At 36.4% G+C, this 57,671-nt stretch carries 38 protein-coding genes (1 of these 38 running past the window's edge); 36 read left to right on the forward strand and 2 right to left on the reverse strand.

All coding sequences use genetic code 11. From position 1 onward, the window contains the following. Positions 1-357 precede the first annotated feature (357 nt). Entirely contained in the window at positions 358-2,229 is a 1,872-nt protein-coding gene (locus I2D94_RS10265; protein WP_195396746.1) for an LTA synthase family protein, read from the reverse strand. Between the two features lie 142 nt (positions 2,230-2,371). Here I2D94_RS10265 and I2D94_RS10270 point away from each other — a divergent pair, with 142 nt between their 5' ends. The 17 genes from I2D94_RS10270 to I2D94_RS10350 all read left to right on the forward strand — a co-directional run bounded on the left by I2D94_RS10270 (position 2,372) and on the right by I2D94_RS10350 (position 30,746). Beyond that, entirely contained in the window at positions 2,372-4,675 is a 2,304-nt protein-coding gene (locus tag I2D94_RS10270; RefSeq protein ID WP_195396748.1) for a YfhO family protein, read from the forward strand. Continuing rightward, positions 4,656-6,947 carry a YfhO family protein gene (locus I2D94_RS10275; protein WP_195396750.1) on the forward strand — a complete coding sequence of 764 codons (2,292 nt, stop codon included), beginning with the start codon at positions 4,656-4,658 and terminating at the stop codon, positions 6,945-6,947. The genes I2D94_RS10270 and I2D94_RS10275 overlap by 20 nt, the downstream gene beginning before the upstream one ends. Positions 6,948-6,994: 47 nt before the next feature. Continuing rightward, positions 6,995-7,930: a glycosyltransferase family 2 protein gene (locus tag I2D94_RS10280; protein WP_195396752.1), complete on the forward strand. Its 936-nt coding sequence runs from the start codon at positions 6,995-6,997 to the stop codon at positions 7,928-7,930. Continuing rightward, complete coding sequence (locus I2D94_RS10285; protein WP_195396754.1) at positions 7,930-8,340, forward strand: FdtA/QdtA family cupin domain-containing protein; 411 nt, start codon at positions 7,930-7,932, stop codon at positions 8,338-8,340. Before I2D94_RS10280 ends, I2D94_RS10285 begins: the two co-directional genes overlap by 1 nt. After that, positions 8,337-9,431, forward strand: coding sequence for a DegT/DnrJ/EryC1/StrS aminotransferase family protein (locus I2D94_RS10290; RefSeq protein ID WP_195396756.1), 1,095 nt, complete (start codon positions 8,337-8,339; stop codon positions 9,429-9,431). The genes I2D94_RS10285 and I2D94_RS10290 overlap by 4 nt, the downstream gene beginning before the upstream one ends. A 20-nt stretch (positions 9,432-9,451) precedes the next feature. Next, positions 9,452-11,485 (forward strand): hypothetical protein, encoded by a 2,034-nt coding sequence (locus I2D94_RS10295; protein WP_195396758.1) that lies wholly within the window; start codon positions 9,452-9,454, stop codon positions 11,483-11,485. A gap of 47 nt (positions 11,486-11,532) precedes the next feature. Continuing rightward, positions 11,533-12,477: a glycosyltransferase gene (locus I2D94_RS10300; protein ID WP_195396761.1), complete on the forward strand. Its 945-nt coding sequence runs from the start codon at positions 11,533-11,535 to the stop codon at positions 12,475-12,477. A gap of 95 nt (positions 12,478-12,572) precedes the next feature. After that, positions 12,573-15,119: a YfhO family protein gene (locus I2D94_RS10305; protein WP_195396763.1), complete on the forward strand. Its 2,547-nt coding sequence runs from the start codon at positions 12,573-12,575 to the stop codon at positions 15,117-15,119. Continuing rightward, entirely contained in the window at positions 15,116-15,889 is a 774-nt protein-coding gene (rfbF, locus tag I2D94_RS10310) for a glucose-1-phosphate cytidylyltransferase (protein ID WP_195396765.1), read from the forward strand. The genes I2D94_RS10305 and rfbF overlap by 4 nt, the downstream gene beginning before the upstream one ends. Beyond that, positions 15,871-16,935: a CDP-glucose 4,6-dehydratase gene (rfbG, locus tag I2D94_RS10315; RefSeq protein ID WP_195396767.1), complete on the forward strand. Its 1,065-nt coding sequence runs from the start codon at positions 15,871-15,873 to the stop codon at positions 16,933-16,935. The genes rfbF and rfbG overlap by 19 nt, the downstream gene beginning before the upstream one ends. Positions 16,936-16,937: 2 nt before the next feature. After that, positions 16,938-18,281 carry a lipopolysaccharide biosynthesis protein RfbH gene (gene rfbH / locus I2D94_RS10320; protein WP_229056847.1) on the forward strand — a complete coding sequence of 448 codons (1,344 nt, stop codon included), beginning with the start codon at positions 16,938-16,940 and terminating at the stop codon, positions 18,279-18,281. Positions 18,282-18,364: 83 nt separating this feature from the next. Further along, entirely contained in the window at positions 18,365-20,068 is a 1,704-nt protein-coding gene (locus I2D94_RS10325; RefSeq protein ID WP_195396771.1) for a thiamine pyrophosphate-binding protein, read from the forward strand. Continuing rightward, positions 20,065-22,635 (forward strand): YfhO family protein, encoded by a 2,571-nt coding sequence (locus I2D94_RS10330; protein ID WP_195396773.1) that lies wholly within the window; start codon positions 20,065-20,067, stop codon positions 22,633-22,635. Before I2D94_RS10325 ends, I2D94_RS10330 begins: the two co-directional genes overlap by 4 nt. A 42-nt stretch (positions 22,636-22,677) precedes the next feature. Further along, entirely contained in the window at positions 22,678-23,610 is a 933-nt protein-coding gene (locus tag I2D94_RS10335; RefSeq protein WP_195396776.1) for a glycosyltransferase family 2 protein, read from the forward strand. Between the two features lie 11 nt (positions 23,611-23,621). After that, positions 23,622-26,135 (forward strand): YfhO family protein, encoded by a 2,514-nt coding sequence (locus tag I2D94_RS10340; RefSeq protein ID WP_195396778.1) that lies wholly within the window; start codon positions 23,622-23,624, stop codon positions 26,133-26,135. Next, the gene (locus I2D94_RS10345; protein ID WP_195396780.1) at positions 26,132-28,474 is read left to right on the forward strand and encodes a YfhO family protein; all 2,343 of its coding nucleotides are present in this window, start codon (positions 26,132-26,134) and stop codon (positions 28,472-28,474) included. Before I2D94_RS10340 ends, I2D94_RS10345 begins: the two co-directional genes overlap by 4 nt. Next, positions 28,458-30,746 carry a YfhO family protein gene (locus I2D94_RS10350; protein WP_195396782.1) on the forward strand — a complete coding sequence of 763 codons (2,289 nt, stop codon included), beginning with the start codon at positions 28,458-28,460 and terminating at the stop codon, positions 30,744-30,746. Before I2D94_RS10345 ends, I2D94_RS10350 begins: the two co-directional genes overlap by 17 nt. Before the next feature lie 8 nt (positions 30,747-30,754). On the opposite strand, the gene I2D94_RS10355 is transcribed toward I2D94_RS10350, so the two are convergent. Next, positions 30,755-31,813, reverse strand: coding sequence for an NAD(P)-dependent oxidoreductase (locus I2D94_RS10355; RefSeq protein WP_195396785.1), 1,059 nt, complete (start codon positions 31,811-31,813; stop codon positions 30,755-30,757). Positions 31,814-31,963: 150 nt separating this feature from the next. On the opposite strand from I2D94_RS10355, the gene I2D94_RS10360 reads away from it, so the two are divergent. The 19 genes from I2D94_RS10360 to I2D94_RS10450 form a co-directional block, all read left to right on the forward strand. Next, a complete protein-coding gene (locus I2D94_RS10360) occupies positions 31,964-33,754 on the forward strand; it encodes a hypothetical protein (RefSeq protein ID WP_195396787.1) in 1,791 nt (596 codons plus the stop codon). A 76-nt stretch (positions 33,755-33,830) separates the two neighbouring features. Next, a complete protein-coding gene (locus I2D94_RS10365) occupies positions 33,831-36,428 on the forward strand; it encodes a YfhO family protein (protein ID WP_195396789.1) in 2,598 nt (865 codons plus the stop codon). A 28-nt stretch (positions 36,429-36,456) separates the two neighbouring features. Continuing rightward, on the forward strand, positions 36,457-37,743 hold the full coding sequence (locus I2D94_RS10370) for a hypothetical protein (protein WP_195396792.1): 1,287 nt from the start codon (positions 36,457-36,459) through the stop codon (positions 37,741-37,743). A gap of 76 nt (positions 37,744-37,819) precedes the next feature. Next, positions 37,820-38,806: a glycosyltransferase gene (locus I2D94_RS10375; RefSeq protein WP_195396794.1), complete on the forward strand. Its 987-nt coding sequence runs from the start codon at positions 37,820-37,822 to the stop codon at positions 38,804-38,806. Continuing rightward, complete coding sequence (locus tag I2D94_RS10380) at positions 38,784-39,956, forward strand: glycosyltransferase (RefSeq protein WP_195396796.1); 1,173 nt, start codon at positions 38,784-38,786, stop codon at positions 39,954-39,956. Before I2D94_RS10375 ends, I2D94_RS10380 begins: the two co-directional genes overlap by 23 nt. A 13-nt stretch (positions 39,957-39,969) precedes the next feature. Beyond that, the gene (locus I2D94_RS10385; RefSeq protein WP_195396798.1) at positions 39,970-41,493 is read left to right on the forward strand and encodes a DUF6056 family protein; all 1,524 of its coding nucleotides are present in this window, start codon (positions 39,970-39,972) and stop codon (positions 41,491-41,493) included. 82 nt (positions 41,494-41,575) lie between these two features. Next, entirely contained in the window at positions 41,576-43,189 is a 1,614-nt protein-coding gene (locus I2D94_RS10390) for an O-antigen ligase family protein (protein ID WP_195396800.1), read from the forward strand. Further along, a complete protein-coding gene (locus I2D94_RS10395) occupies positions 43,186-44,766 on the forward strand; it encodes an O-antigen ligase family protein (protein ID WP_072686025.1) in 1,581 nt (526 codons plus the stop codon). Before I2D94_RS10390 ends, I2D94_RS10395 begins: the two co-directional genes overlap by 4 nt. 137 nt (positions 44,767-44,903) lie before the next feature. Further along, positions 44,904-45,866 carry a glycosyltransferase gene (locus tag I2D94_RS10400; protein WP_072686026.1) on the forward strand — a complete coding sequence of 321 codons (963 nt, stop codon included), beginning with the start codon at positions 44,904-44,906 and terminating at the stop codon, positions 45,864-45,866. Between the two features lie 105 nt (positions 45,867-45,971). Beyond that, entirely contained in the window at positions 45,972-46,901 is a 930-nt protein-coding gene (locus I2D94_RS10405; protein ID WP_039864845.1) for a glycosyltransferase family 2 protein, read from the forward strand. A gap of 17 nt (positions 46,902-46,918) precedes the next feature. Further along, complete coding sequence (locus tag I2D94_RS10410; RefSeq protein ID WP_072686028.1) at positions 46,919-47,605, forward strand: hypothetical protein; 687 nt, start codon at positions 46,919-46,921, stop codon at positions 47,603-47,605. A gap of 11 nt (positions 47,606-47,616) precedes the next feature. Beyond that, positions 47,617-50,112: an LCP family protein gene (locus I2D94_RS10415; protein WP_195396802.1), complete on the forward strand. Its 2,496-nt coding sequence runs from the start codon at positions 47,617-47,619 to the stop codon at positions 50,110-50,112. Positions 50,113-50,267: 155 nt separating this feature from the next. Beyond that, positions 50,268-51,158 (forward strand): glucose-1-phosphate thymidylyltransferase RfbA, encoded by an 891-nt coding sequence (rfbA, locus tag I2D94_RS10420; protein WP_195396803.1) that lies wholly within the window; start codon positions 50,268-50,270, stop codon positions 51,156-51,158. Between the two features lie 10 nt (positions 51,159-51,168). Beyond that, positions 51,169-52,071, forward strand: coding sequence for an NAD-dependent epimerase/dehydratase family protein (locus I2D94_RS10425; RefSeq protein WP_195396805.1), 903 nt, complete (start codon positions 51,169-51,171; stop codon positions 52,069-52,071). Next, the gene (gene rfbB, locus I2D94_RS10430; protein WP_195396807.1) at positions 52,068-53,090 is read left to right on the forward strand and encodes a dTDP-glucose 4,6-dehydratase; all 1,023 of its coding nucleotides are present in this window, start codon (positions 52,068-52,070) and stop codon (positions 53,088-53,090) included. The genes I2D94_RS10425 and rfbB overlap by 4 nt, the downstream gene beginning before the upstream one ends. Positions 53,091-53,102: 12 nt before the next feature. Further along, on the forward strand, positions 53,103-54,287 hold the full coding sequence (gene glf, locus I2D94_RS10435) for a UDP-galactopyranose mutase (protein WP_072686036.1): 1,185 nt from the start codon (positions 53,103-53,105) through the stop codon (positions 54,285-54,287). Between the two features lie 232 nt (positions 54,288-54,519). Beyond that, positions 54,520-55,974: a polysaccharide biosynthesis C-terminal domain-containing protein gene (locus tag I2D94_RS10440; protein WP_072686038.1), complete on the forward strand. Its 1,455-nt coding sequence runs from the start codon at positions 54,520-54,522 to the stop codon at positions 55,972-55,974. Beyond that, positions 55,967-56,944: a glycosyltransferase family 2 protein gene (locus I2D94_RS10445; protein ID WP_195396809.1), complete on the forward strand. Its 978-nt coding sequence runs from the start codon at positions 55,967-55,969 to the stop codon at positions 56,942-56,944. Before I2D94_RS10440 ends, I2D94_RS10445 begins: the two co-directional genes overlap by 8 nt. A gap of 32 nt (positions 56,945-56,976) precedes the next feature. Continuing rightward, positions 56,977-57,671: the 5' portion of a glycosyltransferase family 2 protein gene (locus I2D94_RS10450; RefSeq protein ID WP_195396811.1), read on the forward strand. It continues 328 nt past the right edge of the window; 695 of the gene's 1,023 nt are visible here — the first part of the coding sequence; the start codon lies at positions 56,977-56,979; its stop codon lies beyond the right edge, outside the window.

Here is a 57,671-nt window from a genome sequence, read left to right on the forward strand (position 1 = left end):
GAAATGAAGATGAGGATCTTTTAAATTGAGAACAGATACGATAGAATGAGTAATGGACATAGTGAGATTTCCTTTCTGTAATTTGTGGTGATTTTATTGTAACGGAAATTCTTACCTATGTCTCTTTTTTTTATGCTCAAGAAAAAAAGGCGTTGGTTTCTACCAACACCAAAATTTATAGAACCTCTTAAGATAGCTCTATTTTTTGATGAAGTATATACATATGACCATTGTGAGATTTATTAACTCAACCATCGCAGATTTTGGTATAAATGAATTACTAGTATATAAATATATTTTCTTTAATACTGATGTTGAGTTTACAGCAGGGTAATGGAAGTTCGCTTTTTAAATTTTTTAATTCTTTTCAGCGAAATAATCAGATGTTAGAATATTCTGACTAATTTGGATTTCTTCGAAAACTTTGTTATTTATTTCTTCTATTTCATCATCAGTTATAGATGGATCTAGTTTAATGACTGTTCCTTTCGTTGCATTATAATAGGCTTGATCATTAAGCCAGGAGCGATCTTCAAAGATAACAAGTCCATCTTTATCTGATAATGCATCACGACCAGTGATGAGATGACCGTTTAAGTTTATATCAAACAAATTACATAAAGTTGGCATAATATCATATGTTGAGGTCACTGTTTCGATAGTTGTACTATTCTCTAAACTTGGAGTCCAAATGATGAATGGAACTTTATAAATTTCATAGTCATTTTTAAGGTCAGTGAATAATTCTTTTGTCGCGGATTTTGTTAACCCATAAGGATAATGGTCTCCATAGACAGCGATAACAGTGTTTTCGAGTTGACCGGTTTTTGTAAGATCTTCAATTAAAATTTCCAATCCACTATCAAGCGTTTTCTGTGCTGCTAGATAACAAAGTGCTTCTGTAGAATACTTTTCACCAGCTTCACCATGGAGAACGATAGTTTGCCAAAGATCATATTCCAATTCATAACGTTCACGAACATAAGGTACATGCCCAGAAACACTAATAAAGAAATCAAAGAATGGTTCAGTAGCATTTTCATTTGTCGCTTCCAGAGCCTTAGTGAAAAGTTCACGATCATGAATCCAGTTATAAGCCTCTACAAATTCTGGACGCTTTTCTAAATTAAGATCAACCCAATCATAGAGATAGGTAAATCCGTAGGTGTAATGCAAAGTCTCACGATTATAAAATTCCTTTTTGAAAGAATGAAATGAGTTAGCTGAATATCCTATTTCTCGAAATAATTGAGGAAGTGCGCTTGGAAAAGTATTTTCATAAAAATCATAAGCAAGCGGACCATTGTCAATAGAAGGAATTTGGGAAGTAAGACTGATGAATTCACTATCCGCAGTAGCAGATTGATATACTGGTGCATAATGGTTATCAAAATTAATTCCTTGTGTTTTCATCATGTATAAGGTAGGAGTCAGTTCTTCATCAATGACAATTGTGGATAAAGATTCACATAAGATAAGAATTAAATTTTTACCTTTAAATATCCCTGTATAATCATTAGGTTCTGAAACATATCCATGTTCTTCTATATAAAGATCAATCATTGTTTTTTGTTCGTCAGTATTTTCTATTTTATGATTCAGAGTTAGCTGTGCATCTTTAATGGTGTATGAATACAAGCCGAGTCGATCAACGGCTCTGACTTTATTGTAAAGTGTATGGTAAAGATACGAGTCACTTTCACTTTTCTTAATATTCTCCGGATAATTTGAGAATGTTAAGAACAGGCAGGCAATACTTAATATACATAAAAAACTTGTAATACATATTCTTAGAATATAATTATATTTATATTGCTTTCCTTTAAATAAATTAACAAGAATAAAAGGGATCAGAGGCAAAAAATATCCAAAGAGATCTAATGTTAGTTTTCCGGTAGCTTCATTTTTCACTTGGAAAAATTCTTTTAGAATACTAGCTTTAGAAAAAGAAAAGAAAGTAGAGAAATAATTATAATGAAGATTTTGACAAAAGCAAAGTAAGGCCATCGTACTTATCAAAATTATTCCATAAGTTAATCTCATTTTTCGCCCCATGAGAAACATAAACGAACTTAATAAAATAGCAATAAAAATATTTACAAAAATTATTTTTGCGTTAGCTGAGGACATACCCACTTGATTACGGAAGTAATAATCAAAAAATAAGACAGAGAAGAAAAAGATTAAAATATCAGCGTTGCTTAATAAATGCTTTTTTATTTTTTTCATTATTATCACCTGATAATTATTATAAGCAAAACAAAGAATAAATTAAAGCTCAAAAAATTTTTGTTAAAATAATTAAGAATATTTATCGTAGTGAAACTATGAATAATAAGATATAATGAATCAGTATCAATGGAGGAATTTTATGCTAAAAAGATATAAGTATCCATTTCTGCTTGCGGGATCTGTAGCGTTAATCTGTGGATGTATGTTTTTGCCTAATTTGTTAGCGCATATTCCGGTAACGTATGGAACCGATTTAAAACCAGAACAATTGTTTTTTAATATGGAATTCACCAATTTAATGAATCAATTTTTTAAAACAGGAACTTTGCCTTTCTATTCATGGAGTATGTTTTTAGGAACTAATTTTTTTTCATCTCAAACGTTTTATATTATGGGAGATCCTTTTACTTGGGCTAGTCTGTTATTTCAGGGACTTAATTTTTTTGATCGTACTTTGTTATTAGAAATTTTAAAATTTTTTGTCAGCGCATTTTCAATGTTCGCTTTGTTAAGAACAATGAAAATTTCTTCAAAAATAAGTTTATTTGGGGGCTTATGTTACGCTTTTAGTGGATGGGCCATATTTTTTAGCGGACAATTGATGTTTCATTCATTTTATTGTCTAGTTCCTCTTTATTTCTGCGGTATTGAAAAATATCTTGCTTCAGGTAAGAAAATACAGTTTCTTCTGATGACTGCCATATTATTGATTTCACATTGGTATTTCTTTTATACACTATCCTTTTTAACACCATTCTATTATATTTATCGTTATAGCTTAATAAAACAAAATTTTAAATATTTTGTTTCCGAAACATTAAAATTAATCGGAGTTTATTTTGTGGGTGTAATGATAGCAGGGGTTATATTAGTTCCAACAATTTGCTATATGAGTGGAAATAATAGAATTGGGTTTAATACAGATCTTATTTTCCAAGATCCTCAAGTTTATTTACATTTTTTAGCTTCTATGTTTGTACCTAATTATCAATATATTTATGGAGTCAATGTGTTCGAAACAGATTGGCATGTAACTCGTGAAATTTGTATTTGGGCAGGAAGCTTAACGGCTCTGTTAATGTGTCAAATGATGTGGATAAAAGATCGAGTTTTCAAGAAACGTACGCTATTATTTTATGGTGCAATTTTGATATTAGCCATAATGCCAATGGGAGATGCAGCGCTCCATGGCTTTAGTGATCCCTCATTTCGATGGACGTTTCTTTTAACGTTATTTAATATTCTAACTGCCAGTTGGATGCTTGAAAATTATGAACAAATTGACTCAACAAAGATCATTGGTATGGCTATAATCGCAGCTGTTATCTGTATCGGCATTATTCCTTTGGCCGGGTTTGTTGAAGGGAAAAGTCAGATGCTTTTCAGAAATTATTTACCGCAGATTTTATTATTTTCTTCTTTTGGATTTTTAATATTTATAGAAGGACTGCTATTAAAACGGCGAGCAATTAACTTGTTGATAATTATTACTGTACTAGAGTTTTCATTATCAGGCGGACTTCATTACCTTAATAAAATGGATCGTTCTGAGCGAGGTAGCTATTCATTTGTTCAGCAAGTTACTCATGTGCTTCAAGACAAAGATCAAGATTTAAATAATTATCTTAACTACCTGGATTCAGATAATTACTCCCAATATTATCGTATATTTGTTCCTTATGACTCTCTTTACTGGAGTTATAGTCATAATATGTCGGTTGCTTATCAGCTAAATGGTCTGATGATATATGACTCCACCTATTCACCTTCAATCAATAAACTCGCTGAACTGAATCCTGATATTAAAGCATATAATTCCGGAATGATGTTAAATATTGAAGATCCTTCTTTGATGACCTTTCTCAATGTGAAATATGCTTTAGTTTTAGAGGAAGATGAGCTTCCTCAAGGCGTTCAATGGAATTTGATTCAGAATGATTATCGTGGTAACATCCGAATTTACGAAAATTTAGATTATAGGGCATTAGGAACTACTTATAGTTCTATTTTGACTTATGATGAATTTATAGAAAACGGGGAATCAATTCAGATTTTAAATGATCACATCTTATGTGACCAAAAGGATTATCATGAAATAAAAGACTTTTTATCAGATTCCGATTCAGTTAATTTGGAAGAAATAAGTTATGGCGGTAATCAATTAACTGGTAAAATTAAAACTTCTTCAGATACTTTTATGATAATAACTTTACCTTATGATGATGGCTGGAAGATCCTTGTAAATGGTAAAGAAATAAAAAAGTATAACGTCAATGGTGGATTTATTGGAATTGCTCTTAATAAAGGAGAAAGCCATCTAGAGATGTATTTTGTGCCTGAAGGTTTTAAATTAGGAATGACAATCAGTGCTTTTGGTTGTATCTTAGCTGTAGTATTATTCGGCTTAGAAAGGAAAAAGAAGCATGAGTATAAAGAAAAATAAGAGTTTATTTTTATTACTTGTTATCGTTTTATTGGGCGCTGGTTTTATTTATTTACCTTATATGATGAAGCAAATTCCTTATGAGTTTGTGACCATTGATACAAGAGAAGAAAACTTTGCTTTTTATAATGAGCTAATTCAATTGTTCGAAATGTTTAGAAAAACAGGATCATTACCTTTTTATTCATGGTCTGACTTTTTAGGAACAAATTTTTTTGTTTCTAAAATGTGGTATATAATGACGGATATTCCCATGTTATTCTGCGCTTGGTTTAAAGTCTATTTTTGGGATGCTTTAATTTTAACAACAATATTTAAGATGATCTTAGCCTCACTGAGTATGTATTTATTGTTAGGAATGTTTTCTTTCAAAGAAAGTACTAAAGTGATAGGTTCGATTTTATATGCGTTTTCTGCTGGTATGATGTATTATTCGGTTTATCCAATTTTTCTTTTTTCTTATAGTTTGTTTCCGTTATATCTTTATACATTAGAAAAATACCTTCAGAAGAAAAAATGGATTCCATTTTGTATTATGACGTTTGTCATGGCCTCAGTTAGTTTTTATTATTTCTTTGTTATTTCATTCTTTTTGCCTGTATATTATATATATCGATATTATCTATTACGAGAAAATTTTAATATGTTTTTTAAAGATACTTTTAGACTTATTGGATATTATCTTATTGGAGTTTGTCTTTCTGGAGTTGTTCTCTACCCAGTTATTCTCTATCTTTTGCAAAGCAGCCGTATAGGACATCCAGGAATTAATTTTTTGTTTAATGATATACGAGTTTATGTTACGGAGTTAGCTGGTATATTTTTGCCAATGAATTTATTGCAACCGGTTGCATATCCTTTTAATACGAATAATTATCCAACGCGAGAAATATTTCTTTGGGCGGGTTCTATATCAGTTTTGTTACTGCCTCAAATTTTTGTTTTACAAGAGCAAAAACGTAAGAAAGCAGATTTAATTTTTATAGGAATAGAAATCTTATTTTTAATATGTCCTTTGTTATTATCTGCGATGCATGGTTTCAGCGATGTATCTTTTCGAGGCACAATATTATTTGTCATAGTTAATTTAATTATGATGTGTCATGTTCTTGAACATGTTGCAGAATGGAATTGGCGACTTTTACGATTTACATGTATATTTGCGACTGTTGTATGTGCAAGCATTGTTCCTCTAACTTGCTTTATTTTAAAATTGAATATACTAGAATATACTGAAGCTTTGAGTTGGGGGACAACCTTTGCAGTTATATATTCTATAATGTTTTTGTTATTAGAAAAGCGTAAATTTATCTGGATCGGGTTGTTATGTATTTGCGAATTAATCATATTTCCGACAATATCACAGCATTATCTTAAGGATGGAAGTTATCGTCATTCTTATCAATTTATGAATGACGCGACGCATGTTTTACAGGATGAGCCAGGAGAACTGAGAAGTTTTTTGGATCAAATTGAGCTAGTAAATACTTCACAATATTATCGTGTCTATATCCCTCAAGAATCTGTTTATTGGAGTATGGGGCTTAATTCAGCTTTCTATTATCAAATTAATGGTTTATCGACTTATGATTCAATTTACGAGCCTACATTGAGAGCTCTTGTCGATCAGGTGCCTGAAATCATTCGAGGGTCTGATTGGTATCTAGATATACAACAAGCTCAGTTAATGAAATTCTTAAATGTTAAGTATGCAGTAGTTTCTAACGAACAAGAGTTGCCTCAAGATATGAATTGGCGATTAATTACAGATAACTATCGTGGATTTTTAAGTGTTTATAGAAATGACGATTATCGCCCTTTAGGTACTTCTTATACCCAAGTGTCCGTGCTAGATAAAGAATCTTCATTTTTAAATAATATATTAAAAGTAGCGTATTGCTCAGAAAACGATATGAATTTTTTGAGAGCGGCAGTAACTGATGAAATGTTTGAATTAGAAAATATAAAATATAGTGGCAATCAGTTAACAGGAACTGTTGAAAGTGAGAATGGAGGGCTATTGGTTTTAGGATTGCCTTTTAATGACGGATGGAATATTAAATTGAATGGTGATACTGCAGTAAAATATAGAGTTAATGAAAGTTTCCTTGGAGTGGTTGTCCCTTCAGGTAGTGTATTCTTAGAGATGTATTTTACACCTCCTGGATTGAAACAGGGCGCTATCTTGAGTATTGCTGGTTTCGTCATGTTTGTTTTAATACTTATTTTCTCATGTTTTAAGAAAAAAGATAGAAAAAAGTCCAGTTTCTAATGGACTTTTTTGCTATAATTAACTAGGTATCATAAGAGGAGTTAAATATGTCAAAAGTATCTATAGTTATTCCGTGCTATTTCAATGAACTGAATATAGCTGAGACTTATAAAGTATTAGTTCGTGATGTTTTTGAAAAAAGAAAAGATATTGAATTTGAAATTGTGTTTGTTGATGATGGATCAAGAGATAAAACATTAGATGAATTAAAGAAAGTTCAAACATATGATAATCATGTGAAAATTGTTAAACTTTCTCGTAATTTTGGAGAATTCCGTGCGATAGTTGCTGGCATGAGTCAAGCTACCGGCGATGCGATCGCTGTGATGAGTGCAGACTTACAAGATCCTCCTTATTTAATTACAGAAATGATTCAATATTGGCAGCAAGGTGAGAAAGTAGTTATTGCAGCCAGAAATAAACGCGATGAGCCTTGGATAAAGAACTTCTTCGCTAATACTTATTATCGTATTGTCAGAAAGCTGGTTATTGCCGATTATCCAAAGCAAGGCTTTGATTTCTTTTTGATGGATAAGAGTGTAGCGGAGATTTTGGTTAATATGCAGGAAAAGAACTCTTCGATTTACGTTCAATTGATTTGGACTGGATTTAACCCAAAAGTTATAGAGTACACAAGACAAGCAAGAGAAAAAGGAAAATCAATGTGGTCATATAAAAAGAGAATTGATCTTTTTATCGATACATTCATTGTTTTCTCACATACTCCAATTCGATGGATTAGTGGATTAGGTTTTCTAATGAGTATAAGTGGCTTTATTTCAGCACTGCTTCTAGTCTATGATAAATTGGTTCATGGTTCAAATGTTGCTGGATGGACATCTTTAATGGTTGTTGTGTTGGTGCTGGCGGGAGTACAAATGATTATGCTTGGAATTATCGGTGAGTATATGTGGAGAAATCTTGATGAATCTAGAAAACGTCCTTTATACATCATAGATGAAATAATTGAGGATAAAAAGTAATGAAGAATGTTTATTTGCAAGCTTTTAAGGCACATGGCAGTGCTAATGACGGTTATCTTAGCGCTATAGAAAGAAAAACAGGACTGCCGTTTGATATCCGAAGAGTTTATACTGTGATTAATACCCAAGAAGGAAATGTTAGAGGTTATCACGCACATAAAAGTTTATTCCAAATATTTTTTGCTCTAAGCGGCAAAATTGTTGTCCATTGCGAAGATATAAATGGTAATCAAGAGTGCTTTGAACTCAACGATCCTCATGTAGGGCTTGTGTGTGGTCCTCAAATCTGGCATACGTTAACTTATCATGATAATGCAATATTGATGGTCTTAGCCAGCGAGGGCTATGATGAATCTGATTATATAAGAGAATATGATGCATTTAAGAGGTTGAAAGAAGGAAATTTATGAAAATAGAAAATAATCAATTACTTCCGCAATATTTGAAATTTAAAAACGAATATTTAAAAAAGGTCGAGGAGGTTTTAGATAGCGGATGGTATGTGCTCGGTAATGAAGTGAAGTGTTTTGAAGAAGAATTTGCTGAATATAATCAATCTAAATATTGTGTTGGTGTGGCCAGTGGGCTTGATGCTTTGATTTTGGCTTTTGAAGCACTTCATTTGAATCCTGGAGATGAAGTTATTGCGCCAGCAAATACATATATAGCTTCAATTATGGGATTTACCAGAAATGGCTTAGTGCCTAAATTTATTGAACCTGACCAATATTATAATTTGGATCCTTCGAAGATTGAAGCTGCTATAGGACCTAAGACAAAAGCAATTTGTGTTGTTCATTTGTACGGACAGATAGCAAATATGCCAGAAATAATGAAGATTGCAAGAAAATATAATCTTAAAGTTGTTGAGGATTGCGCACAATCTCATGGAGCTTCTATTAATGGGAAGAAATGTGGCACATGGGGTGATGTAGGTTGCTTTAGCTTCTATCCAACCAAAAATCTCGGCGGGTTCGGCGATGGTGGCGCCATTATTACAGATAATAAAGACATTATGGAAGAAGTTAGAATGATGAGAAATTATGGCTCTAAAAAAACATATTATTTCGAAAAAGTAGGTTATAATTCTCGGCTGGATGAACTTCAAGCTGGGCTATTGCGGGTTAAATTAAAACATTTAGATGAACTTACTGCTGAAAGAAGAAAAGATGCTTTAAGATATTTGACCGAAATCAAAAATCCTAAAATTAAATTACCTAAGATGCAGTTTGGTGAGTTAGGTCATGTATTTCATTTGTTTGTAATTGAGGCAGAAGATAGAGATAAATTCATGCAATATTGTGAAAATCAAGAGATAGGTTTAAAGATTCATTATCCACAGCCTCCACATCTAAGTGAAGCATATCGAGACTTGGGTTATAAAAATGGTGATTTCCCAATTACTGAAATGATGGCTGATCATATAATTTCTTTGCCATTATACAATGGTATGCGAAAAGATAATTTAGATTTTGTTATTGAATTATTAAATAAATTTTAGAAAGTTAATATGGTAGTAATATGCCCTTTATTAGAATAGCATTAGAATTTTCACCTATATTATTCGTATTAATAGCATCAATCAATTTTGGTTTTTTTCTTCAAGGTCATTTCAAATTAGACAACAATATACCCAAAGTTGCACTAGGCTTTTTTTCAATTTTAGGGATAATTCAGCTTTTAAGTTATCCATTAGTCTATTTTGCCATAAATACAAAAGTTATAGCAATATTATATGTTGTGATTTTTGTGTGTGCTTTTTTCAGCTGTTTATTGTCTAAAACGAAATTAAGGATAACAAAGAAAGATTACATTTTATTTGCTTTTATAATAATTTCCTCAGCAGTTTTTATTAATTTTGCTTCTAATTATGGAGTTGGTGCACGATCTGATAGTATCTTTTATATATCAATGGTTAATGAAAATTCAGTTTTAAAAACTATTCAGACTATAGGGTTTAGAGGGAATGAGGTAGAAAGTGTTTATTATTTATATCAAAGTTTTTATCATTTATTTTCTATGTTAATTAAAATAACGCGAAATATTTTTTCGCTGATGAATTCTCCAATTTATCTTTATATCTGGGGAGCACAAATACTTTTCTTCTATATCTTTTTTGAGATAATTTATTGTTTTGCTTTTAAGTTCTTCAAAAAAAAATATATAATTTTCTTATCTTTTGTTATTGCATCTATTTACTTATGCTTTATTGATGGATTTTTTTATCTAGCGCTGATTGGAAATTTGTGGAGAGTGCTTATAGTTTCGTTATTTTTTTATCTGTTTTATTCTTATTTGCAATGTAATAATTACAAAATTTTCATATTAATGGGTTTAATGCTGTCTGCTTTAGTAGCTGTAAGTTCGTCCGGTTTTTATATTTCCTTTTTTATAGCAATATCTATTTTTATAGTTCTTTTAAAAAAGAATTTATCAAAAAAAGCAATAACAGTCTATTCTTTAAGTTTAATCTCACCAGTAATTTATGGAGCGATTTTAATCGCTTGGAGGTATCATTATTCAAATTTATTAATATATGGTATTTTAGTTATTTACATTTTGATTTGCCTTTTGTTGAAAAATCTAAGAAAATTTTGGAAACAAATTTATACTTATTTATTTTTAGGTTTGTTAGTTTTTTTTGTAATATATTCTTTAATTAATTACAAAAATTTATATCCATATAATTATTATTTTGAAGAACATTTGGCAGATATGTGTAATCAATACTTTGTGTTTAAAAATCATAAACAAATATTATTTAATACTTTGTGGTGGGGACTTACTGCATATATGTTTTATTTTAAACTCAAAGAAAAAAAATTTACAATATACGATAAAACTTTTTTAGTATTGATTATTCTCTTCTTAAATCCATTAGTAATGCCTGCAGTAATCTATTTTATAACAGACTTTGTATATTACCGCTCGTATGATTTGATATTTAATATTTTTAATTTAGCAATATTATTTTGGTATTTATCAGAAAAAAATAAAATGTTTTTGAAATGGTTAGTGATTTTTCAATGTCTGCTAATAGCTGTTTCTTTGCATTTACCTTTTGAAAATATTGCTTTAGGATCAATAAGGTCTTCTGAATATAATTATGGCCGTTTATATAAATTAAATCAAAATGAAAAAGAGATAGTCGATTATTTACAAACTGAAGTGAAAAATTTAAACTATAGACCGTGGGTCGTAAGCCAAATGCCTTATCTAAAAGGTTATGTGAATAATATACAATTGAAATTTGGAATTTCGGATACAAGAGAAATAGTCAAATATGAAAATGAAGAGATGTTGGAAAATGCTCCTTCGGAATTGCTAAATTTATTTATAGAAAGGGACTTTATAGGGCAAAATATTTTTAAAGAAGATCCTAATTATGATAAAGCTTGTCAAATTATATATGAAGAAAATGTTGAGTATATAATTTTGAGAAAAGATCAATTTAAGGAAAAGGATGATACTTGGATACCAATTTGGTTAGATATGAGAGCTTGCTCAGAAACTTTATTTCAAAATGATGATTATGTTCTATTAAAACGCTATTAATTAAAGTGGATTTATATTATGATATATCTAAAAAGAGAGGCAAATTTATGAAATCTTTAATCAGTATTGTAGCTCCAGCGTATAATGAAGAAGATGTTATTGAAAAATTTTATTTGAGAATCACAAAGATTTTATCAGCATTAAGTGAATATAATTATGAGATATGCATAGTTAATGATGGATCCGAAGACAATACAGTAAAAATATGTCATAGATTATTGGACAATGACCCGCATATATCTTTTCTAAGCCTATCACGTAATTTTGGACATGAAATAGCTGTAGCTGCGGGATTGGATTATGCTAAAGGAGATATTATCATTCTTATGGACATAGATTTACAAGATCCCCCAGAAATCATACCTCAAATGATAGATAAATATGAAGAAGGCTATGATATTGTCAATGCTAAAAGGAAAAGCCGTGAAGGTGAAACTTGGTTAAAAAAATTTACTGCCGAGATGTTTTATAAGGTTTTTTCTGCTTCAAGTGGAAAAGTGCGGATGCCTAAAAATGTAGGAAATTTTAGACTGATCTCTCGGAGGGTAGTTAATGCATTTAAAGAATTAAGGGAAACCCATCGATTTGCTCGAGGATTATTCTGTTGGGTTGGATTTCCTACGATCGAAATAGAATTTGAAAGGGAAGCTAGAGCCGCTGGTAAAACTAAGTATAATTATAAAACTATGATTAATTATGCTATTGAAGGTTTGACATCTTTTACAACAGCACCTTTGAGATGGGCAGCATATATAGGGATAATTACAGCTATATTTGCTATATTGTATATGATTTATGTTTTCTGGATGGCAATAACTAAGGATCCTAATTTACAAAAGGGATGGTCGTCTATGATGATTGTTCTTCTGTTTTTCGGGAGTCTGCAAATGATTTTTTTAGGGATTATTGGTGAATATTTAGGAAGAATATTTGATGAAACAAAAAATAGGCCATTATACTACATAGAAGAATATACTACTAAGATTAATTAATAGAAATTTTGTTTTTAGTTATAAGTTAGAAATAATATATGAAAAAAATCTTAGTTATTACATGAAGAAATTTGGGATAGAAAGGAAATGTTTTTATGATAAAGAAAAACAAATATAAAAATTTGCTTATACCCATAATAGTTTTTAGTGTGGGATTGTGCGCTTTTTCTTATGCAATAATTAAATATGATGCACTTTTTGTTTTTTCTGGGGATAATTTTGAACAAGAATATTTATTTATACTTGGCGGAATAAAAAGAATCAAAGCATGGAATTTTTCAGTGTATGATTGGTCTGCTGGCTTTGGAGCAGACTTTCTTATTTATGCATTTTTTTCAAGTCCACTATCTTTGTGTTTATCGTTAATAAAAGAAAATTTATTAAAATATTCTATAATATATTTACAAATTTTCAAAATTACATTAACTTTTTGTTTTGCTTATCTCTGGATATCAAAGCTTTCAAAGAGGAAGACAACTATTTGGATAGGTGCTCTATTGACCGCATTTTCAGGCTGGGTATTTCGATATTATAACTTCACGCATTTTCTTGATGGGTATATGTTCTATCCATTAATTCTTTTTTTTGTTGAAAATTATTTTCAGAATAATAAAAAAAATGGTTTGATTTTGATAATAGCGATACTTGGAATAATTAATTATTATTTTTTATATATGAGTGTTCCGCTCTTATTTATTTATACCTTAATAAGATATTTTGATATTAATAGAAATACAATTAAACTGAAGACTGTTTTAGTCGATGGATTTAGATATGCAGGATGGTTAGCTTTAGGTGCAGGTCTATCTGCTTTTGTCTTAATCCCTTGTGCAATATTGTTTATAAAGATAGGAAGATTTTCTGGAACGGAAGATATACAAATTTTTTCTCATATTGGTTTAAATGACATGTTTCGTATACTTAGTTCTATTTATACGCCGATATTCAATTTTTTCTCATATAATCCTTTTATAAGCACTTGGCAGAGTGGTGATTTAGGGTGGAATGGTGGTTGTACACTTTATTTATATATGCTAACGCCGCTGTTATTTCCGTTATTGTTTAAATTAAACGATAAAAGAAAGAAAAGAATATTAATAACTGTTTTTCTTACGATGCTTCCATTGATCTATTTCAAATCATTTTACTTTATATTGCAGCGAACAATTGATACCCGATGGTTTTTCATCATTACATTGATAACTATTTACGCACTTACTGCGATTTTAGATGAAATATTTGAGGGGAAAATTAATAATAAATGGATTTATATCTCTTTGATTTGTAATTTGTTTATTGTTTTGATGATTTTTCTGTTTAGTTATAAAAGTGGTTTTAATGAAATATCACAATTAAAAATATTGATGAATGAATTAATGCCATGTTATTTACTGATGGGAGTAGAAGCTTTTGTTTTGACAAGGAAGGTGCGTTGGAAGCAACTGCTACCCATTGTTTTGTGTGCTGAGATTATTTATACCGGAACAGTTTATTGTCGTAGTAATGTACCTTTAAAGCGTGATTTTTTTGAACCAGAAGGTAAGTTAGAAGAAGCTATAAACTATATTCAAGAAAATGATTCGGGTTTGTATCGTATTCAGTTGGATATGTCTACTATGCCAGAATATTATAAACAAGCAAATATTCCTTTTGCATATAATTACTCAGGAACATCAATTTATAATTCTATATATGAAGGTGAAATGTCAGAATATTATGAGCGAATTAATAATGGTTTGTGGATTTTTAATCAATTAATAGGTCGTCAAGAAATGTATAATCAATTAGCGAGTAAATATTTTATTACATTTGGCGAAAGTGAAATGATTCCATTAGGCTATGAAAAAGTTTATACTACACAATCTGATTATCAGGTCTATAAAAATGAAAATTTTATAGATTTAGGCTATAAAAGTGAGAAGGCAAATATAAATGAATTTGAAAATTTACCTTACTTATATCAAGATATGCTAATGCAGCAGATTACTTACTCACCAGCAGCTGCGATTAACGAAAACATAGCGTGGGATAAAAATTTAATTCATTTAGGAACCATGCCTGATCAAAGCTATCGTGAGTTGTACTTGAAAGAAAATTTGGATGATGGAATATTATATTTAGATAATCGAGGTATACCATCATTAACTATTGAATTATATCATGATCAAGAATTAATTTTCAGCGATTCTTTTGATCAATTTGACTATATAGATTTGCATATAAATAAAGAAAATAAGATTAATCGAATAGTAATAATCGGGGATGATATTTATGAAACACATCTATACATGGATGTTTACTTTAAACCAAGGATGGCATATGCAAATGTAGAAAGTATATTTAATAATACGCTAGTTAATAGGAATAAGATTACTTCACAGCTACATTTGAACGAATCTAGTTTCATCACTACGTCAATTCCATATAATGATGGATGGTCTGTTTATATAGATAATATGAAAGTAGATATCGAAAAAGTAAATCTGGGTTTTATCGGATTTTATGCAAAAAAAGGTGATCATATGATAGAATTTAGATATAGAACAAAGGGCAAATTGATAGGGATAGTAATCAGTTTAATTTGTTTATCAGTTCTTATTATTAATTATATCTTATCAAGGAAAAGAGGGAAATCGACATGAAAGTCGTAATTTTAGCAGGTGGATACGGAACTCGGATCAGTGAAGAATCCCATTTAAAGCCAAAACCGATGATTGAAATTGGGGGAAAACCAATTATGTGGCATATTATGAAATATTATAGTCATTTTGGTTTTCATGATTTTGTGATTTGCTGTGGTTATAAAGGTTATGTAATTAAAGAATTCTTTGCTGACTACTTTCTCCATAATTCAGACATCACATTTGATTTACAGAACAATAAACTTGAAATCCATAATAACAGTTCAGAGCCTTGGAAAGTAACCTGTGTAGATACCGGTTTGAATACAATGACAGGCGGAAGAATTAAACGAATTCAAAAATTTATTGGTAATGAGTCCTTTCTGATGACCTATGGAGATGGTGTTAGTGATGTAGATATCACTTCATTACTTGAATGCCATAGGAAAGCGAGAAAAACTGTGACTTTAACAGCAGTTCGCCCGGGAGGTCGATTCGGAGCACTTGAATTATCTGAATCCAATGAAATTCGATCTTTCAAGGAAAAGAATATTGACGATGGTGGATGGATTAATGGCGGATTTATGGTGATAGAGCCACAGATTTTTGATTATCTTAATGGAGATTCTTGTGTTTTTGAAAGGGAACCTTTGGAAGTTTTAGCAAATCAAGGACAGTTACAAGCTTATAAACATTATGGATTTTGGCAATGCATGGATACGATGAATGATAAAAGTAAATTAGAGAAACTTCTAGAAAAAGAGGAAGCGCCATGGAAAGTATGGGATTGATGAAATCATTTTACAAAGGGAAAAAAGTTTTAGTTACCGGACATACTGGTTTTAAGGGAAGTTGGCTATGTAGTATTCTTTTAGAATGTGGCGCAGAAATATGTGGTATTGGATTGCTGCCTAATACAGATCCCGCATTATTTAATTTATTAGATTTAGAAAATCGTATTCAGTCGCATATTTTAGATATTCGTGATCTTCAAAACGTTAAAAGGATTTTTGATGAATTTAAACCAGAAATTGTCTTTCACTTAGCAGCTCAGCCCTTGGTCATTGATTCCTATAAAAATCCTGTTTACACCTTCGATGTTAACGTTATTGGAACTGTTAATATTTTGGAATGTATTCGATTAAATCCTTGTGTGAAGTCATTCGTTAATGTGACCACAGATAAAGTTTATGAGAATCAGGAACAAGAAAATTACGGTTACGTTGAAACTGATAGATTGAATGGCTATGATCCTTATTCTAATAGTAAATCTTGTTCAGAGCTGGTTACCGCGTCATACTGCAAATCGTTTTTTAGTGATCGAGATTTAGCTGTTTCAACATGCCGGGCAGGAAATGTTATCGGAGGCGGAGATTTCTCGGAGAATCGAATTGTTCCTGATTGTATAAAATACACTGTAAAAAATATACCAATTATTGTTAGGAACCCAAATTCAGTCCGGCCATATCAACATGTTTTGGAAGCAGATATGTTCTATTTAATGTTGGCTATGAAACAATATAATAATAAAAGCTATGCAGGAAATTATAATATTGGGCCAGATGATAGCGATTGTGTAACAACAAGTCAGCTTTGTGAGCTGTTTTGTCATTTTTGGGAAGGCGCTAAATGGAAAGCAACGGACTATCAAGGACCGCATGAAGCTAATTTTCTAAAATTAAATTGTGAAAAAGCAAAAAGTATTTTAAATTGGCATCCACGCTGGCATGTGGCTGAGGCTGTTAAGAAGACTATAGAGTGGTCAAAAGTATTTGTAAATAACGGAGATCTAAAAGAAATTACAAGTCATCAAATTTTAGAATATATGGAGGAATGATTATGACTTCAATGTCAGAAGATAAGAAGCAAATATTAGAATTAGTAAAAGAGTACTACAACCATTATCATAAAGACACTGATGAGTATAGCGAAGGAGATCGAATTGCTTATGCAGGACGAGTTTATGATGAAGAAGAAATGGTTAATCTGGTTGATAGTGCTTTAGATTTTTGGCTTACATCGGGCAGATACTGCGCACAATTCGAAAAAGATTTTTCAAAGTTCTTAGGAGTTAAGCATTGTTTGTTAACGAATTCAGGTTCATCCTCAAATTTGATTGCATTTATGACGCTGACCTCTCCATTATTGAAAGAAAGACAAATCAAGCGTGGAGACGAGATAATCACGGTTGCAGCTGGTTTTCCTACGACGATCTCTCCTATCTTGCAGTATGGGGCTATTCCGGTCTTTGTTGATGTTACTATCCCTACCTATAATATTGATGTTAGTCAATTGGAAGCCGCTGTTAGTGAGAAAACAAAGGCTGTTATGATTGCACATACATTAGGAAACCCGTTTGATTTAGAGAAAGTAAAAGCATTCTGTGATAAATATAATCTCTGGTTGATTGAGGATAATTGTGATGCATTAGGATCAACTTATTATCTTAATGGGGAAGAAAAACTAACGGGAACCATTGGTGATATTGGAACATCTAGCTTTTATCCGCCTCATCATATGACGATGGGCGAAGGGGGAGCTGTTTATACTAATAATGCTTTGCTTTATAAAATAGCTTTGTCGTTTAGAGATTGGGGTAGAGACTGTATCTGTCCAAGCGGACATGATAACTTCTGCGGGCATCGTTATGATGGGCAATACGGATTATTGCCAAAAGGCTATGATCATAAATATGTTTATTCACACTTTGGATATAATCTGAAAGCGACAGAGATGCAAGCTTCGATAGGGGTTGCCCAGCTAAAGAAACTTAATGAATTTACAAAACAACGCCGAGAGAATTTTGAGTATTTGAAAGATAACTTGAAAGATCTTGAATCTCATTTGATTCTTCCTGAAGCTACGGTAAACTCAAATCCTTCGTGGTTTGGCTTTCTTATAACAGTGAAAGAAGGCGTGGATAGAAACGAACTTGTTCAATTTATCGAATCAAATAATATTCAAACAAGAATGTTATTTGCAGGGAATATGATTAAACATCCATGTTTTGACCAGTTACGAGAACAACAATCGGGATATCGAGTTGTTGGTGATTTAAGAAATACGGATCACATTATGGAAAACACATTTTGGATTGGTGTTTCACCCAAAATGAATAAGCAAAAGTTGGATTTTATGAGCAAAATTATTCATAATTATTTTAATAAACGAGAAGAGCGCTGATCTCTTCTCGTTTTCATAAGGGAGAATGACTTTTATTCATATTCTTCTTAGTGTAAAATAAGAGAAGAAAAAGGAGAATGATTATGAAAGCTTCTGATGCCATCGTTCAATTTTTTATTGATAAACAGATTACTGATATTTTTGGATATCCAGGAGGTATGGTAACGCATTTAATGGATTCCTTTGATAAATATAAAAATAAAATCTCTGCCCATGTTACCTATAATGAACAAGGCGCGTCATTTGCGGCCTGTGGATACGCCCAAGTTAGTCTAAAGCCAGGAGTCGCTTATGCGACGAGTGGCCCGGGAGCGACGAACTTGATTACCGGTATTTGCAATGCCTATTTTGATGGAATTCCTGCAATATTTTTAACAGGACAGGTCAATACTTACGAGTCAGGCAAAGGTCTTTCCTGCAGGCAAAAAGGATTTCAAGAAACTGATATTCTAGGAATTGTCAGGCCTGTTACGAAATATTGTTCATATATAGAAAAACCGGAAGACTTATTGCCAGAATTAGAAAAAGCTTATACCATGGCGATGGATGGGCGTTGTGGACCTGTAGTGCTAGATGTTCCCATGAATGTTCAACGTGCTGACATTGTTTATTCTTTAAACGGAGCGCAGAATCAAGTGCCGAACTTGATAGATGAAAATCAGCTGCAGGTTATAATTGATATTGTCAAAACTGCTAAAAGACCTTGTTTTCTAGCGGGGGCTGGAATTCGTCAAAGTGGTTCATTGAACCAATTCGTTGAGTTAATCAATGAGAATCAAATACCTGTAGTAACTAGTATGATCGCAATCGATACTTTGCCTAGTAATCATTCTATGAAGTATGGCTTTATTGGCGCCTATGGCGATCGTACAGCTAATTTTATTGTAGAGAAGTGTGATTTGTTAATTACATTGGGAAGTCGCTTAGATATTCGGCAAACGGGTGTGAATCAAAAGAATTTTGCACCGCATGCTAAACTTATTCGTGTGGATATTGATCGTCAGGAGTGCACAAATAAAATCAAATCGGATGAGATTGATATTAACTTGGATTTAAAAGAAGCAATTCCAGTATTATCACAAATTTTAAGAAATTATTTGAATGAAAATGAGGATTGGATTAAACTTTGTAACACGATTAGGAATGAACTGAGCAGTATTGATGATCAATTACCTAATCAAATTGTTACTTCTTTAAGCGAGAAGATTCCTGAAGATGTAGTCATTACCACAGATGTGGGGCAGAATCAGGTATGGATTTCACAATCTTTTCAGGTGAAAGAAAATCAAAGAATTTTATTTTCTGGGGGACATGGGGCAATGGGGTATTCTTTGCCTGCAGCAATTGGCGCCTATTATGCTTCTGGGAAACCGATTGTATGTTTTAATGGTGATGGTGGATTTCAAATGAATATTCAGGAATTGCAGTTTATCGCCAGTCATCATCTGCCGATAAAGATAATTGTATTTAATAATCATTCTCTAGGTATGATTAGACATTTTCAAGAAATGTATTTTGATTCACGATATGCGCAAACGATAGCTTCTGGAAACTATTTTAGTTGTAACTTGAGGAAAATTTCAGAGGCTTATAATATTCCATTTTATGAATTCTCTGATAGCGATTTTACAGTAAAGCATGTTTTTGATGATATGGGACCATGCTTGGTTGAAATCAATCTGCCAGAAGAAACTTATGTTATACCTAAATTAGCTGTTGGAAAACCGAATACCGATCAAGAACCATCCTTAGACCGTGTTCTTTATAGAAAGTTGATGGATTTATGAGTGTAAAAATAAGAAAAATCCTGCCTTTGTGGGGCTGTTTGACTTTGATTCTTTGTGCATTTTATACCTATGTTTATGTAATCAATCATTACACTTTAGTTTTCTGGGGAGATCAGACTGAGGCATTAATCCCTTATATGATTGATTTGTATACGCAGTTTAAAGAGAGTGGGTTTACTCTATGGAATCATTCCATCGGATTAGGTGCAAGTAACCTTGTCTATTATTATACGATATTAGGTTCGCCTTCCTTCTATTTAAATTTATTACTGCCCACGAGTGACTGGATTCCTTATTTTATTCCTGTTTTGGATAGTTTGCGTTTCTTTTTAATTGGAACTACTGCTTGGTTATGGCTAGACAAATTAGTTTGCAGTGATAAAGCGAAACTCATCGGGACTTTAATCTTTACACTCTCCGGCTGGGCAATGTACTGGCTGCACTTCAGCTATTTTCTAGATGCGTATCTCTATTTAGCTCTTCTTTTGTATTTTAGCGAAGAAATTCTTGAAGGAAGGAAAAAGTTAGGTTTCACTCTAATTATTTGTTTGTCATCAATTATCAGTCCCTATATTTTATATATGTTTTCTTGGCTATTATTTATCTACATGATATGCAGACTTTTCATGAAATATGAAAAAGTGACTCTTAAATTTTTCTTTCAGAAATTCTTATCTGTTTTTGTTTATTATTTGTTAGGAGTCGCTTTGTCAGCCTTTGCTTTATTACCTGCAGGACTCATGTTATTATCAACTGATCGCATAGGAAGTGGAACGGAGTCGTTATTCAAGCCTTTGTTAGGCGGGGATTTGATTCGGGTTATAACATCATTATTTTCGCCAGTAATTAATGATTATGATTATAATATTTTCAGTTCTCCTTTCTTAAAATTAGATAATCGTGTTTATACTGTTTATAATTATTCATTTATTCTATTTGTTCTCTTATTGCCTCAACTTTTGAAAATAAAGTTTAGAGGAAAGAAACCCCTAATAATAACAAGTTTAGTTTTATATGCGATGCTTCTTTTTCCGGTCTTTTATTTAGTCTTTAACGGGAACACGTCAATTCGCTGGAGTTTTTATTATATTGTTTTCAATGTCATGCTTATTGCCTATATCCTACAGAATGAAGAACAATTTGATAAAAAGCTGTTAGCCGTATCAGGAGTGGGATGCATTTTAGTTCTTATTGGTATTTCTTTGTTGAGCATGAAATTAGACTGGACAACAGAAATAAATCAGAGTGTGATTAAACGAGTCTGTGTGGTTATTTCCGGTTGTATTGTTTTCTATACATTTTCTTTATTAAAGAATAAAAATAAGTTTTGTAAAGTTTTATTAATAAGTACTGTGATTGCCGAAGCAGTTTTTTGTATGTGCCTGAGAGTTGTCAATGGTACGAATAGTTTAGTTGCTAATTCCGAGGGTTGGAATGAATATCAACAGAAAATGTTAAACACAGATGCCGTTGATTTTATAAAAAAACAGGATTCTGGATTTTATCGTATCGATTTTGCGGATAATTCAAGCATTGCTTATAATTATCCAATAGTGAAACGATATAATGGCTTTACTTCCTATTTTAACGTCTATAATCATGAAACAAGACCTTTGTATGATAATCGAAGTACTGATAATTGGTTTTTAGGTTATCAACCTTCAAAGTTTTTACTTAAATCTTTATTAGGCTCAAAGTATATGATTACGTGGGAAGATAATCAATTTTTAATCCCTCATACCTATGACTTGATCTATGAGTCATCAAAACAAAAAGTTTATAAAAATTCTCTTGATATGTCATTAGGTTATGCTAGTTCAAAAATATCGGGGTTCAATATCCTGGAAGATCTTGACAAATCTCAGGAAGACATTGTTCTGTTAAATTCGATTGTAATTCCAGAGGCAATGAATAACGAATCAAATATTAATGATATTTATCCATTAATTGCTGAGAACTTAGTTAATTCCGGTTTTCCTTGGCATGAAAAAGAGGGCTATTTGTTTGTTGATTATAGTCAAAGTAATCCTTATGGCATAGTCGCTTACGAATTCTATAAAAATGGAAAACAAGTAAAATACGAGGAAAATTATGAATATGGATATACTGCCATCCGTGTTGATCAAGATATAGATGAAGTATATATCTATTGCAAGAATTTTAATAATATAAATGAGTATATTCCTGTTAATGTATATTGGATTTCTGATAAGGTTATCGACCAATGCTTTTCTCGCTTAGCAGCAGAAGATCACTTTGAAAATGTTTTAGTTTCAGGTGAAGATCTCTCTGCGGATATAACAATTAACAATGAAAAAAAATGGGTTGCCACCACTATTCCATATAATCCGGGCTGGAAAGTCTGGGATAATGGTAAAATAGTGGATGTCAAAGAAGTGAATGAAGTATTTATTGGTTTTGAATTAGATGAGGGAGTTCATAGAATCCAATTTAAATTTATACCCTCAGGTTTGAAGCTTGGGATGGGAATTAGTTTTGGAGCATGTATAATCGTTATATTCTTAGGGTATAAGAAGGTAAAACAAGCCGATATTGTAAATGATTAAAAAATAACGTAAGATAAATAGGTTGAGAAAGGCGGAAATAACATGAAAAAGATTAGTATAGTTGTCCCTACTTATAATGAAGAGGAAAATGTAAAGCCTTTATCAGAAGCTATTATTAACGAATTGAGTATAAACTGTAGTACATATGATTATGAATTAATATTCATTGATAATAATTCAAAGGATAACACTCAAGGCATTATCAGACATTTATGCCATGAAAATCCTAAAATAAAAGCAATATTTAATACTAAAAATTTTGGACAGGCTAATTCTCCATTCTATGGGATACTTTCGAGCACGGGAGATTGTACTATTCTTATCTGCGCTGACTTCCAAGATCCGATCGACATGATTCACCTATTTGTTCAAGAATGGGAACAAGGCTATAAGATCGTTATTGGAAGAAAGACAACAAGTAAGGAAAATAAAGTAATGTATACATTCCGCAGTCTCTATTACAAGTTGTTAAATAAATTTTCAGACTTTGAACAAATAGAGCATTTCACTGGCTTTGGCTTATATGATGCTAGTTTTGTGCAGACACTACGAGAATTAAAAGATCCAACACCATTTTTGAGAGGTATTGTGGCAGAGCTGGGGCCGGAAAGAAAAGAAATTGCTTATACGCAGCAACAGCGCAGAGCGGGAAAAACAAAAAATAATTTCTTTCGGTTATATGACTTAGCAATGTTAAGCTTTACTTCTTATACGACAATAGGGTTACGAGCTGCAACTTTTATCGGATTTATCTTTTCTATATTGAGTTTATTTGTCGCCTTTCTCTATTTAGTGCTTAAGTTAATAAATTGGTATACGTTCCCCATGGGGCAGGCGCCTATTTTAATTGGCGTATTTGTGTTTGGGTCGCTTCAACTATTTTTCATAGGGTTGATTGGAGAGTATATCATAGCAATGAATAAACGTTTAATGAATCGTCCGTTAGTTGTGGAAGAAGAAAGAATAAATTTTTAAAATGGTGAAACATGAATAAGATAAATTTTGAAAAGCTAAAAATACGTTTACTTTCTTTGCTTATTCCAATATTTTGCTTTTTATTAATCCTTTATACAGTTAAATTATGGCCCTTTGGTGAGCAAACGATAGTGAGCCTTGATTTAGATTCTCAATATATTTCGTTTTTCAGTTATTTAAAAGAAATTTTCAGAGATCCTACGACTCTCTTTTATTCTTTCTCAAAAACATTAGGCGGAGATATGATAGGCTTAGTTTCATATTACCTGATGAGTCCTTTTAACCTTATTGCTCTGTTTTTTTCTACAAGCAATTTGCCTATCGCGTTGACGCTTATAATTATTTTAAAAATAGGCTCGGCAGGATATACATTTAATCTTTTTCTAAAAAATAATGGATATACTTCGTTAATTTTTTCAACCGCTTACGCATTGATGGCTTTTGTTATCGCTAATTATAGTAATGTAATTTGGCTAGATGGAATCATACTCTTGCCTTTAATTGCTATGGGAATTGAAAAAATTATGGTTGGAAAATCTCCGCTTTTTTACATTTTCAGTTTGTCGGCAAGCATCTTTACTAATTATTATATAGGCTACATGCTTTGTATTTTTTCTGTTATTTATTTTTTCTATTGTTTTTATTTCAAAGAGGAGACTCGGTCACTACGATCCAGCAAAGTTTTTATTAATTTTTGCTTTGCATCGATTATTTCAGGTGGGTTGGCAGCGGTTTTGCTGATTCCTGTAAAGTATTCACTGGAAACGACAAAAGGATTATTTGATCTATCAAGTATGCAGTGGCAAGCTAACTTAACGTTAAGGGATTTATTTAGTAAATTAATATTAGGCAGTTATAATTTTAATGAAGCTATGTCTGGAAAGCCTAACATTTATTGTAGTTATATCGGTTTATTAAGCTTTGTTTTTTATTTCCTTAATAAGAGGATTGATAAAAAAGAAAAAACAGGATGCTTCCTAATATTGTTGTTATTTTTAGTTTCCTTTATCTTCGAACCTGTTAATTTGATTTGGCATGGCTTCAGTAAGCCAAATTGGTTTCCTTATCGCTATAGTTTTATATTTACTTTTTTTGTATTATTAATTGGTCATAAAGGATTGAATATAACTTTCGAAGGCAATAATAAAAGAATTGTTCTCTTAAGTGCAGGCATGCTAAGTTTATTTATTTTAATTGGTTATATGGGCAATTTTAGTTATCTAAATATTTATAAATTTTTAGCCAGCCTTATTTTTATTTCTTTTATAATTTTGTATCTTCTAAAAAATATAAAAGCTAAAGGAACATTGTTGGTAGTTTTAGTATTAGAACTTACTGTAAATGGTTATTTTAGTTTGAAGGAAATACCGCATTTATCTTTAAATGAGTATAAAACTTACGTTGATAAGGTAGAGCCAATCATAAAAAGTATTAGAAAAAAAGATAGTGGTTTTTATAGATTTGAAAAGACTTTTCAAAGAACACAGAATGATCCTATGCTTTTAAATTATTCTGGTTTATCTCATAACAGCTCGGCAGAAGCTCCTTTTGTGCGTAGCTATTTATATTCTCAATTAGGGTTATGCACAGAAGATAATTGGACTTATTATAATAGTGGGACAACGTATGCGAATGATTCATTACTAGGGATTAAGTATATTTTGACTGAGCAAAAAATTAGCATGGGATATACTGCGTTAAATACTTATGGTGATTCCACTCTATATTTAAATGATTTTACCTTGCCTTTTGGTTTTTTGACTTCTGGGCCTGTACATTTATATTATCCTGTCGATTTTTCGTGGCTATCAAATCAAAATAATATCTGGAAAGTTCTTAGTAATAATGAAAATTTAGAAATTATTAAAAGTCTGGAATTTAGTATTATCAAAAATGACATTATTCAGAACGGTGATTATTTTAATTATACTGTGAACGGTGAAGATCCTTTTCTTGAATATCAGTTTGCAATGCCAAAAAAAGGACCAGTTTTCATTTATTTAACGTCCAATGATGAGAGAAAAGTAAAGCTGTTTATAAATGATGAATATCTTTGTGATTATTTCACTTATGGACAACATCAAATGATTCGTTTAGGGGAGTATGAGAAAGATGAGATAGTTACTTTGAAATTGAAACTAGAGGAAGAACAACTGGATATTCAGTCTGTAAATTTGTTTTATCAGGATATGGATGTTTTTGAGGAAGCTTTTACAAGTTTGATTAATAATAATACTTTGATGATAGAGAATAAAAAGAATGGTTATATTGCGGGGCATATCGAGGTTAAAGAGCCATCAAATTTAATTTTACAAATACCATATGATCAAAATTGGAGATTTTATGTTGATGGTAATAAAGTTAATAGCTATGAAAGTTTAGGTATTTATAGTACACTTCACTTAGATGAGGGATTTCATGATATCAAAGCGATATATATTCCAAGGGGATTAAAACTAGGTATTGCAATTACAATAATATCTTTAATAATTATGTTCATTTGGCTAAGGATGAATGAACTTTGAATCAATATTTGGAGGAGCGTAAAAATATGTTAAGTAAAAGGAATAAATTAGTATTATTAAGTGCAATTATAATTTTAATAAGCTTTATTATATTCTCACCCTACTTAATTAATAATATGCCATTGACATACGGGACTGATATAAAACCACAATGGTTTGAGTTTTATACTGAATTTAAGAATCTGATAATACAGTTTTTTGAAACAAAACAATTACCTTTTTACTCATGGAATTTATTTTTAGGCAATAATTTCTTTGCTTCTAAAAGTTACTACTTGATGGGGGATATATTTAGTTATATAGGTTTGTTAATCCCTTTAAATTTTTTTGACGTTGCTCAAGTATTAGAAGTAATAAAATTTTTAGTTTCAGGATGGACAATGTATTATTTGCTAGGATGCTATAAATTTAATTCTAAAGTTAAATTAATTGGTTCTATTGCTTATACATTTAGCTCTTGGGCAATTTTTTATAGCGGGCAATTATCTTTTCTTTCGTTCTATTGTTGGATGCCATTATATTTTGCGTCCATAGAATTATATTTACGAAAAGGAAAAAAGCTGATGTTTCCTTTTATTTGCATGATTTTGTTATTCACAAATTTTTATTTCTTTTATACACTATCTTTCTTTACTCCAATTTATTATATCTACCGCTATAGCTTGTTAAAAGATAATTTTAAAAATTTTATAAAAGATACCCTAGTTTTAATTGGTTGTTATTTGCTAGGTGTTTTTATGACCGGTGTGTTAACATTGCCGACAATGGCATATATTCTTCAAAATGACCGTGTTGGTCAATTTTCTTTGAAACTGTTTTTTGAACAACCAAGTATTTATCTTCACGAATTATGTGCTCGGTTAGTACCGAATTATATCTATATTTATCGAACTAACGTTTTTGAAACTACTGCCCATACAACTAGAGAGCTATGTTTATATAGCGGAACTTTAACCGCTGTTTTGCTACCGCAAATTTTTTCGGATAAAGATAAAAAATTCAGAAAAGCAACTTTAATATTCTATATAATTTTGAATTTATTTTTGATATTCCCATTTTTAAGTTCAATGGCTCATGGTTTTAGTGATCCAACTTTTCGATGGACAATGATATTAATCCTTGTTCAAATTTTAACTGTGTGTCATTATTTGGAAAATATCAATCAATTAAATACTAAAAATTTAAAGATAACAATGGGTATTTCGATCTTTGTATTAATTGCAGTTATTCCGTTGACTGTGATCCTTTCAAAAGGAAATACAATATCTGCTTATAGAAATCAAATATTGCTGTTTTTATCTGCTATTATTTTTGTGGTTATAAATACGTGGCTTTTATTAAATAAAAAATCTTATATATGGTTCTTAACGGTGTTGTGTATTGAATATTCCATTTCAGGATTTACTTTATATTATTCTCGGATGCGCAGTGAAGGAATAACTTATGATTTTATTAAGTCTGCTACGCATGTTCTACAGGATAAAGATCATGAATTAAATTATTTTTTAGAGAATATTGAACCTGTTAATTCACTACAGTATTATAGAACTTATATTCCTTTAGAGTCAATCTATTGGAATTTTAGTCATAACATGAGTTTAATGGTTCAATTACAAGGAACAATGACTTATGATTCAACATATGCACCAAGTTTTAACAAAATGAAAGAAATTGCTCCAGAAGTGAAAGACTATGATTCTGAATGGATTTTTAATATTAAAAATCCGGATATACTTCAATTTTTAAGTGTAAAATATGCAATTGTCACCAATCCTTCAGAATTGCCTGAAGGACTGAGCTGGCGTTTATTAACTGATAATTATAGATCCGGATTATTAGTTTATAGAAATGATGATTACCGCTCCTTGGGAACTACTTATAATCAGATAATTACTTATGAAGAGATTGAATCTACAAAATTAATTACTCATTTATCAGATATCGTTGCATGTGAATCGAGCGATTTAATGGAAATTCAGAACATGATGAATTCTAATCATTCTGTTGAACTTGAAAACATAGCTCATCAGGGAAATTATCTTACAAGTACCTGCAACACAGATGAGTCAAGTTTTCTTGTCTTATCACTACCTTATGACAAAGGATGGAAAGTCTTTGTAAACGGTCAAAATGTAAAAACATATTCTGTTAATGGTGGTTTTGTTGGATTTGGAGTTGAAGCGGGTAATAATCAAATTGAAATGTATTTTACACCTGTAGGCTTTAAACAAGGAGCAATAATATCTTTGATTGGAATTATGGGGTATGTTGCATTAATTGTTTATGAAAAATTAAAAATCAGAAATAGTAGGAGATATAAAAATGAGCAAAGTATTTAGAAAGCGGCCTTGGATTTTATTAATTATTCTCCTTTCTTGCTTAGCGGGCAGCATCATACTTCCATATATTCTTACAGATACGCCATTTATGCTGGGATGGGATATGCGGACCCAATATAGTTCTTTCTATGAAAATCTTAAAACGATGTTCTTAGAAATGAAAAATACAGGTTCACTTCCATTTTATTCTTGGTCTGCATTCCTGGGTAATAATTTCTGGGGAAGTAAACTTTTCTATTATCATGATATATTTGATTATTTATCATTATTGATTTTCCCTAATTTTGATTATAATCGAGTTATTATGTTACAGACTTTTGTGAAATTGGGAATTGCAGGGTTTTGTTTTTATCGCTATTGTCAATATCATCATTATTCCAGTTCTACAAGCATTATTGGTTCATTGCTATTTGCGTTTTCTTCGTATTCATTAGAAGCGTTAAAAGATCCATTTTTCCTGTCATTTTATATTTTTATCCCACTATATTTTCTGGCAATAGATCGGTATTTAATTGAGAAAAAGAAAATAGGATATATCTTAATTACTGCATTTTTGGCTATTACAAATTACTATCACTTTTATTCTCTTAGTATTTTCAGTGTTGTCTATTTTATGTACAGGTATTCATGTTTGCATAATACGTTAAAAGGCTTTTTTAAAGAAGCAATCCCTTTAATTGGCGCTTATATTATCGCTGTTTTACTCGCTGGATTTGCATTAATTCCTGAGTTTTTTAATATCCTTACGAATCAAAGAATTGGAAATTCTTCTGCTTTTTTAATCTATGATAGTATAAAGACATATTTTTATATCTTATCTGGTTTGTTTTTTCCATCAAGTATTATCATCAATCGCACCAATGAATTTTCTTCAATCTATACTTATGTTTCTGATAATAATACTGTATTATATGTATGCCTTTGGGCAGGATCATTTTGTTCTCTATTGATTCCGCAAGTATTTGCAAAAAAAGAAAAGAATAAAAATACTATAGTCTTTTTATTGGTTAATTTATTATTCATGATAATACCATTTGGTTCTTCAATCATGCATGGTTTTAGTGAACCAGCTTTTCGTTGGTTTCAATTCTCTCTGTTTGTCAATCTCACTTTGATTCTGCCTTATTTAGATGAAAATAAACTTATTAATAGAAAATGTTTGTTCATGTCTGTTTTATTTATATCATTGATACTTCTATTTGGAACGCCTTTATTAGGAATTTTGAATAATATCCCTTTTCAAAAATATAGCCGCGAGTATAGTTTAATATTAATTACTTTACCCTTTTTATGGATAGGTTATTTTGTCTTGTTAAAAGGAAAAAAATGGATATTTATCATTTTCACTTTCTTTGAGGTATTATTTGTTGCTTATATGTCAGTGTATTCTAACAGTTATTATCGGCAATTTACAAAAGAAACAATTCAAGGCGTTACTCATGTACTACAGAATCGCAACGATTTGAATCAATATCTTTTAACATTAGATGAGAAAAATAGCGAACAATTCTATCGTATTTATATTGATCCTAGTGCTGTTTATTGGGATTATTCTACGAATTTAAATTTAAATTTTAATGTTATGGGATTGATGACATATGATTCCACTGTATCTTCTTCAATTGTAGATATGAATCAGATTGCTGATATTGAGTCATATTTACCATGGTCTTATGAGATTAAAGATCCCTATCTGATAGATTTTTTATGCACAAAGTATGCGGTGGTTACAGATATTTCACAACTTCCTCATAAGGATTTTAAACAGGTAGGGGAATTTAACTATCTTTTAATATTTGAAAATCTGCATTATCAAAATTTTGTCCGAACTTATCATAGTATTATAACGCTGAATCATGAAAATATTCAAAGCGAAGAGATATTAAATACTGTAATATGTCATGAAGAAGATCTTGATCAGTTGGAAAATTTAATTAATTTATCAGGAAATGTAGAATGTACCTATATTAATCGTCAATCAAACCAGATCTATGCAGGAATTAATTCTTCCGATTCAGAGTTTGTATCAATACCTATTCCTTATGATGCAGGCTGGAATATTGAAATTAACGGAGAAAAAATTCAATATTATTCAGTGAATGGAGGCATGATTGGGTTTTCTGTTCCGAAGGGGTATAGTGAAATTCATATGATTTTTAGCCCACAAGGTTTTAAGATGGGAATGGTGGCAAGTTTAACCGGTGTTCTTTTACTGATTATTTTAGTTATAGCCGAGAAAATTCAAAAGAAAGTAAAAAAGCAGAACTTGTAATCTGCTTTTTATCTTCTGTGGGCTAATTCATCTTCAATCATATCTATTGTGCGTCGGAAACCATCCTGAATGGAAATAGTAGGTTTCCATCCTAAAGCTCTCAGCTTTTGAGTAGATACATTTATGTAGGTAGTTACCTTATTTTCAATATAAGAGGAATTTATCTCACGGTTTTCCTTATAAAAGCTAATATTTCTATCTGGAAAAGCTTTGATTATTTCTTGTGCTAGTTCTTTGATAGAAACGAAACATTCATCATTTGCCATATTATAGGCTTCTCCGGGAAGTCCGTGAGACAATAAAGTAAGACAAGCAGAAACCAGGTCTAGTACATAACAAAAAGCTCGTTTTGCTTCTCCGGTTGATTTCATAACAATCTGGTTATTTTCAATTACAGATTTAACAAATTCACTAAATACGCGTTGATCATGATGATAATCTAATGTTGGACCGTAAGTATGAAAGATTCTTAGGCAAGTAACAGGGACTTGATATTGTTCATAATATGATTTGCAAAGAGTTTCACCCATCCGTTTGCTTTCGCTATAACAACTGCGGATATCTAACGGATCAATTGTACCCAATGTGTTTTCTGTAATAAGCTGTGAATTAGAAATTTTACCATAAACTTCAGCGCTTGAAAAATATAAAAAATGTTCAATTTTTTTCTTGCGAGCTAATTCAAGAAGATAATAAGTACCCAAGATATTGGGCAGTGCAACATCAACTGGATTAGTTTTGTAATACTGAGGATCTGCCAATGATGCAGCGTGAATGATATAATTGATTTTTTCTTCTGTTCTTAAAGGTGTGTTTAACTCTGAAACTAAACAATGAATATTTTTATTTAATTTATCACCAAACAATAATTCAACTTTTTTTAAATTTCGAACAATAAGCAGTATCCTTAAATTTAGATTTTTCACTGCATTTAAATAAATAAAGTATTCTGTTAAATATCGCCCAAGCATTCCTGTTGCCCCGGTTATAAGAAGTGTTTTGTTTCTTAAGAACTCATAATCTAAATTCTGCGAAACTAATTCTTGAAAATCAGTAGTTAAGTCCATGATATCCTCCCATAAAAACAAGCTATAATATATTATATAGTATAACTACTTTTGTTTCGACTAAACTTTAATTTTCTAGAGCTTATTTTAGAAACTTGCATAACATTAGGTTAAAGGATAAAATAAGAAAAGACTTATTGAGGTGAAATTATGAAATATCTTGTGGGCAGTGTATATCCAATTCTCTTAATACTGATCGCTGTTGTTTTATGGCATAATGATAAAATCAGGGAAACAGTAAAAACTAATAAAAAATCTATTTTGCTGTTTCTTTTATTTAATTTCGTAATGATTAATGTTATGTTATTTCTTCACTTGCGACAAGAACAGTTTATTGCCTATTGGGATTTTGGCGGCTTTTGGCGGAAATCAGTTGAATTTAATCAGATGATGGACCGAAGTGTAAAAGAAGCCATGGATAACCTTTGGTTTTCTTTGAACTATTCAGAATACTCATATTTACCCGAATGGTTCTTATATCTGCCTACGCAGTTATTAGGAAGCTCTTATCCGCGGTTTATTTTAGCTATGTTTAATAGTTTTGTGCTTCCTGCTAATTTAATATTGTATATTTTTAGCTTGATGGTTTTAGGAGATAAACAATCAATGCTGAAAAAAGCTTTCATGGGATTATTTATCACTACCTTTGCGGGTAATTTATATTCCATGGTTTTCGGATATATCGGCAGCGCAGGTTTACCTTTTATTACCAGTATCTTGCTATTAGTTTATGCAGGCGGCTTAGATACATTTGACTGGAAAAATAATGTCTTTATTGGGATATCTATGATAATTCTATTATTAGTTAGACGATGGTTTGCTTATTGGATTGTAGGTTTCTATATTGCTTATACTTTAGCATATTTAATAAAGGAAAGGTCTGCGCACTCTCTTACGAAGTCAAAAATAAAAGTACAATTTTTGAATATGCTTGTTTGCGGTATCATTCCATTAACCATACTATTAACTTTATTCTTCCCTTTATTTAAAACAATCACAACTTATAACTATGCTGAAGCATATTCTGTAGCAAAGGTTGGCGGGGCTGCTTACGTTATTGGATGGTTCATTCAATTTTATGGTTGGCTTTTAATCATTTTGCTAATCATCGGCTTCTTTTATGGGATTAAATCGAAAGAACATCGTCTAATTACTTGTTTATGTGTTATCCAAACATTAGTTGCTGTCATTTTATTTAATCGAGTACAAAGCTTTGGATCTCATCATTATTACATTATTAATGGCCCTGTGATGATTCTGATGATTTTCGGTTTAAAGAAGGTTCTTGATTGTTTATCTGATAAGAAGAGTGCTGTACTTCTTACGGCTTCTGCCTGCTTAATTTGTATAAATTTTTCAAAAACAGTGGTATTTGGTAAAAATCCTAAAGTTGATGCATTCTTAGATAAATTAAATGTGTTGATATCAGCGCCTTTTCCTGATTTGAGAATCCGTAATGATCTTGATCAAATCCGAAATATGGCAGAATTTTTAGATAAGACGCCTAATGAATATGAATACGTATACGTTTTATCTAATTCTGTATTATTTAACGATGATATGTTAAGAAATGCCTTTTTTCCAGAGAAGAATGAAGGGGTTGCAAATTTATTGGTTGCTGACGCCTATGATTATCGTGATGGAATACCTGCTGATTTTTTTCAGTATTACTATATTGTAGTTGCAGATCCCATTCAACTTCAGTTTGGAGAAGAAAATCAGAAATGTGTCAGTATATTAGCAGAATTTATGCTGAATTCTGAAGAGTCTGGTCCGTATTATCGTATAATCAGAGAATATGATTTAGACAATGATGTGCATATCAATATTTATCAAAGGATAGAACAAGTTCCAAACGAAGTTCGAAAAGAAATTAGTGATCGTTATCGTAGCTTTTATCCTAACAATCCAGAGCTGTACGAATTTAATATGTTATCTTGAGTAGAAAGTATGGTTTTAGAGTTAATAAGGGGGACCATAACTCATGGATTAATGTTATTTAGGAGATGTTAAGTTTATGAAATCTAAAGAAAACATTTATTCTTTAAAAACATTTGGACTTTTTTTGTTAGTAATTATCATTCTTGTTCTAATTTTTTTAGGTTGCTATGTTGAGAATAAAGGAGTGTATATCTTTCCTGGTGATTCTGTTGAACAGATGTATCAATTCTATCTAGGGGGGTGGGAAAAAATTCACGCTGGTACTTTATCTCAATTTGATTGGTCTTTAGGTGTTGGCGGAAATATAATGGCGTATGTTTATTATTTTCTAACAAGTCCGTTTTTCTATATAACCTTGTTTTTTCCTAGAGAAGGTATGCAGTATTTGATGTTAAATTTAAATAGTTTAAAAATATTTCTGCTATTTATAAGTACTTATTATTGGGCAAGTAAAATCACTGGAAATAAAAGTTCAAAGATAATCGCGAGCTTTATTATAACTTTTTCAGGCTGGGTATTCTTTTATTATGCATACAATATGTTTTTAGATGCATTTATTTTATATCCTTTAATTTTAGGATTGACTGAAGAATATTTGAAAAATAATAAGTATGTGGCTTTAACGTGTTGCATCGGAATTTTAGGAATTATAAATTATTATTTTTTATATATGTTTCTTCCCTTCCTTTGTGTTTACGCTTTAATTCGGTATGTCAACGTGAATCAATTAGGCTTTAATTTCAAGTTAATGATTAAAGTCGGATTAAAGTTTGTAGGAATTATTTTACTGGGAATTTGCTTAAGTGCTGTAATCTTGCTTCCATGCGGATTTCTCGTTATGCAAAATAATCGATTTATGACTAATGAAATTAGTTATTTTGATACAATTGGAATCAATGAAATTGTGTATTTTTTCAGCACTTTGTTTACACCTGTATTTGAAAGATTTAATGCCAGTTATCTTATTCCGGAACATACGCATGAATTTATAGGGTGGGGCGGAGGTTGTAGCTTATTTGCCTTTATTATTACACCACTCTTACTTCCTTTAGTGTTCTGCTTAAAAGATAAATGCAAAAGGAACAGCTTAGTTATTAGTTATTGCATGTTACTTCTATTACTTAATTTTCAATATGGGTGGTATCTATTGCAACGCTCTATAGATACTCGATGGCTTTATATGTTTTTGTTTGTTGATGCGCTGGCTCTTATTGAAATTAATGAAGAATTAGAAGATAAGAGATTGAATTCGAGGAAGTTGATTTTTTCCTTTATGATTTCTAGTAGCGTGATTGCTGTCTTATTATTGAATATGCTTCATCATCACTATTGGCCTAGAAAACAAATGATTGAAGTAGGCATGGTGTCGACGTTGATGATTATTTTTATGATGTGTTATGTTGTTTACTATAATTCAAGAAAAAAGAGAACTTGGTTCTTACTAACGATTTTGACTTTGGAGGCAATTGCATCAGGAAGGATATTTGTTGCTTATAATTATGGAATTGACCATACTTTTTTTGAGCAACCAGAACAGTCAACTGAGGCTATAGAGTATATTAAGCGTATTGATCACGGATATTACCGTATTCTATATGGTTCAGAATCATATCAAATCCCTGGAGCGCCAGGGGCGTTTGTTATTACAACTCCCAATGAACCATTTTCAAAAAATTATCCAGGTTTTTCTTTTTACAATACAATTTATAATACAGAGACATCTGATTATTATAATAGGACTAGTCCAAATTGGTTTGTATCTGAAGCTATGGGGAGAAATAAAATTTATAATTTAATGTCTGCTAAGTATTGGATTACTTATGACTATGAAAGTCAGATTCCTGATGATTATGAATTACTTTATAAAGATAAAGATACAGGATTTTCAATTTATAAAAATCCATATTTCTTAGAACTTGGTAAAACTTATGATAAAACAATTAATAAAGAGTTTTTTGATTCCTTGCCTGTTTTGTTGAAAGATCGAATTATGCTTGATTATCTCGTTACTGAGGAAAGCACTAATTTTGAATATGAATTAAATGATAATTTTATATTTTTGGGACAATTGCCAGAGTGCAGTACAAGAGAATTAGTTCTAGAAGATCCGATTTCAAACGGGAATTTATATGTTGTTAATTATGGTGTAACCGAAATAATCATATCATTATATAATGATAACGAACTTTTAAAAGTTTATCCGTATAGTCAATATAATTATGTCGACTTAAGAATCGACGATAATATGGAAGTGAATAGAATTGTAGTTGAAGGTGAAAATTATTCAGGTGTTGCCGCTTTTATGGATGTTTACTTTGAGCCGAATGATGGAAGTTATGACCAATGGTATCAACAGACACAACAGGAAAAATTTGAAAATGTTTTATTTGATAGGGATTATATAGCGGCAGATATTAATTTGAATGATGAACGATATATATTTACATCCATTCCTTATGACAAAGGTTGGAAAGTTTATGTGAACGGCGAGAAGGTGCCATATGAGAAAGTGAATTTAGGATTTATCGGACTACGCTTAGGAAGTGGTAATTATCATCTGGAATTTCGCTATGAAATCCCATATTTAAAAGTAGGTGCAATAATTTCGCTGGGTTCTTTAATGATTCTAATATTGCTTTCGCTGAGGAATTCAAAAAAGTTTAGAAAATCTTAATTTGACTCGAATACTCAGAAACTCTATAATGGCAGGCATGAACACGTTAAAAATGATAAGAAATCTGATTTTGATTTTATTGATAGCGATAGTGAGCGGTTTGGCTCTGAACACTATCGCTTTTTCACTTCCTGTTCAGCCAGTAAAAGAAAATCTTACAGAGAACTTGGAAGTTTTTGAAAAGGAAATGGAGTCGGACTATTTCAGGGTTATCGAAAACGATGATGCCACCATGCTGGATTTATATACAGATGCTCTAATGATGAACACGATGATTTATGAGAGTGATCAAAGTAACTTTGTTAATGCTGTGGCAGCGCATCACTATTTCAACGAGGGTCAAACGATGCAACAAAGCTTTCTGGATCTTGTTGAAGAAAAGACAGAAGGGAAAGAGGTCTATGCCTATGCACGATATTGGCATGGATACCTGCTGCCGCTAAAGCTGGCATTGTCTTCGATGACCTATCTCGACTTTCGTATCTTAAACCTATTTTTACAAATTCTTTTGTTAGGCCTGGCTGTAAAAACAATGGCGGAGCAGGGCGGCAGGAAGCTAGTGATCCCCTTATTAGTTGCTTTTGTCTTTTTAATGCCTGTCGCTACGGCCTATTGCTTGCAGTATTCGTTTATTGTGTATATCACATTGATTGCGACGATTCTATTATTTCATTTTCGAGAGAAACTGGATCAAAGAAAAAATGCGATTTATTTCTTTTTCATTATCGGAGTGGTGACCAATTACTTTGACCTGTTGACTTATCCTCTGATTACGTTTGGAATTCCGGCGGTTCTCTTGTTATTCAGCGGTAAAAAGAAAACGACTATTTTAGAATCTTTGATGACTTTTGCGGCGATCACCTGCGCCTGGATCGGTGGTTATGCCTTGATGTGGGTGGGGAAGTGGACTGTAGCTACGCTGGTTCTTCATGAAAATATTTATCTGGATGCGATCCAACAGATTATTCTGCGTACTAACGATGAAGTGAAGAATTTGGAACTAACCTATTCCATGGTATTAGAAAAAAATCTGGAATTGCTGCAGCGTTTACCCTATGCTCTTTTATTCTATATTCCATTAATAACGAAAATTCCTTCAATCGTCGCTTTACTGATTCACGATCAACGGGTATTCTTTAAGAAAATACTGATAATGGCCTGTTTCGTATGTGTCCCCTTAGTTTGGATTCTTGTTTTGCGGAATCATTCATTTATGCATTATTTTTATACGTATCGTATTTTAATTATTGCTTCATTCGCAATTCAGTGCGCTGCTTTTTCAACCCCGTCATTATTGCGAAATGCTGAAGAGTAAGTTTATAGCGTGTTTTCTTCTCTGAAAAATTCACAACCCGAATTAAATTCTGGTATACTATAAAAGGTGATGAAAATTGAAACATCTTGTCAGTGTCATTGTTCCAGTCTATAACGTGCAAGCCTATCTGGACCGATGTGTTCAGTCAATTGTAGATCAGACGTATTCAAATTTGGAAATTCTTTTAATTGATGACGGCTCAACTGATGAGTCATATCGATTAATGCAGAACTGGGCTGAAAAAGACAAACGAATTCGTTTGCTTCAAAAAACGAATGGCGGATTAAGCGACGCCCGGAATTTTGGAATCCAAAGAGCGCAGGGAGAATACTTCGCGTTTATCGACAGCGATGATTTTATTCGCCCGGCGATGATCGAAAAAATGTTGGCGGCGATGGTCGAGCAGCAAGCTCAAATCGGTGTTTGCGATATGGAGTATCTCTATGATGACGGCCGGGTCGAATTTGCCAGCGGCGGAGCGTTTGCTGTGGGGGATGTGAAAACCCATCCGGAATTAATTCGTATGAATAACAGCGCTTGTAATAAGCTTTTCGCTCGTTCTCTGTTTCAGGACATTGAATTTCCGGTTGGAAAATGGTATGAAGATTTGGCAACGATTCCGATGATCTGCTTTAATGCGGAACGGATTGTGAAAGTGAACGAAGCGTTTTATGTCTATTATCAGCGGTCAGGTTCGATCGCGCACAGCGCAAATCCTAAAATATTTGATATCTATAAAGCGATTCAGCGTGTCATTGAATATATAGAGGTTCATTGCGATGATGCATCTTTGAAAAACCAGTTTATTCAGGAAATGAAGCATTGCTATATCATCCATGGATTAGATTTAACGACGCTGCGGATCAAGGACTTTGATGAATCGGAAGACAGGGAAAAGTATTTGGCGGAGAACATGAAGCAATTAAAACGGTGTTATCCAGATTGGGAGCAGGATACATTCGTAAAATCAGCGGGATTGAAGAAAAAACTGATCATTGCGCTGTTGAAGAGGAAACAATGGAAGGCGGTGCTCGGCATTTATGACCGGTCAAAATCAGCGTGACAAACGCAGAATTTTATTTGTTAACGATGAAATGGAAATGGGCGGCGTCGCCCGTGTTTTAAATACATTGATGAAAAATCTTGATCAGCAGGTATATCAAATCGATTTGTTGGTCTTACATAAAACAGGCACACTGCTTCAGGATATCCCAGAGGGTGTGCATGTGATTGAAGGAACATCGTTTTTTAACGCCGTGGACAGCCCGCTCAAAGAATTACTGAAAAAGGGAGACCTTCCGCATCTTTTCAGTAAGCTGCGCTTGCTGCTGTACATGAAAACAGGATTGATCCGCAGTAAAATCCTCAAGGAGCGAAAAAAGATGCTGTCCGGCGTCTATGATGTGGAAATGGCGGCGAAAGAGGGATTCTGTACAATCTTTACCGCTTATGGCAATAGTAAGCGGAAAGTCAATTGGGTATTGACTGATTACAGTGTCTGCAATTACTCCGCGAATCATATGCGATTGGTGAAGTCTGCTTTGCAGAAAATTGATCTGAATATTGCGGATTCAGCGGAAGCCACGGAGGCCTATAAAAAGGTCTTCGGAATTCAGAATGTCATAACGATTCATAATCTGATGAATACTGAAAAAGTAGAAAAAGGAAAGACAAAAACAGAAGATCAAGCAAAGATTGATCCTTCAAAACTGAATGTGATTTCAGTGATTCGATTTCATCCGCAAAAGGCGGCGGATCGATTGCTGCTGGCGCATAAATATGTGCTGGATCAGGGGATTGAACATGAACTTTATTTAATCGGCGGCGGCGAGCAGGAAGCGATGTTGTTGAAAATGCAGAAAGACCTGAATCTGACACATGTTCATTTCCTGGGCTTTAAAACAAATCCGTATGCCGATATCCGGGCCTGCGACTTGTTTGTTCTGCCTTCTTTGTATGAAGGTTTCGCGACGGTGATCAATGAATCGTTTATTGCCGGAACACCGGTCTTGTCGACGGAGGTTGCGGGCGTTCATGAACAGATCACTGCGCCGCATTTTGGATGGATTGTTGAGAATAGCCAGAAAGGCTTGAACGAAGGCTTGCTGAACGCGTTGCAATCGAAGGATCAGCTGCAGGAGATGAAACGGCAGCTGCAGGGGTATCATTATCCGAATGATGAAATCATCCGAAAGTTTACAGAAGTTTTATAACGGAGGCGGATGTATGGAAAAATTAAAAAAAGGAAAGTCCTGGTGCTGGCTGTTAGGCGCTTTGTTTATCTTTGTCCTGTTTTACTACATTACCGTCAGGACGCCGCTGGCGGGAGACGATTGGGGCTACGCGGTCAATGGGATGAGCGGAAATCCGTTCGTCAAAGCGTGGGAATTCTATTTCACCTGGTCGGGGCGTTATTTCGCGGAGCTTTGGGGCTTCATCGTCGCGCCGAGAAAGGGCCTGTGGAATTTCCTGAATCCTGCCTTATTCGCGGGAATCTATGTTTTGCTATATCAAATTGTGAATCCGAAGCGTAATCCGTTATCCGTAGCGGTCTTGATTGCCGCGATGATGTTAACGGTGTCGGACCGGCTGCGGATGGAAACCTATACTTGGATTATGGGAACAACCTACGTCGTGCCGTTATTTTTGATTCTGCTGGTCATCTGGATGATGAAAAATATCTTGTTTTCGGAACGGAAAATAAAAAAAGGACATTATGCCGCGCTGATCCTTCTTAATTTTTATATCGGTTTAGCTATGGAAAATTGTTCAGCGGCCAGTATTTTGCTGAATCTTCTGATGCTGCTTTACGCATATTTCAAGCGAAAAGACGCGTTGAAGTTAACGGGTGCGGGACTCGTGGTCAGCGTGCTTGGTTTTGCCTTGATCCGGATGTCGCCGGGCGCGGCGTTCCGGCTGGCGCGGGATAACCAGGCATGGATTGCGCTGGGCTTGTTTGGTCAGATCCAGCAGAACTGGGGTAATTTCCTGAATTACACGTTTATTGCGAATAAATATATGATGCTGATTCTGAGTCTGATCACATTCCTGGCTTTGATTCATCATTGGGTAGACCGGATCTGGATGAATAAAAAAGATAAGCTGGCGGCGTTCGTTCAAGGATTCATCCTGACGATCGCGATCGTGGCCTGCTTTGCCCCGACATTCGTCGAGAAAATGAACCTTGAGGTTTTCAGTTTCTTTTATGACTTGGGAACGCCTCAGGGCTTGATCTTCTGCTCGATCTTTTATATTCTTTATATCGCCAACCTGTTTTGGATCTTATTTACTTTATATCAAGATGAAGAACGATTAGAAAAATTGATGATGGTGATGATGGCGGGAACGTGTAATTTAGCAATGCTGCTTTCGCCAATTTATGGCCCGCGGAGTTCGCTGTATACGGTGTACATTATCATCTTATTGACGGCCTCGGTGGCTTCAAAAATTAAAATCAGTTCCGCTGAGGCTGCGGTGATTCTGATTTGCTGCTCAGGGATGTGTCTGCAGCGCAGCTTATCCTGGAAACGGATCTATACTCAGGTTGCTCAAGTTCAGTCGGAACGGGAATCCATTCTGCAGTATTATCGCGAACATCCGGAGGATGATGAAGCCTGGATCCCGCGGATGCCGGAAGAAAGCATTCATTCCGCGGACATTGAGGAAGGCGATACTTATCATCAGAATAGTTTCAGAGAATATTATGGTTTGCCGGAAACGACAAAATTAGTTTTTTATAAGAAACAATAAACTCAATCGTTAAAAAATTAGACAATCGGAACGAAAACCGGTACAATGTCACAGAACCGAACCGCACAAAGGAGGCTGACTGATGCGAAAAATCAAAGAGTTTCTGCGTCCCTGGTTTACGCAGGGGACAGCGATTGGAATTTTACTTTTAATTCTGGCGTTTCAGCCGATGATAGATCTGGACTATTTGATTTATCCCTTTTTAAATCAGTTTGGCTTACCGCGTCCTTCAACGATCGTCCGGTATTTGCTAATTCCCGTTTTAATCGTCGGATGTTTTTACAACAAGGGTAAAAATCGTCGGAAAACGTTGATTCTGGGCGGATTGTATATCGCGGTTTTCGCGGTTTATTTTCTGATTCATGTCCAGGTGACGAGAAATGCCGCGGCGTTGCTGCGTCTGACTACCAATTTCCAGTTCTCCTTGTTCGGCGAGCTGGTCTATTGTTTAACCCTGATCATTCCCTTTGGGCTGATCGCCGCCTTTACGACGCTGCAGGTCAATGAGAAATTATTGAAGCAGATCACGGCGATTTTATCAGCGACGATCTCATTTCCCATTTTAATCAGCGACTTGTTTGTGTTTGGACAGTCGACGTATCTGGGCAATACTGCGGCCAGTTTCTTCAGCTGGTTTACCGGGATATATGAAACGGTGGAACCACGGCGGTTAGCGTGTAAATTTTTCTTTGACGAAGGAAATACGATTGGGATTCTCTTGTTTATGCTGCTGCCGTTATTGTATTATTTCTTTTCCCGGAGCAAGGAACGCAAGGGAAAAATTTCCTGGGCAATGCTGATCATCGTTCAGAGCTTGTCCATGTTGATTTTGTCGACGCGGGTAGCGTCGCTGGGCGCGTTTTTGATCCCGATCGCCTTTGTCGGACTTTATCTCTTTGACGGTCTGCTGTTTCGGCATCAGAAAATAAAAGGGATAGTGCTGATTTTCTGCGCTGCTGTATCGTTAGTCAGCGTGGTGATTCTGCCCTATACGCCGGCCATCCAAAATCAAAAGCGTGATGCTCAAAGCGATGATGCGGTGCGCGGCGACGATGATTTGCTGCAAAAAGGAATTTTAGCCTATGAAGGCCGTTTAAACCTGACGCCAGGCTCGAAAGCCTATGAAGAATTCTGTTTAAAGGCCTTTGAGAAGTCCGGAATTGAGGATAATCTGATATCCAGTATTCCCAAGATGTATTACATGGATTGGTATAGCTACAAGGTTGATCCAGTCTTCTGGAGTGATTTGTTGTTCACCGTGCCGTTGGAAGAACGCTTAACGGGCCGCCAGTTCCAAACCTATTTCATGAATGTGAAATGGGGAATGGCGGATTCCAAGATGAAATTATTTGGTATGGGATATACACCGTTTATGAATGGTTCCATTCTGCTTGAGCAGGACTTTATCCAACAAAAATATACGCTCGGCTATTTAGGCGATCTCCTGCTGGCAGGACCTTGGCTGATTCTGACGGCTTTCGGTGCTGTGTTTGTTCTGCTGCGATGGAAGAAGTGCATGAATCTGGAGATTATGGTTCTGGCTACATCCCTGTGCTGCGGCTTGGGGGCAGCGTATCTCAGCGGTCATACGTTAGATCAGTTTGTTACGACGATGTTCATGGCGCTGATCGCGGCGATTCTGTTGGATCGGGTTTTTGGTCTTCATGATGATTCGGAAAGGGAGGGTAAACAATGACGAAAATAAAATCGGTTTTTCATTCGCATAAGGCAATGAAAGGCTTTGTTCTTCTTTTGTTTATCATCCAGCCTTTGATCGATCTGGATTACTTAATCTATCCGTTTCTTGATCAGTTTGGAATTCCCCGGCCGTCGACGATTATCCGCTTTTTAATCATTCCGCTGGCCGTGTTATGGACGTTTTTTCTGGCTGATAAAAATAAAAAGAAAACGTTGTTATTTGGCGGCCTGTACGGTTTGGCGCTGGCGGTTTATTTTCTGCTGCATATCCGGCAGGGGGCTCAGATTTACAAAGGCTTATATCTGACGCCGAATTTCTTTTTCCAGTTATCAAAGGAAATCACCTATTTTCTGACGCTGGTCATTCCGTATGGAATGATCTATGCAGTTGTTCATCTTCGATTAACGGAAAAAATTGTAAAAGGGGTCACCGTCGCTTTATCGTGCCTGACTGCGCTGCCGATCTTTATCGGCGATTTGTTTGTGTTTGGCGAATCGACGTATGCCGGAATGACCGCGGCTCCGTTTCTGAGCTGGTTTTTAGGAATTTATGCGGATCCAACGAAGATTCATCCTCGTCAGCTAGCTTCCAAGTTTTTCTTTGAAGAAGGAAATACGGTCGGTATTTTAATGTTTATGCTGCTGCCGTTATTGTATCTGTTTTTCCAGCGCAGCACTTCGAAGAAAGAGCGGATTGCATTAGGCGCATTGATCGGAATTCATAGTTTGTCGATGATCATTCTTTCGACGCGGGTCGCCACGTTTGGCACGGTGCTGATCCCGATCGGATTCCTTGTTCTGTATCTTTTTACGACTTTGATCATGAAGGAATACCGGCTGGAAAAAACGGTCTTGTTCTTCTGCGCTGCTGCCGCAGCGATCAGCGGCTGTATCCTGCCATTTTCACCGGCGGTTGTCAATCAGAATATTGACTCAGCGAACACCGCGATCTTATTGCAGGATGATTATCTGCGCAAAGAGCTGGGAACTTCGCTGGAGAATACGACGGAATTAAAAACAAGCGATTATTATCGTTTTATGTTTGAAGCTTATGGAATCCGCGCAAATCTGATGGCCAGCGTGCCGACTCAGTATTATATGGAGTGGTACTATTACACAGCGGATCCGAAGTTCTGGGTTGACGTCCTGGAGCTGCCGCTGGAACAGCGGGTGAACGGCCGGCAGATCGAAAAGATTTTCATGAGCTACAAATGGGGGGAACTTTCTAACTCCGAAAAGTTTTTAGGTATGGGCTATTCAACCTTCAATAACGGCTCGATTTTGTTGGAACGGGATTTTGCCCAGCAGATTTATACGATGGGCTATGCCGGCGCCGCGCTGACGGTTTTGCCATGGCTGCTGGTGACCTGCTTCGGCGCCATTATCGTACTGCTTCGTTGGAAAAAGATGCTCCGGCTGGATGTTTTAGTCTACGCAATGGCACTGGGCTGCGGGTTAGTGTCTTCTTATATCAGCGGACATACGATCGATCAGTTTCTGACGTCTTCGTTTATGGCTTTGCTGATGGGTGTTTTATTGGATCTCGTCATGCGCCCGAAAGAACAGAAAAATTGATCGCCATGGGAAACCATGGCTTTTATTTCAATGAAAATTTTAACAGGTCTATTGTTGTAAACCTGCGGCGATGGTATAATAGGTTAAACAAACAGAATGAAAATTAAAGGATTGATCAGAAAGGCAGGCGGTGGAAAATGAAACCCATCCTCAGTGTGATTGTACCGGTATATAACGTTGAAAAGTATCTGCCCCGGTGTCTTGATTCCTTAGTGAATCAGACGCTCAAAAATATGGAAATTATCGTGATCAACGATGGAACAAAAGATAACAGCCAACAGATTATTGATGACTATGCTGCGCGGTATCCGCAAATTCGTCCATTTAAGAAACCGAACGGCGGGATTGCAGAGACTCGCAATTTTGGCTTAGCGCAGGTGCAGGGAGAGTATTTTGGCTTTCTGGACAGCGATGACTTTACAGAACTGGATATGTTCGAGAAGATGGTCGCGGCGGCAGAGAAAGAGAATGCGGATGTCGTTGTTTCCAATTTTAATTGGGTCTATGGCGAACAGAAGCGGCTGGAAAAGGAAGGTCCGTACGCTCCGGGTAAAGAAATGATGATTCATTTATTTGCCACGCTTTGGAATAAAATTTACCGCACTGATTTTGTCCGGGAAACCGGCTTGCAGTTTCCGACGGGCTATCGCTATGAGGATGCGTGTTTTCTTTATTGCTTAGCGCCGCATGTAAAAAAATTAGCCTTTGTGGACGAAGCTTTTGTCAGTTATATCCAATTGGGAAATTCAATTACGCATACGAACAATCATGAAGTGAAGGATATGATTCATGTTTTTGAAATCATTACGGATTATTTTAAGGTCCAGGGATGGGATCAGGAATATCATGATGAACTGGAATATCTGCATATTAAGTTCTTTTTAGGGAACTCTTTCTTAAGAAGCACGAAGATTGCGGATCGGCAGGATCGGAAAACGACGATTCAGATGGGGTGGGAGCGGTTGAATCAAAGCTTCCCGCAGTGGAAGAAGAACCCGTATCTGAAGTCGCTGGGCGGAATGAAAAATCGTTATTTCAAAACCGTTAGCAATTGGAATATTATGCTTTATTCCGAACTATTTCACAGATTTAAAAAATAAGATCACTGAATTTAAAATATTAAGGAATCATGACAATTTAGGAAAGTATTTGTACTTCTTGAATTTCTCCTTTATAATTAAATGGTGAATTTGCGGAGGTTAGATATGGATAAGCTTTCAATCGTAGTTCCTTGTTATAACGAACAGGAAACGGTGAACATCTTTTACCGCGAAACAACAAAAGTAGTGGATGCCATGAACATGGATTATGAAATTATTTTTGTCAACGATGGTTCCCGCGATAATACCTTAGAAGAATTGGTGAAGCTCCATGACGCGCATCCGGGTATTGTCAAGGTCATTGACTTCAGCCGGAATTTTGGCAAAGAGGGCGGCCTGTTAGCGGGATTGGAAAACGCGACGGGCAATTACGTTACAGTCATGGATGCTGATTTACAGGATCCGCCGGAATATTTGCCAAAGATGTTTGAAGCAATGAATCAGCAGCATGTGGACATTGTAGGTACCCGCCGGGTTACGCGAAAAGGGGAACCGAAGATCCGTTCCTTCTTTGCACGGCAATTTTATAAACTGATCAATAAATTTACTGAAGTCGAAATTGTTGACGGCGCGCGGGATTTCCGGCTGATGACCCGCGAGGTTGTCGACAGCGTTCTTTCACTTCAGGAATATCACCGGTTCTCCAAAGGCATCTTTGCCTGGGTTGGTTATAAAACGGTTTATTTGGAGTATGAGAATGTGGAGCGTGTCGCCGGGGAAACGAGCTGGTCGTTCTGGAAGTTATTCGCTTACGCGATTGAAGGCATTGTTGCCTTTACTGTTGCCCCGCTGCGAATGGCGACGATTTCTGGAATCTTCGTTTCTATCATCGCTTTCCTTTATATGATCTTTGTTTTTGGGAAGGCCTTGATCGTAGGCGATCCGGTTGCGGGTTATCCATCAATGGTCGTCATCATTCTGTTTTTGGGAGGAATTCAGCTGTTAAGCTTAGGCATTATCGGTGAATATCTGTCGAAAACGTACATGGAGACCAAGAAACGTCCGAAATATATCGTCCGTAAAAAATACGAGTAATAAAAGGAGGAATGTTAGTGAGTAAGCAGGATAAAGCAAAAGCAAAACGCGCAAAGAAAAATAAACAGATTATTTATATGATGTTGGCGGCTTCTTTAGTCGTCGTTGCGGTTATGGGCTTTAACATCGTCCGGATTTCGTTAAAGAAATCCGCGGGTAGCGGAGAGGTCGTTGAAAAGACGAATACCTCATCGATGAAGAATGACAAGTATGTCATTGGAAATAATCCGACGCAGTTTCAGCAGGATGAGTTCAAGAAATTGACAGAGGCATTAAAAGGCGATGATCCACAAGAGATAACAGCCGCGGTTGTTCGTAATTTTATTGCCGATTATTTTACCTGGACGAACAAAGATGGTAATTATGAAGTCGGGGGTCTGCAATATATTTATGGCCCAATGTTTACCAGTTTTCAAGAACAGTCCCGTTGGGAGTTTTATAAAGATTTAGATTTATACATCAGTCAGTATGGTCGCGAAAATCTATTAGAAGTCACCGATATTACATTAACAGATGTAGTTTATGCAGGAAAATTTGAACATTATTCTGGAGAAGAATATGAAGCTTATTATGTTGAAGCAACGTGGAATTATAAGCCAAGTTCAAAAATCGATGTTAATAGTTTTCAGAAAACAGGGTATTTCACAGTCGTAGACAACGATGGACGCTATGAAATCGCGCAGTTCTTCGACCATTATGATTAAGGAGGTTGGTTATGACGAAACAGAATAAAATGAGTAAACGTAAACTTTCCAACATTAATCTTGTTCTGGCTGCCATCGCGATTCTGACTGATATTTTGATGGTCTTAGGCATCCTCAACATTACGCGTTACAGTAACTTCAGCAAGTCGATCTTCGTCCTCATTAACGTTGTGATTCTGGTAATTCTGCTGGTATTAAACGGCTTAATTGCTTACAACGCCTATGCGATGAAAAAGAGTATTCTCTATGTGACGATCGGCGTCTTGGTGATTGCGTTTTTATCCGGTGGTGCGTTAACCTATATTACGACCCGGGTAAACAAAAATATTGATAAGATTATCAACACGGGGACAACCAGTGAAAAAGTTGAAGTTTCCTTTGTTGTTTACAGTGAAAATGGAAATTTCACGGTCAATGATATTAATGATCTTGAAGGCAAGACCTTCGGTATCTTATCGAATACGGAAGAACAAGTCGGCTATATTCTTCCTAAGAAAGAATTAGAAGCGAAAAAAATCAATGTTACTTATCACGAATATGACGATTACAACAGTATGTTGATGGGACTGTTCGGTGGGGAGATTGACGCGGCAGCCCTGCCAAGCAACTATGTTGCGATGTTTGAAGTGAATGATGGATACAGTGAGTTCTTAGACAATACTAAAGCAATTTTGACTTTTGATAAGAACATTACAGTAACAACGGAATCCGGTTCGGATAAAGATATTACAAAAGAACCATTTACAGTGTTGATCATCGGTACCGATGAACAACGTTCTGACGCCTTAATGCTGGCTTCTTTCAATCCGCTTAGCATGCAGGTAACTCTGACCTCGATCGCTCGTGACAGCTATGTGCCGATCGCCTGTTATGCAGGGAAATCAGAAGATAAGATCACGCACGCCCGTGTCCGCAGCCGTCAGTGTACGATTGACACTGTTGAAGATCTGATGGATATCGATATTGACTTTTATTTTGAAAGTAACTTTGCAGGTGTCGTTGAGATGGTTGATGCTTTAGGTGGTATCATCATTACGAATCCGTACGAATTTGTAGGTCAGAGATCCGATGCTCGTGGGAAGATGACGGTCTGGGTTCCGGCTGGAACTAACCGATTAAACGGTGAACAGGCGCTGGCCTATGCTCGTGAACGTCATCTGTACGCTAACGGTGATTTTCAGCGGCAGGCGAATCAGCAGCAGGTCATTCAGGCAATTTTAACGGAAGCCATGAAACTGACTGACGTGAATAAGGCATTAAAAGTATTGGATGCGGCCGGAGATAATGTTTCTACGAACTTTACTGTAGATCAGCTGATCAGCTTATTTAATTATTCGATTAAGAAGATGAATCGCAGTTACGTCAAAAACGCTAACGTTATTAATATGGTAGGTTCTCGTGTAACCGGCTATGGATCTTCGAAATGGAATGAAAGCATGCAGCTGAATCTGTACATTTATCGTGTATATCAGGGATCGATTACGGATAACCGCAATGCAATCTTAAGAAATATTAACTTGGATTCTAAGATCGACGCGCCGAAAGCAATTTCGTTTAGTGCAAACTGGGTCTTCACAGCACCGACGTTATCGAATGAAACGTATTCAGAGCCGATTATTCATGATGAGGCTCCAGATACTGTGATTAACTTCAGCGGAAAACTATTGTCAGACGTACAGGCTTGGGCTTCTACTCGAGGGATTACAGTTAATGTCACCAAGGTCCATCAAGGTGAAGAAGGCTATGTTGATTCCTATCCGGAAAATATGGTTATCGCCCAAAGTGTCCGCGCTGGTATCAAGACGGAAAATGTAACGGAAATTACGGTCAGCGTTATTACGCATGAAGGGGCAACGAAGAATTGTCCTGCGAATTCCTACTATGATTCAGGTAAAAACGCCTGCGTCTGTGAGAATGGATATTATGCTAAGAATGATTCTGATTTGAACACCGGAGGTGCAGGATGTATTGCAAATCCGACAACGACACCTACGGTAACTCCTACAGTAACTCCAACAACAACCCCGACAACAACGCCAACCACTGATTCTACAACTAAACCAACGACGGATCCAACGAATAAGCCTCATGAACATACTTGGGGAGAATGGATCATTGATCAAGAGGCAACTTGTGACGCTCCGGGTAAAAAACATCGAGTATGCACACAAGATCCTGAACACACAGAAACCGAAGTCATTGCACAATTAACGGGAGATAGTTGTAAAGCACATGAACATGCGTGGACGGAAACTGGACGGCAGGATGCCACTTGTGATGCGGACGGTTATATTAATTACACTTGTACTTGTGGTCAAACAAAACAAGATGTGATTCCAAAGAGAACGGATTGTGAAGCTTCTCCCGACCCAACAACGGATACTTCAGATGGATCTGAAGACGGAAATAATGAAGGTGGGGAACAGACTCAAAACCCGGAAAATCCACCTACAGGTTTTATCTTCCCGAACCGATTCTTCAATCTATTCTCAAAACTCTTTAAGTAATTAAATCAAAAGAAGGCTGATGTATTCGGTCTTCTTTTCTTTATGCGTCACCGAAAGTGAATCGCTGAACTACTTTCAGAATTCAATGAATGAATGGTATTCAATGCTTAACTATGATAAAATAATGAGGAATTAAAGAGTTTGGGAGGAAATCCATGAAAGGAATTATTCTTGCAGGAGGCAGCGGCACCCGTTTGTATCCCCTGACGAAAGTCACATCCAAACAACTGCTGCCCGTCTATGATAAACCGATGATCTATTATCCCCTGTCGACGCTGATGCTGGCAGGAATCCGCGATATTCTGATCATCTCCACACCCCAGGATCTGCCCAATTTCGAACGCCTGCTGGGCGACGGAAGCCAGTTTGGAATTCAGCTATCCTATAAAGTTCAGCCATCGCCCGACGGTTTGGCGCAAGCTTTCGTTCTAGGCGAAGAATTTATCGGTGACGAGGATGTCTGCCTGATTTTGGGAGATAATATATTCCATGGCAACCACTTCAGCGAGATGCTGGAAAGAGCCAAAAATAACAAAGGCCGCGCAACGATCTTCGGACAATACGTTCCAGATCCTGAACGATTCGGTGTCGTTGAATTCGATAAAACCGGAAAAGTCCTTTCTCTGGAAGAAAAACCGGAAACTCCGAAATCCAATTATGCCGTTGTCGGCCTCTATTTCTACGACAACCGCGTCGTTGAATACGCCAAGAACCTGAAGCCTTCAGCCCGCGGCGAATACGAAATTACCGACCTGAACAAAGTCTATCTGGAAAAAGGCGAAATTGACTGCGTCGTTTTTGGCCGCGGCTTTGCCTGGCTGGATACCGGGACGATCAGTTCGCTCGCCCAGGCCAGCAACTTTGTCAAAACCATCGAGGAAGTTCAGGGAATCAAGATCTCAGTTCCTGAAGAAATCGCTTTCTACAATCACTGGATTGACACCGACCAACTTTTGGCTTCCGCCGCTTCTTATGGGAAATCCCCTTATGGTGAGCACTTAAGAACGGTCGCTTCCGGAAATTTTGTCACCAGCTACAACAAATAAAGGAGTCGCAATGAAAATCATACTATTAGGCTGCGGCTATTTAGGCTACAATCTCGCTTCTCTGCTGAGTCAGAAAGCAGAAACCGAAATCATCGGATTACCCAGCCCCTACACGCCGCTGTGTTCCAACTTTAAAGAAATCAACGCCTTTTCGGCTAAAGATCTCGATCAAGTCGATTTTGAAGACGCTGTCGTCATCGATACCATTTCGCTGCTTGCCAACAACGCCCGCAGTGAGGATGAGGAAAAAACACTTCGCGGAGTTGAAGAAAAATACGAATTTCTGTTATGTCAGCTGAAGCAGCGCGGCGCGCGGCTGTTCATCTTTATGTCATCGGGGGGCACGGTCTACGGCAATGCCGCAGAACCGATCTGCGAAGACGCGCCGCTGCATCCGATCACCCTTTACGCCCGAAGCAAGACCCGCTGCGAACAGGTGATTCGCCAATCCGGTCTGCCTTATCTGATCCTGCGTCTCGCTAATCCTTACGGCGGACATCAGACAACGGATAAGAAACAAGGCGTTATCCCGATCCTGATCGAAAAAGCACTGAGCCACGAAGCCTTTGAAATGTGGGCTTCTCCGCACAGCAGCCGCGATTACATTTATATCGAAGACTTTGCCCGGGCGATCCAGCTGCTTCTTGAACATCAAATCCAGAATGAAATCGTCAACGTTGCTTCGCAAACAGCGACCAGCCTGACGGAGATCCTGGATGAAGTGCAGGAAAAAACCGGCCAGGTGATCGAGATCCGGCATGTCAACAGCGAAGTCCCGGTTGTCGATCAGATTGTCCTCAATATTAAAAAACTGAAACGTCTGACCGGCTTCACAATTCAGACGACGATTCAGGAAGGCATTGCCAAAGAAATCAAACGGATAAAAAAAGAACAAGGGGGAATTCGTAAATGAAGTTTTTAGTCACAGGCGGAGCTGGTTTTATCGGCGGCAATTTCGCTCACTACATGGTTAATACCTATCCGGAAGACCAGATCGTCGTATTAGACCTTCTGACCTACGCCGGCAATCTGGAAACCCTGGAGCCGATCATGGAAAAGCCGAATTTTAAATTTGTTAAAGGCGATATCCGCGACCGCGAGTTTATCGATCACTTGTTTGCCGAAGAAAAATTCGACATGGTCGTTAACTTTGCCGCGGAAACTCATGTCGACCGTTCTGTAGAGGATCCAGAGGTCTTCATCACGACCAATATTCTCGGCACTCAGGTCTTGATGGACGCCTGCCGCAAATACGGCATCCAGCGTTACCATCAGGTCTCGACCGACGAAGTCTACGGCGATCTGCCGTTAGATCGTCCGGATCTGTTCTTCACCGAGGAAACGCCGATCCATACCTCCAGCCCTTACAGTGCGGCCAAGGCCGGCGCCGATCTGTTAGTTCAGGCCTATCACCGCACATTTAAGCTGCCGGTAACGATTTCCCGCTGCTCTAACAACTATGGCCCTTATCATTTTCCTGAAAAGCTGATCCCCTTAATGATCAGCCGCGCGCTGGCCGATGAAAGTCTGCCGGTGTATGGCGATGGAATGAACGTGCGCGACTGGCTGCACGTCTACGATCACTGCACGGCGATTGATCTGATTCTGCGCAAGGGCCGCGTAGGCGAAGTCTACAACATCGGCGGCCATAATGAAAAGACCAATCTGGAAGTTGTGAAGACGATTCTCGCCGCTTTGAATAAGCCGGAATCACTGATCCACTTCGTCAAGGACCGCCCGGGTCATGATCTGCGCTATGCGATGGATCCGACTAAAATTGAAACGGAACTCGGCTGGAAGCCTAAATATACGTTTGAGACCGGGATTCCGCAGACCATCGACTGGTATCTGACGCACCGCGACTGGTGGGAGCACATCCTGCAGGGCGACTATCAGAACTACTACAAAACCATGTATAAGGACAGACTGTAAAAGGAGATCGGAATGAAACCAGAAGTTATTGTTATCGGCGCGGGCTTTGCCGGCAGCGTCATCGCGGAACGCTTTGCCCATGTTGCGGGCAAACGTGTGCTCGTCCTGGAAAAACGCGCCCATGTCGGCGGCAACATGTACGACTATATCGATGAAAACGGCGTGCGCCGTCACGAATACGGCCCGCATATCTTCCATACCCATTCCCGCGAGGTCGTCGATTACCTCTCCCAGTTTACAGACTGGTATCCTTATCAGCATCGCGTACTCGGCCACATTAACGGCGTCGTTGCACCGATTCCATTCAATCTGACAACGATTGAACGCTCGTTCCCCAAAGAAAAAGCTGAGCGTTTAAAAACATTGCTGATCAACGAATATGGGATGGAAAAGAAGGTGCCGATCCTGCAGCTGCGCGCCAATGCCAATCCGGAAATTAACGAGCTGGCGGAATACATCTACGAACATGTCTTCAAATACTACACGATGAAACAATGGGGACAGACGCCGGTAGAAATCGATCCGGCGGTCACCGGCCGCGTTCCCGTTCATATTTCCTATGACGACCGCTATTTCCAGGATACCTATCAGATGATGCCGGCGCATGGATTTACCGGAATCTTTGAAAACATGCTGAAAAATGAAAAGATCGAAGTCCGCCTGAAGACCGACGCGAAGTCATGTCTGAAGGTCGATTTGGAAAACAAGCAGATTCTGTTTGAAGGCGAAGTCTTCCAGGGGCCGGTGATCTTCACCGGTGCGATCGACGATCTGCTTGACTATCCGTTAGGCGAGCTGCCGTACCGTTCGCTGGAATTTGATATTCAGAGCCATCCGCATACCTACCAGGAAGCGGCGACCGTCAACTATCCGACCCCGGCCCAGCAAAACGCGTTTACCCGCATCACGGAATACAAACTCCTGATGCAGGCGGATCAGCAGCCGGAAGCGACGACCATCGCTGTCGAATACCCGCTGACTTACCATCACGATGGGGAAACCGGGAACATCCCGTACTACCCGATCGCCAAAGAAGAATGCCGCCGTCAGTATCAGGCGTATTGCGAGCTGATCCGCGGGATCGACAATCTTCATCTCTTAGGCCGTTTGGCAGAATATCAATACTACAACATGGACGCGATCGTTGCGAAAGCCTTACAAATGTTCAACAAATTAAACGAAACCTCGCACTCTTAGCAAAGGAAGAACGGGTGACGGAAATTCGCTGAACGAAAGCGTTGAGCACGAATCTTTTCGGGGATAGACGATGAAACAGAGTCGCTGAACGAGATCTCAGGCAGCATTGGCCTGTCTTGATGCATGATCGATCCCCTCATCCAAAGGCTCGGAAAAAAACAAGAAACAGGGAAACTGCGTTAACAATTCGCAGTTTTCTTCTATTCATGCTATACTAAATAAAGGTGATTTTATGGATAAAAAGATACTGCAAAACTATTTCTATAATATTTTATATCAACTGTTAGTCGTTTTGGCGCCGATGATTACGGTGCCGTATGTGACCCGGACGCTGGGCGCGACGATGCTGGGCATCAGCGACTGGACCGGCAGCAATGTTCAGTGGTTTGTGCTGTTTGGAATCATGGGCGTTTCGATCTACGGCAACCGGGAGATCGCGCGCGTCCGCGATGATCAGACCAAGATGTCAAAGACGTTCTTCGAGATCTTCACAATGCAGTTTTTGAGCATGTGCGCCTCTACGCTCGTTTATTTCCTCTACTTGTTTACCGTGCAGGACAGCGTGCGCCTGTATGCGACGATCCAGACGATTTCGCTGTTGTCAGTCGCCCTGGATATCACCTGGTTTTTCTATGGCGTCGAGGATTTCAAAACAGCTTCGATCCGCAACATGATCATCAAGATCCTGGGGATTATCCTGATCTTTGCATTCGTAAAGAAACCTTCTGATCTGGCGCTGTTCATCGTGATCAACGCCGGCTCCGGCGTGCTGGGCCAGCTGATCATGTGGACCCAGCTGAAGCAATATGTCAAGTGGACGCCGATTCATTTCAAAGATGTGCTCAAGCATTTCAAACCCAATCTCATGCTTTTCATCCCGCAGATTGCGACCAGCGTTTATACAATGCTGGATGTTTCGATGTTAGGCTACTTATACGCCGACGTCAGTCACGTCAGCTTTTATAACCAGGCCCAGCGGTTCATTAAGATGTTCCTGTTTTTCATCACGTCGATCGGCAGCGTCATGCTGCCGCGGATTGCCAACATCCATGCCAAGGGTCAGGATGAGGAAGTGCTGCGGTTTTTGCGCACGACGTTAAGGATGGCGCTGTATCTGGCCATTCCGATGATCGCCGGAATCATCTCGCTGATTCCTTATTTTATCGGCTGGTTCCTCGACGACACTTATCAGATCGTGACGCCGCTGATCATCTTTACGACGCCGATCATCCTGTTTATTTCCCTCAGCAACGTCTTTGGTACGCAATACCTTCTGCCGATCGGCCGGACGAAGGAATATACCCGCTCGGTGATCCTCGGCGCTCTGACGAATTTCTGCCTGAATGCCTTACTGATGCCGAAGTTCGGCGCTTTCGGCGCGATCACCGGGTCAGTCATCGCCGAGTTGATGGTGACGTTCACGCAATGGCTGTCAATCCGCGGTCAGCTGGATCTGGGTTTTCGCGTAAGAGAAGTGACGAAGTATGTCATCGCTTCGCTTGTCATGATGCTTCCCGTCCATTTCATCGGGGAAGCGATGGGTCCGCGATTTACGACCAATCTCATTCAGATCGCCGCCGGCGTCATCGTGTATTTTGGCCTGCTGACGCTGATGAAGGATGATTTTCACATGAATCTGATTCATAAAGTGTTAAACCATCGCAAAGGAGAAGCCGCCCATGAGTAAAGTCAGCGTTGTCGTTCCGGTTTATAACGTCGAAGATTATCTGGAAAAATGCCTGGATTCCTTAATCCATCAGACGCTTGAGGAGATTGAGATTCTCTGCGTCGACGATGGATCGACCGATCATTCCAATGAACTGCTCTACATCTATAAGAACCGTGATCCGCGGATTCAGGTGCTGGAAAAACCTAATGGCGGATTGTCCGACGCGCGCAACTATGGCATGAAATTTGCCACGGCGCCGTATATCCTGTTTGTGGATTCCGATGATTTCCTTGAACCGCAGGCACTTGAAAAAGCGGCGGCGAAGCTGGATGAAACCGGTGCGGATCTCGTGATTTTCGATGTTTATCAATATTTTATGAAAACGCAGACCAAGGAAGTGATTGCCAACCGCTATTCCGGCGACCGCGTTTATACGCTGAAAGAAAATCCGGAAATGATCACGCGCATCCTTAACGCCGCCTGGAACAAGATGTACCGGCGCTCGCTGTTTAAGGACAACGGCATCACTTACCCGTTCGGTTATCTGTACGAGGATCTGGGGACAACTTATAAGCTCCTGTTGAAAGCCAGGTCGATTGCGTTTGTCAATGAGCCGTTGTACGACTACCTCGCTGACCGCCCGGGCAATATCACCCAATCCTTTAATCAGAAGGCCTATCACATCCTGACGATGGCTGAGGAAACGATGAATTACTACCGGCAGGAAGGCGTCTACGACCAATACTATGAAGAACTGAAGTATCTGGCCTGCGTCAACATCATCGAAAACCTGAAGAAGACCCGCACGGTTAAAGACCGGAAGCTGGTCGACGAATACATCGACGCCTGTTTCGCGTTCATTCACAAGAATTTTCCGGACTATCCGGAGTGTAAATACCCGATCAACCGCCAGAAAAACGACTGGATCTACATGCGTCCGCAGGTGCTGAAAGGCTATCTGCGCACCCGCAATCTGATCCGCCGGTAAAGCTGGATCGTGAAGTAAAGGAGAAACTGACCATGAGTAAAGTTACGATTATCGTGCCGATTTACAATGTTGAGGAATACGTCGCCAAGTGTCTGGATTCCTTGCTGCGGCAAACCTATTCCGACTATGTGATCTACGCCGTCAACGACGGATCGCCGAAAAACGAACAGCCGATCATCGACCGCTACGCTGCGGCGTATCCGGAGAAAGTCGTCGCTATCCGCAAGGAAAACGGCGGCTATGGTTCCGTTTTGGAAATGGCAATCGCACGGCTGGATTCGGAATATTTTCTCGTCTGCGATCCGGATGATTACTTAGCGGACGACGCGCTGGAAACCCTGGTCGGCTTGGCGGATGCCAACCAGGCGGATCTGGTGATCGGCGCTAAGAATTTCATTTATTCCGACAGCGATGAACAGAAGTACGATCCAGCCTACAACACGAAATTTACGACGCTGCAGCCGGGCCAGGGGTATGTAAAGGGCACACCGGAATTTGAGAATCTGTTATTTGTAGATCCCTCGCCGCACGCCAAGCTGTACCGACGTTCCCTGGCGGCGAATATTCAGTTTCCGCATAAAATCGGCTATACCGATAACCTGTTGTTTTACATCAGTCTGTTAAACGCTGAGAAAGTCGTCTATACCGACAAAGCGCTGGCGTATTATCTGATCGACCGGGCCGGCAACACGATGACCGATCTGAAGCCGCAGGTGATCGACGCGCA

Origin of the sequence: Holdemania sp. 1001302B_160321_E10 (genome assembly GCF_015552275.1) — a bacterium.
Classification (GTDB): Bacteria; Bacillota_I; Bacilli_A; order Erysipelotrichales; family Erysipelotrichaceae; genus Holdemania.

Bases quoted from the DNA above. Each gene is read 5' to 3' on its own strand.
- I2D94_RS10300 (WP_195396761.1), top strand. From the start codon at position 11,533: ATGAAATCTTTAATCAGTATTGTAGCTCCAGCGTATAATGAAGAAGAT.
- I2D94_RS10270 (WP_195396748.1), top strand. From the start codon at position 2,372: ATGCTAAAAAGATATAAGTATCCATTTCTGCTTGCGGGATCTGTAGCG.
- I2D94_RS10360 (WP_195396787.1), top strand. From the start codon at position 31,964: ATGAAATATCTTGTGGGCAGTGTATATCCAATTCTCTTAATACTGATC.
- I2D94_RS10385 (WP_195396798.1), top strand. From the start codon at position 39,970: ATGGAAAAATTAAAAAAAGGAAAGTCCTGGTGCTGGCTGTTAGGCGCT.
- I2D94_RS10355 (WP_195396785.1), bottom strand. From the start codon at position 31,813: ATGGACTTAACTACTGATTTTCAAGAATTAGTTTCGCAGAATTTAGAT.
- rfbG (WP_195396767.1), top strand. From the start codon at position 15,871: ATGGAAAGTATGGGATTGATGAAATCATTTTACAAAGGGAAAAAAGTT.
- I2D94_RS10425 (WP_195396805.1), top strand. From the start codon at position 51,169: ATGAAAATCATACTATTAGGCTGCGGCTATTTAGGCTACAATCTCGCT.
- I2D94_RS10280 (WP_195396752.1), top strand. From the start codon at position 6,995: ATGTCAAAAGTATCTATAGTTATTCCGTGCTATTTCAATGAACTGAAT.
- I2D94_RS10335 (WP_195396776.1), top strand. From the start codon at position 22,678: ATGAAAAAGATTAGTATAGTTGTCCCTACTTATAATGAAGAGGAAAAT.
- I2D94_RS10390 (WP_195396800.1), top strand. From the start codon at position 41,576: ATGCGAAAAATCAAAGAGTTTCTGCGTCCCTGGTTTACGCAGGGGACA.
- I2D94_RS10445 (WP_195396809.1), top strand. From the start codon at position 55,967: ATGAGTAAAGTCAGCGTTGTCGTTCCGGTTTATAACGTCGAAGATTAT.
- I2D94_RS10370 (WP_195396792.1), top strand. From the start codon at position 36,457: ATGGCAGGCATGAACACGTTAAAAATGATAAGAAATCTGATTTTGATT.
- rfbF (WP_195396765.1), top strand. From the start codon at position 15,116: ATGAAAGTCGTAATTTTAGCAGGTGGATACGGAACTCGGATCAGTGAA.
- I2D94_RS10365 (WP_195396789.1), top strand. From the start codon at position 33,831: ATGAAATCTAAAGAAAACATTTATTCTTTAAAAACATTTGGACTTTTT.
- rfbA (WP_195396803.1), top strand. From the start codon at position 50,268: ATGAAAGGAATTATTCTTGCAGGAGGCAGCGGCACCCGTTTGTATCCC.
- I2D94_RS10440 (WP_072686038.1), top strand. From the start codon at position 54,520: ATGGATAAAAAGATACTGCAAAACTATTTCTATAATATTTTATATCAA.
- I2D94_RS10405 (WP_039864845.1), top strand. From the start codon at position 45,972: ATGGATAAGCTTTCAATCGTAGTTCCTTGTTATAACGAACAGGAAACG.
- I2D94_RS10350 (WP_195396782.1), top strand. From the start codon at position 28,458: ATGAGCAAAGTATTTAGAAAGCGGCCTTGGATTTTATTAATTATTCTC.
- I2D94_RS10265 (WP_195396746.1), bottom strand. From the start codon at position 2,229: ATGAAAAAAATAAAAAAGCATTTATTAAGCAACGCTGATATTTTAATC.
- rfbB (WP_195396807.1), top strand. From the start codon at position 52,068: ATGAAGTTTTTAGTCACAGGCGGAGCTGGTTTTATCGGCGGCAATTTC.
- glf (WP_072686036.1), top strand. From the start codon at position 53,103: ATGAAACCAGAAGTTATTGTTATCGGCGCGGGCTTTGCCGGCAGCGTC.
- I2D94_RS10415 (WP_195396802.1), top strand. From the start codon at position 47,617: ATGACGAAACAGAATAAAATGAGTAAACGTAAACTTTCCAACATTAAT.
- I2D94_RS10395 (WP_072686025.1), top strand. From the start codon at position 43,186: ATGACGAAAATAAAATCGGTTTTTCATTCGCATAAGGCAATGAAAGGC.
- I2D94_RS10325 (WP_195396771.1), top strand. From the start codon at position 18,365: ATGAAAGCTTCTGATGCCATCGTTCAATTTTTTATTGATAAACAGATT.
- I2D94_RS10290 (WP_195396756.1), top strand. From the start codon at position 8,337: ATGAAAATAGAAAATAATCAATTACTTCCGCAATATTTGAAATTTAAA.
- I2D94_RS10305 (WP_195396763.1), top strand. From the start codon at position 12,573: ATGATAAAGAAAAACAAATATAAAAATTTGCTTATACCCATAATAGTT.
- I2D94_RS10380 (WP_195396796.1), top strand. From the start codon at position 38,784: ATGACCGGTCAAAATCAGCGTGACAAACGCAGAATTTTATTTGTTAAC.
- I2D94_RS10330 (WP_195396773.1), top strand. From the start codon at position 20,065: ATGAGTGTAAAAATAAGAAAAATCCTGCCTTTGTGGGGCTGTTTGACT.
- I2D94_RS10295 (WP_195396758.1), top strand. From the start codon at position 9,452: ATGCCCTTTATTAGAATAGCATTAGAATTTTCACCTATATTATTCGTA.
- I2D94_RS10340 (WP_195396778.1), top strand. From the start codon at position 23,622: ATGAATAAGATAAATTTTGAAAAGCTAAAAATACGTTTACTTTCTTTG.
- I2D94_RS10400 (WP_072686026.1), top strand. From the start codon at position 44,904: ATGAAACCCATCCTCAGTGTGATTGTACCGGTATATAACGTTGAAAAG.
- I2D94_RS10275 (WP_195396750.1), top strand. From the start codon at position 4,656: ATGAGTATAAAGAAAAATAAGAGTTTATTTTTATTACTTGTTATCGTT.
- rfbH (WP_229056847.1), top strand. From the start codon at position 16,938: ATGACTTCAATGTCAGAAGATAAGAAGCAAATATTAGAATTAGTAAAA.
- I2D94_RS10285 (WP_195396754.1), top strand. From the start codon at position 7,930: ATGAAGAATGTTTATTTGCAAGCTTTTAAGGCACATGGCAGTGCTAAT.